The organism is Comamonas sp. FUJ_7, assembly GCF_057369555.1.
Window position 1 is genome coordinate 738,991 of sequence record NZ_JBXXZI010000001.1, and the last position, 57,671, is coordinate 796,661.

At 60.0% G+C, this 57,671-nt stretch carries 44 protein-coding genes and 1 tRNA gene (1 of these 45 running past the window's edge); 17 read left to right on the forward strand and 28 right to left on the reverse strand.

Annotated elements, in window-relative coordinates; translation table 11 throughout:
- Nucleotides 1-58: 58 nt before the first annotated feature.
- From prfB to AC2I9W_RS03370, 7 genes are all read left to right on the forward strand, one after another.
- Nucleotides 59-1,163, forward strand: a protein-coding gene (gene prfB / locus AC2I9W_RS03340) for a peptide chain release factor 2 (RefSeq protein ID WP_158391720.1) whose coding sequence is annotated in 2 segments (ribosomal slippage) — nt 59-139 and nt 141-1,163 — 1,104 coding nt in all. Because the reading frame shifts where the segments join, the coding sequence is not laid out codon by codon here.
- An 18-nt stretch (nt 1,164-1,181) separates the two neighbouring features.
- Complete coding sequence (gene pepN, locus AC2I9W_RS03345) at nt 1,182-3,902, forward strand: aminopeptidase N (RefSeq protein ID WP_486408607.1); 2,721 nt, start codon at nt 1,182-1,184, stop codon at nt 3,900-3,902.
- Between the two features lie 17 nt (nt 3,903-3,919).
- The gene (locus tag AC2I9W_RS03350) at nt 3,920-4,921 is read left to right on the forward strand and encodes a hypothetical protein (RefSeq protein WP_486408608.1); all 1,002 of its coding nucleotides are present in this window, start codon (nt 3,920-3,922) and stop codon (nt 4,919-4,921) included.
- 58 nt (nt 4,922-4,979) lie between these two features.
- Nucleotides 4,980-6,002, forward strand: coding sequence for a class 1 fructose-bisphosphatase (locus AC2I9W_RS03355; RefSeq protein WP_486408609.1), 1,023 nt, complete (start codon nt 4,980-4,982; stop codon nt 6,000-6,002).
- A 12-nt stretch (nt 6,003-6,014) separates the two neighbouring features.
- A tRNA-Thr gene (locus tag AC2I9W_RS03360) sits at nt 6,015-6,090 on the forward strand.
- Between the two features lie 1,010 nt (nt 6,091-7,100).
- Nucleotides 7,101-9,431, forward strand: coding sequence for an ATP-dependent nuclease (locus AC2I9W_RS03365; RefSeq protein WP_486408610.1), 2,331 nt, complete (start codon nt 7,101-7,103; stop codon nt 9,429-9,431).
- Nucleotides 9,428-11,317 carry a UvrD-helicase domain-containing protein gene (locus AC2I9W_RS03370; RefSeq protein WP_486408611.1) on the forward strand — a complete coding sequence of 630 codons (1,890 nt, stop codon included), beginning with the start codon at nt 9,428-9,430 and terminating at the stop codon, nt 11,315-11,317. The genes AC2I9W_RS03365 and AC2I9W_RS03370 overlap by 4 nt, the downstream gene beginning before the upstream one ends.
- Before the next feature lie 377 nt (nt 11,318-11,694).
- On the opposite strand, the gene proA is transcribed toward AC2I9W_RS03370, so the two are convergent.
- From proA to AC2I9W_RS03430, 12 genes are all read right to left on the reverse strand, one after another.
- Nucleotides 11,695-18,378, reverse strand: a complete 6,684-nt coding sequence (gene proA / locus AC2I9W_RS03375) for an anti-phage protein ProA (protein ID WP_486408612.1) — start codon at nt 18,376-18,378, stop codon at nt 11,695-11,697.
- Between the two features lie 710 nt (nt 18,379-19,088).
- Nucleotides 19,089-19,436: a hypothetical protein gene (locus AC2I9W_RS03380; protein ID WP_486408613.1), complete on the reverse strand. Its 348-nt coding sequence runs from the start codon at nt 19,434-19,436 to the stop codon at nt 19,089-19,091.
- A gap of 112 nt (nt 19,437-19,548) precedes the next feature.
- Nucleotides 19,549-21,546 carry a DUF927 domain-containing protein gene (locus AC2I9W_RS03385; protein ID WP_486408614.1) on the reverse strand — a complete coding sequence of 666 codons (1,998 nt, stop codon included), beginning with the start codon at nt 21,544-21,546 and terminating at the stop codon, nt 19,549-19,551.
- Nucleotides 21,543-22,454 (reverse strand): toprim domain-containing protein, encoded by a 912-nt coding sequence (locus AC2I9W_RS03390; RefSeq protein WP_486408615.1) that lies wholly within the window; start codon nt 22,452-22,454, stop codon nt 21,543-21,545. The genes AC2I9W_RS03385 and AC2I9W_RS03390 overlap by 4 nt, the downstream gene beginning before the upstream one ends.
- Nucleotides 22,442-22,825, reverse strand: a complete 384-nt coding sequence (locus tag AC2I9W_RS03395; protein WP_486408616.1) for a hypothetical protein — start codon at nt 22,823-22,825, stop codon at nt 22,442-22,444. The genes AC2I9W_RS03390 and AC2I9W_RS03395 overlap by 13 nt, the downstream gene beginning before the upstream one ends.
- Nucleotides 22,826-22,876: 51 nt before the next feature.
- The gene (locus tag AC2I9W_RS03400; protein WP_486408617.1) at nt 22,877-23,164 is read right to left on the reverse strand and encodes a hypothetical protein; all 288 of its coding nucleotides are present in this window, start codon (nt 23,162-23,164) and stop codon (nt 22,877-22,879) included.
- Nucleotides 23,165-23,392, reverse strand: a complete 228-nt coding sequence (locus AC2I9W_RS03405) for a hypothetical protein (RefSeq protein WP_486408618.1) — start codon at nt 23,390-23,392, stop codon at nt 23,165-23,167. It lies immediately after the preceding gene.
- 110 nt (nt 23,393-23,502) lie between these two features.
- A complete protein-coding gene (locus AC2I9W_RS03410) occupies nt 23,503-24,303 on the reverse strand; it encodes a hypothetical protein (protein WP_486408619.1) in 801 nt (266 codons plus the stop codon).
- A 422-nt stretch (nt 24,304-24,725) separates the two neighbouring features.
- A complete protein-coding gene (locus AC2I9W_RS03415; protein WP_486408620.1) occupies nt 24,726-24,971 on the reverse strand; it encodes an addiction module antidote protein in 246 nt (81 codons plus the stop codon).
- A 4-nt stretch (nt 24,972-24,975) separates the two neighbouring features.
- Nucleotides 24,976-25,365, reverse strand: a complete 390-nt coding sequence (locus tag AC2I9W_RS03420) for a type II toxin-antitoxin system HicB family antitoxin (RefSeq protein WP_486408621.1) — start codon at nt 25,363-25,365, stop codon at nt 24,976-24,978.
- 25 nt (nt 25,366-25,390) lie between these two features.
- Nucleotides 25,391-25,573: a type II toxin-antitoxin system HicA family toxin gene (locus AC2I9W_RS03425; protein WP_486408622.1), complete on the reverse strand. Its 183-nt coding sequence runs from the start codon at nt 25,571-25,573 to the stop codon at nt 25,391-25,393.
- Between the two features lie 352 nt (nt 25,574-25,925).
- Nucleotides 25,926-27,263, reverse strand: a complete 1,338-nt coding sequence (locus AC2I9W_RS03430) for a tyrosine-type recombinase/integrase (RefSeq protein WP_486408623.1) — start codon at nt 27,261-27,263, stop codon at nt 25,926-25,928.
- Nucleotides 27,264-28,029: 766 nt separating this feature from the next.
- On the opposite strand from AC2I9W_RS03430, the gene AC2I9W_RS03435 reads away from it, so the two are divergent.
- From AC2I9W_RS03435 to AC2I9W_RS03445, 3 genes are all read left to right on the forward strand, one after another.
- On the forward strand, nt 28,030-28,248 hold the full coding sequence (locus tag AC2I9W_RS03435) for a hypothetical protein (RefSeq protein WP_158391794.1): 219 nt from the start codon (nt 28,030-28,032) through the stop codon (nt 28,246-28,248).
- Nucleotides 28,249-28,270: 22 nt separating this feature from the next.
- Entirely contained in the window at nt 28,271-28,531 is a 261-nt protein-coding gene (gene infA, locus AC2I9W_RS03440) for a translation initiation factor IF-1 (RefSeq protein ID WP_158391796.1), read from the forward strand.
- 660 nt (nt 28,532-29,191) lie between these two features.
- Complete coding sequence (locus tag AC2I9W_RS03445) at nt 29,192-29,512, forward strand: hypothetical protein (RefSeq protein ID WP_486408624.1); 321 nt, start codon at nt 29,192-29,194, stop codon at nt 29,510-29,512.
- A gap of 7 nt (nt 29,513-29,519) precedes the next feature.
- On the opposite strand, the gene AC2I9W_RS03450 is transcribed toward AC2I9W_RS03445, so the two are convergent.
- The gene (locus AC2I9W_RS03450) at nt 29,520-30,455 is read right to left on the reverse strand and encodes a LysR family transcriptional regulator (RefSeq protein WP_486408625.1); all 936 of its coding nucleotides are present in this window, start codon (nt 30,453-30,455) and stop codon (nt 29,520-29,522) included.
- Nucleotides 30,456-30,606: 151 nt separating this feature from the next.
- Here AC2I9W_RS03450 and AC2I9W_RS03455 point away from each other — a divergent pair, with 151 nt between their 5' ends.
- Together AC2I9W_RS03455 and AC2I9W_RS03460 are read left to right on the forward strand one after the other, a co-directional pair.
- Nucleotides 30,607-31,599 carry a bile acid:sodium symporter family protein gene (locus AC2I9W_RS03455; protein ID WP_486408626.1) on the forward strand — a complete coding sequence of 331 codons (993 nt, stop codon included), beginning with the start codon at nt 30,607-30,609 and terminating at the stop codon, nt 31,597-31,599.
- A 236-nt stretch (nt 31,600-31,835) separates the two neighbouring features.
- Entirely contained in the window at nt 31,836-32,225 is a 390-nt protein-coding gene (locus AC2I9W_RS03460; RefSeq protein ID WP_486408627.1) for a hypothetical protein, read from the forward strand.
- A gap of 78 nt (nt 32,226-32,303) precedes the next feature.
- On the opposite strand, the gene AC2I9W_RS03465 is transcribed toward AC2I9W_RS03460, so the two are convergent.
- The 5 genes from AC2I9W_RS03465 to AC2I9W_RS03485 form a co-directional block, all read right to left on the reverse strand.
- Nucleotides 32,304-34,070, reverse strand: coding sequence for a hypothetical protein (locus tag AC2I9W_RS03465; protein ID WP_486408628.1), 1,767 nt, complete (start codon nt 34,068-34,070; stop codon nt 32,304-32,306).
- A 23-nt stretch (nt 34,071-34,093) separates the two neighbouring features.
- Nucleotides 34,094-34,537: a hypothetical protein gene (locus AC2I9W_RS03470; protein WP_486408629.1), complete on the reverse strand. Its 444-nt coding sequence runs from the start codon at nt 34,535-34,537 to the stop codon at nt 34,094-34,096.
- 75 nt (nt 34,538-34,612) lie between these two features.
- Complete coding sequence (locus AC2I9W_RS03475) at nt 34,613-35,659, reverse strand: LD-carboxypeptidase (RefSeq protein WP_486408709.1); 1,047 nt, start codon at nt 35,657-35,659, stop codon at nt 34,613-34,615.
- A gap of 197 nt (nt 35,660-35,856) precedes the next feature.
- Nucleotides 35,857-37,245, reverse strand: a complete 1,389-nt coding sequence (tadA, locus tag AC2I9W_RS03480) for a tRNA adenosine(34) deaminase TadA (RefSeq protein WP_486408630.1) — start codon at nt 37,243-37,245, stop codon at nt 35,857-35,859.
- Between the two features lie 63 nt (nt 37,246-37,308).
- The gene (locus AC2I9W_RS03485) at nt 37,309-38,520 is read right to left on the reverse strand and encodes a branched-chain amino acid ABC transporter substrate-binding protein (protein ID WP_486408631.1); all 1,212 of its coding nucleotides are present in this window, start codon (nt 38,518-38,520) and stop codon (nt 37,309-37,311) included.
- 456 nt (nt 38,521-38,976) lie between these two features.
- Here AC2I9W_RS03485 and AC2I9W_RS03490 point away from each other — a divergent pair, with 456 nt between their 5' ends.
- On the forward strand, nt 38,977-40,995 hold the full coding sequence (locus AC2I9W_RS03490) for a peptidase U32 family protein (RefSeq protein WP_486408632.1): 2,019 nt from the start codon (nt 38,977-38,979) through the stop codon (nt 40,993-40,995).
- A 259-nt stretch (nt 40,996-41,254) separates the two neighbouring features.
- Here AC2I9W_RS03490 and AC2I9W_RS03495 read toward each other — a convergent pair whose 3' ends face one another.
- From AC2I9W_RS03495 to AC2I9W_RS03505, 3 genes are all read right to left on the reverse strand, one after another.
- Nucleotides 41,255-42,196 carry an alpha/beta hydrolase gene (locus tag AC2I9W_RS03495; RefSeq protein WP_486408633.1) on the reverse strand — a complete coding sequence of 314 codons (942 nt, stop codon included), beginning with the start codon at nt 42,194-42,196 and terminating at the stop codon, nt 41,255-41,257.
- A gap of 72 nt (nt 42,197-42,268) precedes the next feature.
- Complete coding sequence (locus AC2I9W_RS03500; protein ID WP_486408634.1) at nt 42,269-43,732, reverse strand: flavin-containing monooxygenase; 1,464 nt, start codon at nt 43,730-43,732, stop codon at nt 42,269-42,271.
- A gap of 13 nt (nt 43,733-43,745) precedes the next feature.
- Complete coding sequence (locus AC2I9W_RS03505; RefSeq protein ID WP_486408635.1) at nt 43,746-44,507, reverse strand: SDR family NAD(P)-dependent oxidoreductase; 762 nt, start codon at nt 44,505-44,507, stop codon at nt 43,746-43,748.
- 308 nt (nt 44,508-44,815) lie between these two features.
- Between AC2I9W_RS03505 and AC2I9W_RS03510 the strand changes: the two genes are divergently transcribed.
- The 3 genes from AC2I9W_RS03510 (at nt 44,816) to AC2I9W_RS03520 (ending at nt 48,125) form a co-directional block, all read left to right on the forward strand.
- Nucleotides 44,816-45,616, forward strand: coding sequence for an SDR family NAD(P)-dependent oxidoreductase (locus tag AC2I9W_RS03510; protein ID WP_486408636.1), 801 nt, complete (start codon nt 44,816-44,818; stop codon nt 45,614-45,616).
- A 333-nt stretch (nt 45,617-45,949) separates the two neighbouring features.
- Nucleotides 45,950-46,606 carry a 3'-5' exonuclease gene (locus AC2I9W_RS03515; RefSeq protein WP_486408637.1) on the forward strand — a complete coding sequence of 219 codons (657 nt, stop codon included), beginning with the start codon at nt 45,950-45,952 and terminating at the stop codon, nt 46,604-46,606.
- Between the two features lie 241 nt (nt 46,607-46,847).
- Nucleotides 46,848-48,125, forward strand: a complete 1,278-nt coding sequence (locus AC2I9W_RS03520; protein ID WP_486408638.1) for an O-acetylhomoserine aminocarboxypropyltransferase/cysteine synthase family protein — start codon at nt 46,848-46,850, stop codon at nt 48,123-48,125.
- Between the two features lie 245 nt (nt 48,126-48,370).
- Here the strand turns inward: AC2I9W_RS03520 and AC2I9W_RS03525 are convergent, their stop codons facing one another.
- Nucleotides 48,371-48,979 (reverse strand): OmpW/AlkL family protein, encoded by a 609-nt coding sequence (locus AC2I9W_RS03525; RefSeq protein ID WP_486408639.1) that lies wholly within the window; start codon nt 48,977-48,979, stop codon nt 48,371-48,373.
- A 234-nt stretch (nt 48,980-49,213) separates the two neighbouring features.
- A complete protein-coding gene (locus AC2I9W_RS03530) occupies nt 49,214-50,227 on the reverse strand; it encodes a DUF808 domain-containing protein (RefSeq protein WP_486408640.1) in 1,014 nt (337 codons plus the stop codon).
- Nucleotides 50,228-50,371: 144 nt separating this feature from the next.
- On the opposite strand from AC2I9W_RS03530, the gene AC2I9W_RS03535 reads away from it, so the two are divergent.
- Nucleotides 50,372-50,581, forward strand: a complete 210-nt coding sequence (locus AC2I9W_RS03535) for a hypothetical protein (protein WP_486408710.1) — start codon at nt 50,372-50,374, stop codon at nt 50,579-50,581.
- Between the two features lie 15 nt (nt 50,582-50,596).
- On the opposite strand, the gene AC2I9W_RS03540 is transcribed toward AC2I9W_RS03535, so the two are convergent.
- The 5 genes from AC2I9W_RS03540 to AC2I9W_RS03560 all read right to left on the reverse strand — a co-directional run.
- Nucleotides 50,597-51,805 (reverse strand): VWA domain-containing protein, encoded by a 1,209-nt coding sequence (locus tag AC2I9W_RS03540; RefSeq protein ID WP_486408641.1) that lies wholly within the window; start codon nt 51,803-51,805, stop codon nt 50,597-50,599.
- Nucleotides 51,805-54,393: a DUF5682 family protein gene (locus AC2I9W_RS03545; protein WP_486408642.1), complete on the reverse strand. Its 2,589-nt coding sequence runs from the start codon at nt 54,391-54,393 to the stop codon at nt 51,805-51,807. The genes AC2I9W_RS03540 and AC2I9W_RS03545 overlap by 1 nt, the downstream gene beginning before the upstream one ends.
- A gap of 169 nt (nt 54,394-54,562) precedes the next feature.
- Nucleotides 54,563-55,645 (reverse strand): ATP-binding protein, encoded by a 1,083-nt coding sequence (locus AC2I9W_RS03550; protein ID WP_486408643.1) that lies wholly within the window; start codon nt 55,643-55,645, stop codon nt 54,563-54,565.
- A 38-nt stretch (nt 55,646-55,683) separates the two neighbouring features.
- Nucleotides 55,684-57,399: a DUF5691 domain-containing protein gene (locus AC2I9W_RS03555; RefSeq protein ID WP_486408644.1), complete on the reverse strand. Its 1,716-nt coding sequence runs from the start codon at nt 57,397-57,399 to the stop codon at nt 55,684-55,686.
- Nucleotides 57,399-57,671: the 3' end of an SWIM zinc finger family protein gene (locus AC2I9W_RS03560; protein WP_486408645.1), read on the reverse strand. Its footprint extends 1,149 nt past the window's final position; the window shows 273 of its 1,422 coding nt (coding positions 1,150-1,422); its start codon lies beyond the right edge, outside the window — the gene reads right to left on this strand; the stop codon is at nt 57,399-57,401. Before AC2I9W_RS03560 ends, AC2I9W_RS03555 begins: the two co-directional genes overlap by 1 nt.

The window sequence follows — 57,671 nt, forward strand, 5'->3', positions numbered from 1 at the left end:
CGGCTGTGGCGTGAGAAAATCAGCGGTTATTTCTCACTCAGAACACAACGGATTCATCATGGAAGCAGAACGCATCAACACCATCGGCAACACCCTCGAAGATCTGTCTGAGCGAACGGCAGATCTCCGGAGGTATCTTTGACTACGATGCAAAGTACGAACGCCTGCGCACAGTAAACGCCTCGCTGGAAGACCCTGCCGTCTGGAACGACCCCAAGAAGGCACAGGAGCTGGGCAAGGAAAAGAAGTCGCTCGACTCCGTCGTTCTGACACTGGAAAAACTCACCTCCGAACTCAACGACAACGCCGAGCTGTTCGAGATGAGCAAGGAAGAAGGCGATGACGCAGGCCTTGCCACCATCGAAGCCGAAGCCGCCAAGCTGCAGCCCCTGATCGAGGAGCTTGAGTTCCGCCGCATGTTCAGTGGCGAAGCCGACCCGCTGAACTGCTACATCGACATCCAGGCCGGCGCCGGCGGCACCGAAGCCTGCGACTGGGCAAGCATGCTGCTGCGCCAGTACCTGAAGTACGCCGAGCGCAAGGGCTTCAAGGCCACCGTCGACGAAGAAACCCCCGGCGATGTGGCCGGCATCAAGAGCGCCACCATCCACGTGGAAGGTGAATACGCCTACGGCCTGCTGCGCACCGAAACCGGTGTGCACCGTCTGGTACGCAAGTCGCCTTTTGACTCTTCGGGTGGCCGCCACACCAGCTTCTCGTCGCTGTTTGTCTACCCCGAGATTGATGACTCCATCGAGATCAACATCAATCCGTCCGATGTGCGCACCGATACCTACCGTGCCTCCGGCGCGGGTGGTCAGCACATCAACAAGACCGACTCTGCCGTGCGCCTGACCCACATCCCCACGGGCATCGTGGTGCAGTGCCAGGATGGCCGCTCGCAGCACAGCAACCGCGATGTGGCATGGCAGCGCCTGCGCTCGCGTCTGTATGACTTCGAGATGCGCAAGCGCATGGAAGAGCAGCAAAAGCTCGAAGACACCAAGACCGATGTGGGCTGGGGTCACCAGATCCGCTCCTATGTGCTGGACAACAGCCGCATCAAGGACTTGCGCACCAACGTCGAAGTCTCCGCCACCCAGAAGGTGCTGGACGGCGACCTGGATGTGTTTATCGAAGCCTCGCTCAAGCAAGGCCTCTGATCCTAGAAAGGAATCGATATGCTGCAACTGCGTGACGGGCAAAGCCCGGCCACCGCCATCTACCGCGCCGACTACGAGGCTCCTGCCTGGTGGATCGACACGGTGGACCTGACGTTTGACCTGGACCCGGCAAAGACGCGCGTGCTCAGCAAGATGCGCGTGCGCCGCAACCCCGAAGTGCCTGCGCAGGCTTTGCGCCTGGACGGCGACGAGCTGAATCTGGCCCGCGTCATGGTCAATGGCGGTGGAACCTCCTTCAAGATGGAAGGCGACCAGCTGGTGCTGGAGAACCTGCCCGAGGGCAACGAGCCCGTGGAGCTGGAGATCTTCACCACCTGCGCGCCCATCAAGAACACCAAGCTCATGGGCTTGTATGTGAGCGAGGACACGTTCTTCACGCAGTGCGAAGCAGAGGGTTTCCGCCGCATCACCTACTTCCTGGATCGCCCCGACGTGATGGCCATGTACACCGTCACGCTGCGCGCCAGCAAGGCCCTGTACCCGGTGCTGCTGTCCAACGGCAATCTGGTGGAGTCCGGTGACCTGGAAGACGGCCGCCACTTTGCCAAGTGGGTCGATCCACACAAAAAGCCCAGCTACCTGTTTGCGCTGGTGGCCGGCAATCTGGTGGCCCGCGAGCAAAAGATCAAGAGCCGCGCTGGCCGCGATCACCTGCTGCAGGTTTATGTGCGCCCAGGTGATCTGGAGAAGACCGAGCACGCCATGAACTCTCTCATGCACTCGGTGGCATGGGACGAGGCACGCTTTGGCCTGAGCCTGGATCTGGACCGCTTCATGATCGTCGCCACCAGCGACTTCAACATGGGCGCCATGGAAAACAAGGGCCTGAACATCTTCAACACCAAGTATGTTCTGGCCAACCAGGCCACGGCCACCGATACCGACTACTTCAATATCGAAAGCGTGGTCGGCCATGAATACTTCCACAACTGGACCGGCAACCGCATTACCTGCCGCGACTGGTTCCAGCTGAGCTTGAAGGAAGGCCTGACGGTCTTCCGCGATCAGGAATTCAGCATGGACATGGCGGGCAGCGCGTCCGCCCGTGCCGTCAAGCGCATTGATGATGTGCGCGTGCTGCGCACCGTGCAGTTCCCCGAAGATGCCGGCCCCATGGCCCACCCCGTGCGCCCGGATAGCTATATCGAGATCAACAACTTCTACACGGTCACGATCTACGAAAAGGGTGCGGAAGTCGTGCGCATGCAGCACAACCTGGTCGGCCGCGAAGGCTTTGCCAAGGGCATGAAGCTGTACTTCGAGCGCCACGACGGCCACGCCGTGACCTGCGACGATTTCTCGCAAGCCATGGCCGACGCCAACCCGGATTCTCCGCTGGCCCAGAACCTGCAGCAGTTCCGCCGCTGGTACAGCCAGGCTGGCACACCCGTGCTCAAGGCCGTGGGCCATTACGATGCCGCCGCTCAGACCTACACGCTGACGCTGTCGCAAAGCTGCGCCCCCACCGTGGGTCAGGCCGAGAAGCTGCCCTTCGTCATTCCCGTTCAAATGGGCCTGCTCACAACTACTGGTCAGGAAATCGCCCTGCAATTGCAGGGCGAAGAAGCCGCACAAGGCACCAGCCGCATGCTGGTACTGACCGAAGCCGAGCAAAGCTTTGTCTTTACCAATGTGGCCGAAGCGCCAGTGCCATCACTGCTGCGCGGTTTCAGCGCCCCCGTGGTGCTGGACTGCGAATTCAGCGACACCGAGCTGCTGGCCCTGCTGGCCCACGACAGCGACCCATTCAACCAATGGGAAGCCAGCCAGCGACTGGGTCTGCGCTACGCTCTCAATGCGATAGCTGCTCCCGCAGATGCAGCAAGCGTTAGTAGCCAATTTGGCACTGATATTTTCCCCACCGACTTTATCGAAGCCATGCGCCGCGTGCTGCTGGACGACAAGCTCGATGCGGCCTTCAAGGATCTGGTGCTCACGCTGCCATCCGAGAGCTATATCGCCGAGCAACTGGCTGAAGTCGATCCACAGCGCGTGCACGCCGTGCGCGAAGCCATGATCCTGCAGCTGGCCACCAGCCTTCGAGCAGAGTGGGAAGCAGCGTGGGAAGCCAACCGCGACACCGGCGCCTACCAGCCTGACCATGTCAGCGCCGGTCGCCGTGCTCTGGCGGGCCGTGCTCTGTCCATGCTGTGCCTGAACGCCGCCCAGACCGGCGACACCGTCTGGCCCGGCAAGGCCTACCAGCGCTGCAAGGACGCAGGCAATATGACGGACCGCATGGCCGCTTTGGCAGCCCTGGTCTACAGCGCCAGCCCCCTGGCAGAGCAGGCGCTGCAGCGCTTCCACGCCTTGTTCAAGAACGATGCACTGGTGCTGGACAAATGGTTCTCTCTGCAAGGCGCAGCCAGCGACCGCGGCGGCGATGTGTTGCCCGCCGTCAAGGCGCTGATGAAGCATGCCGATTTCCAGATCAAGAACCCCAACCGCGCACGCAGCCTGATCTTCAGCTTCTGCAACAACGCCGGTGCATTTCACCGCGCCGATGCTGCCGGGTATGCCTTCTGGGCTGATCGCGTGATCGAGATCGATGGCTTTAACCCTCAGGTGGCATCCCGTCTGGCTCGTGTCATGGACCGCTGGAAAAAGCTGGCCGAGCCTTACCGCTCTGCCGCCCGTGCCGCCATCGAGCGCGTTGCAGCCAAGCCTGACCTGTCCAACGATGTGCGTGAAGTCATCACGCGCGCGCTGGCAGACTAAGTCGCATGGCTGCAAGCATGTTCCGCAAAAGCGTGGCCGCCTTGGGGGCTGTACTGGGATTAGGCGCGCAAACGGTCAGCCCCAGCGCAGCCCCGACAACAGGCCCCACAGCCGGCTCTGCAGCAGGCTTTGAGGCCCGCTTCGCGCCGCTGTATACCGCCGTCTTCTCCGAAGGCGGTAGCTTCAGTGGCAGCGCCATGAGCCGTGATCTCCAGGCGCTGGAACCTCTGCTACCCAAGGCCAAGGCCCGTGACGCCTTTCGGCTGTACTACACCGCAGCCAGCGTCTATGGCCGCCGCGATATGCCAGCCGAGGCAGCAAGCGCAGCGCAAAAAGCACTCGCTGCCTTGGCCGCAGTTGATGCGACGCATGCCGCCGAGTTTGCCTACCCGCAGTTTTTTCTGCGCTACTCCAGCATTCGCTGGCTGGCCGATGCAGGCAACTACGCGCAAGCCGTGCTGATGGTGAAGCAGCTCCAGCAGGAATACCCGCTATCCCGCATTGCCCAGCTTCCCGCGCAGATGCGCTGGAGTGACGACAAGCCTGTTGCCAAGGCAATGGACTTTCCGACGCAAACGCAGATCCTGGCCGTGTATGAGGACGAAGGCTATCTGCTGCACGAGCAAAAAAAGTACCGCGAAGCCCTGCAAGCCAACCAGCGACTGCTGCCCGTTGCACACGAACGTCTGCAAGCCCTGAGGCAACCCGAGCTGCTGCGGGGCCTGCTGACCAATCTGGCGCAGAACAGCTACGAGCTGGGTGAGCTGCAACAAGCGCGCGGCTATCTGCAGCAGCGCCTGGACATTGCCCTGAAGGCGCAGGATCATGAAACTATTTACGACTGCTATTTCCAGCTGATGGTGCTGGCCCATGAACAAGGCCAGCCCCAGCAAGCCCGGCAGTGGCTGGCGGCTTACGAGCAACATGCCAAAAACCAACAGGACAGCGCCCATCTGGAGCGCTCCCAGCAATTAGGCACCGAACTGGCCAGCCGCGCTTCACAGCGCAGCAAGCGGTAGGCGCCCGACATCCGTTCCCATTTTCGGATTTGCCACGATTTTTAAGGAGTTTCCCCTCATGAAAAAAAACATCAGCCTGACCCGCTATCTGGTCGAGCAGCAACGCGTTGACGGCCTCATCCCCGGCCAGCTGCGCCTGCTGCTGGAAGTCGTCGCCCGAGCCTGCAAGCGCATCAGTTTCGCCGTCAACAAAGGCGAGCTCGGTGACGTCATGGGCACCGCAGGCAGCGAAAACGTGCAAGGCGAAGTGCAGAAGAAGCTGGACATCATCGCCAACGAAACCCTGATCGAAGCCAACGAATGGGGCGGTCACCTCGCCGCTATGGCCTCCGAAGAAATGGAAGGCATCTACGTGGTGCCCAATCGCTACCCTCAGGGCGAATACCTGCTGATGTTCGACCCTCTGGACGGCTCGTCCAACATCGACATCAATATGTCGATTGGCACCATCTTCAGCGTGCTCAAAAAGCCTGACGACCACCCCGGCGTACACGACAATGACTTCATGCAACCCGGCACCCAGCAAGTGGCTGCCGGCTACTGCATCTACGGCCCCCAGACCACTCTGGTGCTGACCGTTGGCGACGGCGTCGCCATGTTCACGCTGGACCGCGAGCAAGGCTCCTTCCTGCTGGTCGAAGAAAACGTCCGCATCCCCGAGGACACTAAGGAGTTCGCCATTAACATGTCGAACATGCGCCACTGGGACGAGCCCGTGAAGCGCTATGTGGACGAAGTACTGGCCGGCAAGGAAGGCCCTCGCGGCAAGGACTTCAACATGCGCTGGGTGGCTGCCATGGTGGCCGACGTGCACCGCATCCTGTGCCGTGGCGGCATCTTCATGTACCCCTGGGACAAGCGCGAGCCACAAAAGCCCGGCAAGCTGCGCCTGATGTACGAAGCCAACCCCATGAGCTGGCTGGTCGAGCAAGCCGGCGGCATGGCCACCAATGGCCGCGAACGCATTCTGGATATCCAGCCCACTCAACTGCACGAGCGTGTGAGCGTGGTTCTGGGCTCCAAGAACGAAGTGGAGCGCGTGACCCAGTACCACCTCGAAGCCGATAAAAAAGCGCTATAATTTTCGCTTATCGCCGGTGTAGCTCAGTCGGTAGAGCAGCTCATTCGTAATGAGAAGGTCGCGTGTTCGATTCATGTCTCCGGCACCAAGTCAGCAAAGAAAACCTCGCTATATTTTCGATAGCGAGGTTTTTCTCTTTTTGCTCCGCGTAGCCACTGTGTAGCCACCAGTACATAGTTTTGTACCTTGGGACATAGCACTGGCTGGCGCTGCCTTTCTCCGTTTTGGTTTCGACTCTTGCTGTTTTGTGGTGTCACGGGTGTCTCGTGTGTCACAGCCTTATTCCATGCGGGTTTTCGGCGTGACACGGGTAAATGTCACGGTGTCACGGTGTTTCATGCACCAGCTCTGAGAAAATTTCCCGTATTAGGTTTTGTTAGGTAGGTATGCTGGCTTTAATTAAGCGTCATTCCGATACTCGATGACCGGCCTGCTTGAACTGCCAACCGGCAGCAGACGACCGAGGCTGTGTGAAAACTCGAAAAAGTCACATTTTTGGGAGTAGCAAAACCATTCCCGACAGCACGATCGTCGATCCTGGATCAATCTTAGAGGTCGATTTCCGAACTGCCTTGCTCACGAGGGAGTTTTCACAAAGCCTCGACCCATTGCAGCCGTTCAAGCTGCGTCGACCTGCGACTGCTGAGCAGCAGTACCCGGTCACTCGCCCCGCTTGGTCCAACTCACAGTCTCTGCTCCACTGCGTTCATTGAGTTGACCTTCCTGCCGCAGCGCGAACGGCCGGTATCAGAGTTGTTTCGGTCGCAGCCAGCGTCGGTGCCCGCCCGGCACTGTCTGCAGCACGTCAATGGCCGCTGCTCTTTGCACCGAACTCACGCCCCCGCCCCAAAGCGGACTCGGAAGTCAGATCGGCGCGATTGACCGGACGAGCAACTCGCCGGGCCACAGCGACATACCGCAGCCGCCGAACTTCGGATCGGGCGCTTTCAGGACGCCGGTCACCATGACCCGCTTTCCGTTCCTGTGCTTCAGAAGTTCTTCGTCCAGGCCCGGCGTCGCTATGTGCAGAGGACCAGCTTATGCGATAGTCCGTATAACATTTCAATATACACACGGCCCGGGGGAGCAACGAACAACATGCATGTACATTCTCTTGCCTTCAAAAATTTCCGGAGATTGAAGGACGCACGCATAGATTTCTCCCATGACCTGACGATCTTCGTCGGGGCCAACAACAGTGGGAAGACTTCTGCCACTCACGCGATTGAACTTTTCCTTTCGGGCGGCAAGGACAAATTCACGGTTCACGACTTTTGCGCGAGCTGCTGGGCCGACTTCGAGAACTTTCCAGCCGAAGACGCGGCAGACGCGAAGGTCGAATTTCCGACCATGTCCCTTGATGTCTGGATCAGCGTTGATGCGGACAATCTCTATCGCGTGGTCGAGCTGCTGCCACGCGCCGCTTGGGAAGGATCGCTGGTCGGACTTCGCATCGAATTCGCGGCTAAGGATCCCGCGCAGACACTCGCGAACTTCAGGGTGAAGGCGGTCGAAGCAGCCAAGTTTGCGAAGACAAAGGAAAAAGACGGGCAGGACTACCAGCCTTGGCCGCGCAACATGCGCGACTATCTCTCCCGAGAGCTAAAGAACGAATATGGCCTGCGCTACTTCATTCTGGATGAGGCGCAGCTCAAGGCGGAAACTGCCGACGCGGCCTATACGCCCAAAGAGATCATCGGTGATGCCGAGCGATCCGGACATACCGTCATCAACTCGCTGATCAAAGTCGACTTCCTTAGCGCGCAGCGCCACCTAAGCGACGGGAACGCTCAGGCAAGAACGGAAGACCTCTCGAAACGGCTGAGCCGCTTCTACACCCGCAATCAGAAAAAACGGGAAGACGATCACAACGCGCTTAGAGCCCTCGCGCTCTCCGAGAACCAGCTCACCAAACACTTTTCCGACGTGTTCAGCGACACATTCAAGTCGCTCCGAAAGCTTGGCTACCCAGGCCTCGCAAACCCCTCCCTTGAGATCCGCGCGGCGCTCAAGCTGGAGCGTCTCATGGGCGACCAGCAGGCGAAGGTTCACTACCTACTCGAAGAAGCGACTGCCGAAGCGGAAGCACTCGCGCTCCCTGACAGCTATAACGGCCTTGGGTTCAAGAATCTCATCTACATGGGCGTTGAACTCCTAGACCTTCATTCGGCCTGGTCCACCACCGAGGAAGGCGAGGAAGACAAGCGACAGCCTATCCACCTCATTTTCATCGAGGAGCCGGAGGCGCACATGCATGCCCAACTCCAGCAGGCATTCGTGCGCAAGCTCACCGACCTGATCCCACCCACGGGTGATGACGGCTATGCGACGCAATTTGTGATCACCACACACTCGCCGCACATTCTCTATGAGCGTGGATTCCAGCCGATCCGCTACTTCAGACGCTCGCTGGAGACTGGCGCTAAGCAGAGCTCAGTCGTTTTCAACCTGTCGGTCTTTTACGATCAGAACGAGCCCGACCGGGATTTCCTTCAGCGCTACATGAAGCTGACGCATTGCGACCTCTTCTTCGCAGATGCGGCCATTCTGGTTGAAGGAAACGTTGAGCGCCTCGTCCTGCCGCTGATGATTGCGCAGGGCGCCAAGAAGCTCAGCGCAGCCTATCTGAGTATCCTTGAAGTGGGCGGTGCTTTTGCCTACCGATTCCGCAAGCTGATCGAGTTCCTCGGACTGCCGACACTGATCGTGACCGACCTCGACAGCGTGCATCCAGCATCACCGAAGAAGGAAGAAGAAGCGGTAGCAGGAGACAGCGCGGCCGCCGAAGCAGCGGAAGATGCTGAAGAAGAGAATGATGATGACGACGATGGGAGCCAAGACGCAGAAGGTGAGAAAAAACCCAAGCCAAGGTCGAAATGTCCCGCCGGCACTCCCGGCGCAATCACGGCGAACCAGACCCTGCTCCAATGGCTTCCGGGCAAGTCATTGGTCGATGAGCTCCTGGCTGCGCCGGCCAGTGACAGACTTCAGGCTCCCACGGCGGATGGCGGCGCGCATGTGATGGTCACCTATCAGTGCCCCGTGAATGCGACGTGGGGCAAGGATACGCTCGAACTCAAGAGTCGTACGCTTGAGGAGGCGTTTGCATATGAAAATCTCGCCTGGTGCCAAAAGAAGGAGCATCACGAGGTCGGGCTGCGCTGGGCCAAATCGTCCACGATGTCGCTCGAAGAGATTGCCGCCAAAATCCACAAGAGGGTTAAGGGCGAAAGCTTCAAGAAGACGAACTTCGCACTAGGGCTTCTTGCTAGCAGCGATGCGAGCTGGGTTGTCCCTGCCTATATCCAGGATGGCCTCGACTGGCTCACGACGCATGTTGCGATCGGTGACGGCACGGTCGAGAGCGCCCCCGCGAAGCTGGAACCTGCTCCTGACGCAGCCGTCAGCGCTGTTGAGGCCGCGGAATGACGAGCCGTGCGGGCAAGCCGGATACGCCGGCGGATATCGAGCTGCGGGCTCTTCTTGACGCTGACGCTTCGACGGGATTCGTCATGGTCTCGGGCGCGGGATCGGGGAAAACCACTTCGATTGTCAAGGCACTCGATCACCTGCGAAAAACACGCGGACCCTACCTTCGCCAACGGGCAAAGAAGATTGCCTGCATTACCTACACCGAGGTCGCTGTCGGAGAGATATGGGGCGACGTCGGGAACGATCCGCTCTTCCACGTTTCGACCATTCACAGCTTTCTCTGGACCGCTCTCAAGCCTTTTCAGGCAGACATCGCGAGTTGGGTAGATCGCCGCCTCGATCAGAAGATCGCCGACACTGAAGCGAAGATCGCTGCCTTCACGAACCGGACGCAGGACAAGAAGCGGGTTCAGGCTGCGGCCGATATCGAGCGCTACAACGAGCAGAAGCGGAAAATCGTCTCTGTTGACCGTTTCACCTACGGCGTCGGTAGTGACTACCCGAAAGGGATCTTGGGGCATGATGATGTGATAAGACTGTCCACCGAGCTGATCTGTTCCCAACCTCTCATCGCCAAGGTCGTCGGCCAGAAATTCCCGTTCGTTTTCGTGGACGAAAGCCAGGACACGGCTCCTGCCGTGGTTGAGTCGCTCAAGGCAATTTCGAAAGCGCTTGGTTCGAAGTTCTGCCTCGGCTTCATCGGCGATCCAATGCAGAAGATTTACACAGCTGGCGCGGGTGCGATTGAACCTCTCGCTGGATGGAAGTCCATCGAAAAGCCGGAAAACTTCCGGTGCCCTGTGGCAGTCTTGAACGTCATCAATAACATCAGGGCTGGCGGTGACGGTCTGACCCAGACAGGCGGCAAGACTGAACTCGTTGGAGCAGAGCGAACGTCCGTTCTGGGCACAGCAAAACTTCTCATCGTTCCCAAGGATGACAGGAGCAGGCGGTTGGCTGCCGCTCGTCAATGGCTGGCTGATCGACACGCCGATCCCCTCTGGCTCAGCGATGAGCCGGAAGCCGATGTGAAGGTGTTGGTGATCGCGCACCGCATGGCCGCAAGCCGACTGGGCTTTGGTGGTCTCTACGAGGCCTTCCACGACAAAACATCTGAAGGACTGAAGGATGGGTTCGATGATGGCTCGAATTGGTCGGTACAGCCCTTCCTGAAGTTTCTGATGCCGCTCGTCTTGGCCAAAGGGGCCGACGATCAGTTCGAGGTGATGAATCTGTTGCGTCGCTTCGCTCCTTCGCTTCAGCGCGAGCACGCGCGCGCGAACGCGTTGCCGGCGCTCCTCAAGGAGCTGGACGAGCGGGTGAAAGCCCTCGCCCAGTCATGCGGCGCGACCTCCACCGTCGTTGCGTTCGAAGCACTGAGACATCTTCGGGATGGCAGGATGTTCAGGCTGGATGATCGCCTTCTAACTGCTATGGCCGAATACAACCCATCCGCTCCACCTACGGACACTGGCGATGCAGCGGCTTTGCAAAAGCTGCTTCACACTCCGATGAAGGAGCTCTGGGGCTACCGTACTTACATCGAGGAGCAGTCGCCCTTCGAGACGCATCAGGGGGTCAAGGGGGCCGAGTTCAGCCGCGTCCTGACAGTTCTCGATGACGAGGAAGGCCGCCACAACCAGTTCTCATACGGAAAGCTCTTTGGCATCACGCCGCCGTCCGATAGGGACCGGATCAACCTGCGTGAGGGCAACGAGACAACTTTCGACCGCACACGGCGTCTGCTGTATGTGTGCTGCTCACGCGCCGGAAAAGATCTGGCCGTGGTTTTCTTCGCGGACGATCCGGCGGCGGCGCATGCCGCCATCGCGGGCCTTGGACTGTTCCCGGCCGAAGACGTCCACAATCTCGCTGCCGTCTGATCCCAGACGCATGCTGGCGTCTCGAACTGTGGGCAGAAATGAAGACCGCTGCCGTCACTCTGCTCACCGTGGACGTTACGGCCGGTTCCAATGTAGACCGGCCGGCCAGCGCCGCAACGAGTTTAATGACCGCTTGGCGCGGCCGCCGCCATTCGCCCTTGCCGGCCGAATGTCGCAGATCAGCCTAAAACCGACTTTCAGATGCCTACTTCTGCTTTGCAGCGGTTGCGGTATTCCGCTCAGCAAAATTCGACGACGAAAAGTTGTCATTAAACTTGATGCAGCGCCAAATGAGGCGGCCGGTGCCGGAGTGAGCATGAAGAACCTGTCACCCCTTTCGTCGGCGGCATCAAACTGCGGACGTCAAGAAGCCTCCTTCATTGCCTTGCGCGGAATTGCTTGAGCGCCTCATCCAACCTTTCGCGGCTAGATGCCCGTAGCCTGGAGATTCCAAGCTCCCTGGCCATCAACACCAGGTTCTCTTCATCTGTGGCTGCAGCACTAACGACAAATCCGGCCAAGGCAACCAGTTCCTCAATGCAGACCTCATCCATTGAGCGCTGAGCATCAGGCACTGGTGGCCGGAATGAGACCGCGCTGCCGGGGGGCAGTCGCTCTGGCCAGTAGAAGGTTCCAACGTCCTCCTCCGTAGTCTTGAAGAGACGTTTTGCGACCTCCTCGACACGTTCTTGGATGCGGCTTCCTGTCCTCTGCCAGCCGTGAGCTCGCGAGATGCGGCGAGACAAAGCCAAGTCTAGTATTGGCCCCTCTTCTGCGACAACAAATGCGACCATTGCCTGGAGACGCTCATCGTACGCCCGGTCAAAAAAGGCATCGGGGTCTAGCGCCTCAACCACGCTCGCCGGATCGCACTCAACGTACTGACGCCCTACCGGTAATTCGCCTCCGCCTGAAACAGTGACTCGTCGGGCATAGACCTCCTCGGCATCATGCACTTCCTTGGTCGGCGCTTGGCTTACAGGAGCAGGCACAGAATCAGCAGGTTTCGCCGCGACATCCGGCTTTGGCTGAGGAGGCGCCTCCGCCTCCGCCATCGCCTTCTCTATCGCCTCGCGAGCTTCCGCTTCAGCTGCAGCCTTCTCTGCTTCGTCCGCTCGCTTGGCACGGCTGACCACCAATAGGTCATCCAGTTGCTTGCACACCCGGTCTAACGTACCCTTGGCATCCACCCACCAGTCCGTCGACCAGATACGTAGAATCTCCCAACCAAGACCGCGCAGTACATGTTCCCGCAGCATGTCGCGATCCCGCGCCGTGGCAGAGCGGTGATAGGTCGCGCCATCACATTCAATCCCCGTCAAGTAGCAACCCGGAGCATCGGGGTGGACCACTGCCAAGTCGACTCTGAATGCAGATGCGCCGACCTGCGTGTGGAGTATCCATCCCCTCGAAGCCAGCGCCCCAGCCACTGCCTCCTCGAACGGACTCTCGAAACCGCCCAGACTGCCGGCCGTTACTTCAAAAAGCGCCCGTGAGCCACGCTCCGCGAACTCCAGGAAGTGCTTCAGGTCTCGTACGCCAATGGCCTGCGTTCTGGACAGGTCCATCTGATCGCCTCTAAGTGTCGAAAACACGCGCAGCTCATAACGTGCCCGTGTGATGGCGACGTTCAGCCTGCGCTCCCCACCCGTGCGGTTCATTGGTCCGAAGTTCATCGACACAGCTCCGCTTCCATCCGGACCGAAGGTAATGGAGAAGTACATGATGTCGCGCTCGTCGCCTTGCACGCTCTCCAAGTTCTTAACGAAGAGCGGCTCAAGCTCCGATTCGGCGAAGTACGGCTCAAGCCCTGGGTCTTGCCGACGTTCCTCATCGAGCAAGTCCTCAATGAGTCTCTGCTGTTCGGTGTTGAAGGTCACCACGCCAATTGTCAGCTTGGACTCTTTGAAACCCGGCGACTTCAGCCGCTTCACGATGTCGGCTACCAATGCCTTTGCTTCCGCCTTGTTGACCCGGGCGCCGCCCTTCTCGTAGGCGCCCTTCACGTAGTGGAAGCTGACCGCGCGGTCCTCTGTCACCGGCGATGGGAAGGTGACCAGGCGGCCGCCGTAGTACCGGTGGTTCGAGAACGCGATTAAGCTCTCGTTGCGGCTTCGGTAGTGCCAGTCGAGGTTCAGCGTGGGAAGGCTGGCACCCATGCACTCGTCGAGTATGCTCTCCATGTCGCCTTCGACATCCTCGTCGTCCAGAGAAGATTCGGCGCGGTCGAAGAAGTTGGTCGGCGGGAGCTGCTTCGGGTCGCCAACCATGACGACCTGTTTTCCTCGGGCGATTGCGCCAATCGCATCCCAGACGGGAATCTGCGAGGCCTCGTCGAACACCACGATGTCGAACGGCTCGGCGTCCGCAGCAAGGTACTGCGCGATAGACAGCGGGCTCATCAACAAGCACGGCGTGAGCTTTGTCAGCGCAGTTGGGATGTTGCTCATCAGCTCACGAAGGGGCTTGTGGGCACGCTTCTTGGTGATTTCGTGCTTGAGGAAGCCCCACTCGGAGCTGCGTGTCACATCGTCCGGCGCTGGGAGTCCCTTGCACAGGTTCGCCCTCAGCCAAGCCTTGGTGAGTTCAATGAAGCGCTTGTCCAGGGCTCGGAAGTCGGAGATACGCCGCTCGTGCTCAGCCGAAACGAAGCTGCGGATGACGTGCTCGCTGTCAACCACCGCGTTCAGCCACCAGCGGCAGTAATTGGTCTCGAATGCCCGGCGAACTCCGCTAGGGGTCAGCGTCCCATCGGTCAGCCCAGCGACGATTGGGCTCAGCCCAAGCGCCATCGCTTGATGGCTAACCTTGCGCCAGGCACACCACGCGTTGAGCTTGTGCTCCGACGCAATGATGGCCTCAATGCGGTTCTTCAACTCCAGGACGTCCGCGTCGCTGTAGCCTGACACACCCTCAACCGTGAACGATCCACGGCTCGCCAATAGGTCAATGCTGGGCCGTAGCCGCCCAAGCGCCTCCGAATAGGCGTTGCCCGCCGCAGCGACCGGCCCTGCAATGTCCAGGAGCGCGTTGCCCTCGGTCACCAGTTGCTCAAGCGCCCCACAGACCCGAGCGACATCCTCGGGACCCGCGGCTAGGTTCGCCGCCGCGGCCGAGATGGAGCGCTGGAACGAGACTGCCTTAGCGACCTCTTCTTGGTCAGAATCTAGGTTCTTCCAGACACCTGAGCAAAGGGTCTTCAGGTCATCCAAGCCCGTGAGCTTGGTCTCTACGCCTTCACGCGCTCTGAGCGTCGCATGGTCCTTGGCAAGTCGCTGTCCACAGGCACCCTGAGCCACTTGGTCAAACCTTGCCGGCATTGATCCCGCCGCGCGCAGGTCCGGTAGCGCACATGTGAAGGCAATCGCCTCTTCCAGCGCGGGAACATCGGTTTCAAGGCCTTTCCAGAGCCCGTCAGTCGAGCCTTCGAGCGTACGCAACTCGGCCATCTGCGTGTCCAGCTGTGCAAGTTGCTCTAGCTTCTTGACCTCGCTTGCAAGACTATCCCCGCCGCGCCCAGCGCTCAACGGCTCAAGGCCATCCAACGTCCAGCTGTCATTGGCGCGAGCTGCCTTCAATACGTCCTGCAAAATGGCTGCAGCCTTCAACACGTCCTGCCGCGACTTGAGCCCTCGCCACACGCCAGCGAGCTCGTCCGCCGCTTCGAGCTTCTCGACCTCTTGCCGCTTGTCGCGAATCGCGACGAGCCCGGCCAGGTCGTCGGCCACCTTTGGCTCACCTTGACCTGCAACAACCGCTTCGAGCTGCTGGCTTACCTTGCGCTTGCCGAACCAAGAGAGCGGCCATAACGCCTCTGTAGCCTTGGCGTAGTCTCGGCTTAACTGGTACACATTCAGCTGCTCCACACCATCCGCGTAGCGCACCGACAGGGACTGTTCCAGCCTGTGAAGCTCCTCGAGCATTCCAATGCCCTTGCGCAGCGTTTCGACCGCGAACGATGACCAGGCGGCCGGCAAGCTGGCGTGCGCCTCGCGGCGCTGCTTGAGCAGCTCCGCGGCCTTGGATGCACTGGCTCGAACGGCGGGATCCCAGCCACTCGAAAGCTGCGCCGACAACTCCCCATGCTTCTGAAGCAGCTCATTGCCTTCGAGCAGCCGCGCCACTGTTGTGCCAGCGTCCGAAGCGAAGGCGAATCGCCAATCGCGCCCGGCAGCGTGCGGCAAGCATCGAGCGAGCGAAGCGGTGGCGACGCGCGCCCGGCTAGTCAGAGCGGCCACAGGAAGCCGGGTGACGCCCCTGAAGCGTTCGTAAGCAGCGAGTACCTCATCGCACACCGGTAGCAACTGGCGAGCGGCCTCGATGACCCCTTGCTGCCATGTTGGTGACCAGTCGGCATGCCCGATGTCTTGGAAAGGTCCATGTGTGAGCGCCTCGGTACCCACGGCAGTCGCATTGACCTCAAGACGGTTGACAACCTCGCGGAGCAGCTCAGTGTCCTTCTGGCTGTGGGCTGCGTGCGACGGCCACGATAAGGGCAGCACTGCAACATCTTCCCCGTCCACTACCGCACCGATGGCGTCGTAGATGGAGCGGCCATTCCCATGTCGATAGTGCAGCCGCTCGACGTAGACGTTCAGCTCATCACGGATGCGCTTGAGCCGCTCAGCCTCTTGTCGCCAAACCTCGGCGTCAACTTCGCCTCTGGCATCCCAGGAGCTCTTGAGCTGCGCCAACACATCAGCCTTGCGCGCTTTGCTTGAGTGCAGCTCCAGGCAGAACTCGCCGAGCCCGACTTCTCGAAGTCGCCGATAGACGACGTCCAGGGCTGCAATCTTCTCGGACACGAAAAGGACTCGCTTCCCTTCAGCTAGGCACTGCGCAATGAGGTTTGAAATGGTCTGGCTCTTGCCAGTACCCGGTGGACCTATAAGAACGAAATCCTTACCCCGAGCTGCAGCCATGACGGCTGACAGCTGCGAGGAATCGGATGGCAGGGGACAGAACGTCTCTTCCGGCCCGTAGTCCTTGTCGAGCATCCGAGGGCTCGGAAACACCGAGGAGCTAGGAAACGGGTCTCGTGGCGTGTCTATGAGGTGTCTGACGACGGGGCTCTGGCGCAATTGGTCGGTGCGCTGAACTAGATCGACCCACATGAGGTACTTGGCAAACGAGAAGGTGCCGAGCACGACCTCCTCAGAAACCTCCCAGCCCTTGATGTCCTTCACCGCGACAGAGACGGCCTTCCAGACCTTGGCGATGTCTAGGCCAGACTCATCACGAGGCAGCTCGCCTTCTGCCATGCCCAAGTTGAGCTGGAAGTCTTGCCGGAGCATCTCGATGAGAGTCGGATTGAACCGGGGCTCGTCATCATGCAGCGCCATGGTGAAGCCAGAGCGGATGCTGCGCCGGTTTAGGGATACCGGGATGAGAATCAAAGGTGCGCGGTATTTCGCGTCCTCTTTGTCGGCACGGTTCCAGGTCAAGAACCCAAGCGCCAGAAAGAGGGTGTTTGCCCCGCCCTCTTGTAACGTGGTGCGCGCGTTGCGATAGAGCTCGACCATCCGGGATTCGAGCTCATCCTTAGTTAGGTCAATGAACACCTCGCGGCGGGTGAGCGCTTCAAGCGCGAACTGGCGTCGCAGGCTTTCCCGTTCTCTGCTTTCGTGGATAGCCTGACTACGAGGGTCACTGCCATTCATCAGGTCAGGACGTGGTAACAGCTTGACGTCCTTCCCGTCGGACATCAGGTCTTCCAGTAGGCTCGGGTCCGGTGCATCTAGCTTGAGCGCCTTCTTGCTCGCGCGGAAGTTCAGGAGGTTGTTGCGCAGGGACAGGTCCAGCAGCTTGCGCTGCCAGCGCGCCAGACGATCCTTCGGATCGAGCGTGGCCCCATCGTCCTGGGGATCACCGTCATCATCAGGAAGGTCCGGGGTCTCTTCCAGCACGAACCTATCGTCTGCCACGATGTCGGCAGGCGGTTTGACCTGAACGGTCTCAGGACTCGACAACGGCTTGATGCGCTGGAGACGAGCGCGTCGGATGTCCACAGCAAGCTCGAACGTGTCGTCCTTACCCTCCGCGATGTGCTCTGCCCCAACTTCGGCGGCGCGGCTGAACGGAACCGCCGGACGTTGGGTGATGAGCGTGGTCTCAAACAGCACCAGCTCCTTGAGCTTCAGGCGCTTACGTAATGCCGTCACGTCATCGACGACGGTTGTTGAGAACTCCTCAGGCTTGAGCCACAAGCCGGCGAATGCGTGACCACGGGTGAAGACGACAACCGGATTCAACCCAATCTGCTCCAGCGCCGAGCAGAACAGCAAAGTCAGGTCCATGCAGGTACCCAGCCCCGAGTCCGCAACTTGGGTCGCGCCACGAATCTTTTGGCCTCGATGCTCGAAGCTAGCAGGAGGCAGGGCGTAGTCCAGCCTCATTGAGGAGACAGCGCCCCATATCGCGCCCGCCAGCTCCCAGGCGCGCTTAGAGCCTCCCTGCTTGTACCCGTCTAAGGCGGCGTCCTTGCCGTGCTCGCGCAGCAGTTCTGCGCCCTTCTTTAGCACCTTGTCGACCGCAGGATCATTAGGCTGAACGAAGGCGGCCACCATATCTGGGAGGCGGGACAGCCCGCCCCACTGGTTGCGCGGTAAGAGCTCAACCGACTTAGATAGCTCGGCGATGGGCTCGCCTTCGTTGCCTGCGAGCCTCACCGACAACGTGACCGTCGCGGTCTCTGCCTCGGTCAGCCTCGTCAGCAGCGGCCCGTCCAGATGCACGTCTAGGTCGCGAATCCGATAGCGGTCGCCAGCCCTGACTGACTCCAAGCGCCACGTCTTGGGCTTGACGAACGCTGGGGTTGACATGAGCGAAAGCTCAAGCTGGCCAGTGTCATCTGTGAGCGTACTCACGAGCGCCAGCTCTCGTAGCAGCGGGACGGCGTTTTGGAAGTCGGCCAAGCTGAGTTTCGCTGCCAGGCTGACCTCAAGAGTCAGAGCAGGTACTGGCTCCTGTGCCGGCGCTGCCTCGGCGCTTGTGTCGCCAGCCGCATCGATTGCAGCGGCAGGAAGCCGGAAAGCCCGCGGTGTATTCAAGTCATCCGACATCTGTGTGCTCCCTCTTGTTTATCTTGCTTCGGGCTCACGCCCTCCATCTAGCGCAAAAGCTCAGGCGATTGTAATGAACTGTATCTTGACACGCCCGCGGTACACCCACAGCACGTAAACCCGAGAGTGCGGCTGTGAAAAAGACCAGGGCAGTGCGAAGCGACGGAGCACATTGGTGACTTTCCGCAATCAGCCTGAAACCGACATTGGCATCGCTTAGTTGAAATTCCGCTTCTGGCCGAACTCAAACGGTCACGACCAGCATCCAGTTCAACCACGACCGGTACAGGCGGTCAGTTCAACTGGAGTACGCAGTGATACCAGCCTGCGAAGATTTGACAGTCTTAAACAACACCAGCACACTACATCCGGCTCCACAATCTGCTCCGTTAGGCGTTGCAGGTGCAAACGCTCCTGCATCAGCCCCGGTCTTGAAGGCAGATTGCTGGAGCTTTTTTGTTGCGATCTTGATCCAACTTGATGGCGTCACGTAACCTGAATTTTTATGAAGTAGCTGACCAAGCCATCGCCGTCCACAACACACCGCCGCCGCTCGCAAGCGCGTATTACTCTCACCCGCTAGAACTGAGCCGAGCGAGCCTTAACATTTGTGAACAGGCCTCTCACTGCTACTGGCACAAAAAACCCACTGGGTAACCAGTGGGTAACATTGGGTTTATTAGGCTCTCAACCCTCAAAAATTCCAACTTTCAAGCCATAGCATCCACTTTAATCTGCATAACAGAGGCCATTTCAGCCATAAGTTGGCTTGACTGGATCTGCGCTACCTGGGTAGCAGCACCAGCCGTCAGCGTCGAGAGCGCCCGATCCTCCGCAGGCGTGAGCGTCAACACATCGTCCCCAATCTCAATTTTCACCATCCCATCCGGCATCAGCGTCTTGCTAATGGCCCTCGCAGGAGGATGCGTTTCCACGGGCACGTACTGCCCCTTGAGTTGCCGCTTGATGCGCTCTTGGATAACCAGAGCTTTAATTCTGTCATCCACCCGGCCCAGCGGCATACCCGTCAGCGCCTGAACCGAGTAGCGTGTGGCCACCTGCTGCAGGTTGTGCAGCTCTACGATGGCCTACTGATAGATGTCTGACGGTTCCTGCCCATCGCCCTTGAAGTCAAGTAAAAAATGACTAAAACCACTCTGGTGGCAGCAATCACTGCGCCATGTGAAATGCCTTGCTGGTTTTGAGGGCGACCTGCTGTGGCTGGCCATGCTCCGTTTCCATAGCGCGGTCTGGGCGCACCACATAGACGCGCACAGAGCGGCCATGGATGCGCTTGGACTTGGACGTTTTGCCAATGGTCGGCGCATCCAGCAATCCTGCCAGGCGCAGCACATTCAAAGCGCGGTCAAAGTCAAAGCCCTTCAACGCTTCACGCATGCCGCTGGAGGTGAACAAGTACTCCATGCAGTCCCCTGCCGACTGCCACCAGCCCGCACGGTCGCGCACCATGGACTGCTGACGGTCATCAAACGGGCCGCTCGCATCAGAGAAACGACTTTCCCCGTGGCGGTCAATGAAGTCCAGCACGGCTTGCGTGATTTGGTGGTGCTCTGCATTGCCAGTCGCTTCACCACGCAATGACAGCCAGGCATCAAAGCCCACGGCTGCGGCCTTGGTTGCTTCGCCTTCCGGCCAGTTGGTGATGCCATAGGCGGTGGCCAGCTCGCCAGCCAGCGCCAGCACAGCCAGGCGGGCAGCAGCTCGGGCCGGTTGTCCATCGCCGCTTTGCATGCCTTCCAGCAACTGGGCTTTGATGCCCTCCAGTCGCTCGGCCAAGTTGTCAGTTTCTCGGGTCAGCTTCTCCAGAAAGGCGCGGCCTGCTGTGCCGTAGCTGCTCAGGGATGCGCGCTTGATGGCGTCGGAAAACGCAGGGCCACTGCTGTACTGGTGCAGGTTATCCCACGCCCCAAATCGGCGCTGTGCCGGAATGTCCAGCAGGCGCACTGCCTGGCCCGCTTTCACGCGCTGGCCTGCTTCCAGCATGCTGGTGGCGATGCTGCGCTCTCCGGTACTGATGACGCTTGAGCGCCAACGGTGCACGCTACGGGCAGTACCAGTGCGGCTGGCGCGTTGCTTGCCCCGGCCATTGCCCAGCATGTAAACCACCTCGCCCACGTCGCGCGGGTCGCACTCACTGATTTCATCCAGCGCCAGCAGACAGTCATTAAACAGGGCAGCGGCACCCTCCACTCCATTGGCTGTGGTGCGCCAGCTTCTGCGGAAATTGTCGCCACCCCATACGCTGGCAGCCGCTTGCAGTGCCGTGGTCTTGCCGGTAGAGCTGTCCCCAATCAAGTGCAGCCCTCCAGATTCCACGCTCACCAGCGCCAGCACCGGACCCGCAAAGGCAGCGCTGAGCGCCATCACCAGCATGGGATTACCTACGGCTGGCGCTGCAACGCCCTGCTGCCAGCTCTCCAGCGTGCCGCGCTGGGTGTACTCGTCCTTTCCCTTGGCTTCGCTTTGAAACGTCACGCGCGATGCATGCGGGCCAATCACGGTATCTGGCAGGGCATAGGCCTTGAGCTGGCCGCCAGCCCACCCGGTTTGCATAACGGCCTCCATCTGGCGCTGTGGCACTTGGCTTTGCAGGTACATCGCCAGCAGATTGCGGCCTGCGTGGCCCGAGTCTAGGTGCACCCCCATGGATAGGAGCACGCCGCGCAGGTCTGCTGCATCACCGCGCAGCATCTCCATCGGCATGGCCCATGTCTTCCACTTGCCCAAGGTATTGTGAAAGCGCAGTAGGCGGCCAAAGTTGGCCCCGGTGTTGTCAAAGGTCACGGCATCGACATGCAAGGGGCTGCAGACCCAGCTCTGCACCAGCGTGGGCGGGTTGTCGCCCTTGCCGGGCTTGGTGCCGAAGTGCCAGACCCCGGCCTTGTACTTGCTGCCATCGGCTGCGGTGTAAGCCTCATCAAGCACCACAAAGCGTGGGCGGTCGTGCTCTGCCGGGATGGGGCTGCTCTCGCTGGCAAGGTTAGGTTTTGTGAGGTTCTGCTGCACGTCCACAGCCTTGCGGTACAGCAGTTGGCCACCGCTCACGCGCCCCCACAGCTCGGCCAGGGTCTGCGTGGCGGCTTCTGCATTCGCCAATGACTGACACACATCAGCCACGGCCGTAGATTCGGTATGAGTGGTCATCATGGTGTCAGCTCCATTACTTCGGCAAAGCAGGCGCGCACAGCGCCAGCACCCGCCAGGGAAAACAGGTCATTGAAGTCGGTCGCCTTACGGGGGCGGTTGGCTGGAAACTGCGGCACTACCACCAGGCCCCCCACGGCCAGCGCTGCAGCGCGGGCAGCCGTGAGGCCGAGGTTGCCTTCGGTGCAGTGGTCGTCGTCGGCAGCCAGCAAGATGGGCAGGGCCGGGAACTTGCGGCGCAGGGATTGGGCCACTGGCAGCAGGTTGCTGGCGCTGAATGCAGCGGCCACGGCCAGGCCGGTAGCGGCGCGCACGCTGTGCATGGTCGCCATGCCCTCACCCACCACAATCGCCGCATCAGGACGGCCCACGCCGTGATAGCAACCGCGCACACGGCCACCCGACATAAAGCGCTTGCTGCCATCTGGTGCGATGGCCTGAAGGCTGTGCACTGTGCCGCTGGTGTCACGCATGGGCACCAGCAGCACAGGCCCATCGGCGCGCAGGTTGTAGGGCTGAATCCCCTTGGCAGTCAGGTAGGGATGCAAGCCAGCAGGGCGCGCTGCTTCCCAGCGCTCGGTCGCAGTGGCCTGGGCCTGCTGCTGGCGTTGCTGGGTGATTGCATCGCGCTGGGCTTGGGCGTCCCTCACACGCTGGCGCATGGTGTCGCGCTCGGCCTGGGTCAAGGCGCCCTCGGCCTTGCTGCACCATGTCTCGGTCAGGCCAGTACGCCAGCAACCAAACACGCCGGCAGCCAGACCATCAGCGTGCAGCACATACCAGCCCGCGCTGTCACCGCGCTTGCCGGTGGAGCTGAATCGGCGCAACAAGCCATCCGCATGGATAGTGTCGGGCGGCACCAGACATGCGTCCTCGATGGCTCGCGCAAACAAATCCTCTATTTCAGGCATGCATTCACCACCTTCTGCAGGTCGGCAGTATCTTCGCCGTCATCCACAATCGCGCCCAGTACGGCGGTATTCACCTGATTAGCCCGATGCAACAAAGACACGATGGCGCAGCTTTCGGGGCCAGCAGGTGTCAAGCGCAGAATTGCGTCGATAAGCGCTTCAATTTGAATCAGGCCGTTTACTGCTACTTGATGGCGTCGCTCTGCAGAAGTCTGCTTCTTGGCAGGCTCTGCCATGGCTTGGCCCCACTGCGCACGGGGCAAATCCATAGCTATGCAGTCGAAAACGTCCTGTGGTTGAGCTTTTGCGGCTGTATCCAGGCATGCGGCGGCCTTCACTGCCACGCAGGCAGCGTTTTTATCTGCTGTCATGGTTTAGTCCTCCAGCGTCAGGCGCTGGGCGTTTTCTTTTTTGTGCATCCCTTAGTCCTCCACCTTGCCGGCCAGCGCCAGCAGCTTGGCCTTGATGCGGCGCTCGCGGGCCTTGGCCTTCTGCAAATAGATGTACTCGGGCTTTGTGGCAGCCATCATCGCGCTCCATTCCTTGGAGCCGCGCTCAATGTCGCGATGCTGGTTGCTAGTGTTTTCACGCCAGGCCAGGTAGCCGCCTTGCAGCACATGCTTGCGGTGGGTCGTTTCCTCTACAGCGCGGGCGTATTCCAGCGCCAGCAGGCCCAGGTTGGTGATGGTGGGTTGGGGGGTGGTGCTCATTTACGCCACCCCCAAAATGGAGCGGATGCCAGCCATGGGCCAGGCCAAGCGGCTGCCCACACGCACAGGGCGCAGCGCGGCGGGGTGCTTGCCGTAGCAAGCCCATTCGCGCAGGGTCTGCGGGGTCAGGGTCAGATAGTGAGCTGCCTGCGCGGTGGGCACGCAGGGGCGGGTTTCTTGTTCCAGCGGTGGGAAAGGTGTTGCTGCTGGTTTGGTGAGTGCTGCCATCGTTTGCCCTCATTGGTTTCGATGGCTATCAGTATTTTTTTTGCGCTCTTTAATTGTCCAGCCTAGCGTGCTTATCGTGCTTTTAACGTGCTTGTCGTGCGCTTATCGTGTCAAACGTTCCGCTCTGTCATTCGAGCGATGGTGCTTCTTAGCGCGGCAAGGTCCGCAGTCTTCACATCGCCATTGCTGGCGTAGTATTTAAATCCGCCCTGCATAACCTCGATGATTTCCGGCGGCATAGTCGCACTCCACGCATCCAGCACATCTCGAGCCGTTGGGCACCTCGGGCGGCCACTTAGACATTCAGCTTGCAAGAGTTTGTAGAGCGGAGCGCCATAGGGTGTAGAACGCTGAGGTCTTTTCACTGCCCAGTTTTTTATTTCAACCGGCACTAGTCTCTCAACCTCCTGTGCGGCAGACTGCTGCACGGACATAAGGTGCTTTATCGCACCATTGAGGATGACAGCTGTTGTACTGGATGCATCCGAAACTGAATTGCAGGGGGCAACTTTAGGACTTGAGTGAACGTCTTGGCTCTGCTTACTAGCAGCCATGACTGCGGCATTCTCTTGGGCTTTGAATTTTAGGTAAGCAGCAATATCTTCGTCGTGCTTGAGCTCAGCAGAATCGGCGATAGCCACCCAATCGGACAACCTGAAAGCTTTTGGCACTACTCCCGCATGAGCAACAAAAAGAGCAGCCATCTCAATGATGTGGCTATCTTCATCGGCTGGCTTATGCGTTGGGCTCCTTCCATTCAGGATGCGGGCAGCCTCCAAGGGTTGAACGTCAGGAGACTCGCTCCAGGCCTTCAGATTCCAAGGTGGGCTGCTTGGATCTTTTAGAACATCAAGAGTCGAATAAAAGGCCGCGACGAAGTCTGCTTCATCAGCATCAATTGAATGTTTCATTGCGCCCCCTATAGCGCACCCCCTAAATGGTGCCCAAGGCAGGCGGGTAGGGCTCCCGCTTTTCGGTTCGCGGTCCTAGCCAGGGCATAATGCTTGACTGTATATGCACACATGGGTTTGCGCGAGTCCCTATAGGTATGCCCCTGTTCAGTCCTGCTCGACAATCAGGCATGGATAGAGGTGTCGCCGGGGACAGTCGTTACCTGTACCCAGGGACAACCCAGCGACAAACAAGGGACAACCGCCACTAGGTGCAAACCGGCCAGCTTGATGAACTGAAGTTTTCTGAAGTAGTTGGTGCGCCATCAGGTCTTGCACTTCATCAGCCGCCGCAATGCAGCCGGAGAAGTCGGGATAGTGGTACATCACCTCAAGTTCATAAACGGTCAATCCGGCGCAGCAAGTTCCAGCAAGCAAAGCAGTCAGGCGTAGATGGGCTGGGCCACCAGGCGAACCCCAAGGGCACCACAGACACGGCGGATGGTGTCAAAGCGCGGCTGGCTACTGGGGCGTAGTGCCTTGTAAAGGGCCTCGCGGGTCAGGCCGCTGGCGCTGGCAACCTCGGTCATGCCACGGACGCGCACGATTTCACCAAGCGCATGCAGAAACGCTGCGGTGTCGTTAGCGCCCAGCGCCTCATTCAAGCGCTCAGCAGTGTCGTCAGGCATAGGCCTAGCGTGCTTGCATTGCACGTTCAGCAGCAGACGCCAAGAATGCGGAGCGGCTCAGATGGTGGCTGGCTGCATAGGCATCAATGCTATGCACCAGTCTTTCAGGCAAGGTGATATTCAGGCGCATGGCCTTAGAGCGGACTTTGCTCAAATCAATATCCACCATCATCCAAAAGCCGCCTTGGTAGTCCTCATCGTTGGTCCAAGCATCGGGCGCTGTGGGCGCGGGGATGGGGTCACTGTCTGCGCCAAAGTGGGCCTCTGCAGCCTCCTGTGCTGCTTTGGTCAGGTCTTGGATTTCGTCAGCAGCAGCAAAGCAACCGGGAAAGTCGGGGAACGTAGCACCGTAGGCGCTGCCTGCTTCGTGGTGCACATACATGGGGTAAAGCATTTTCAATCCTCCAAAGGTTGCGGCTTCACTTCAAGCCTGCTTGCTTCAGGATGCTGCGAACAGTTGGCAGCGGTAGGTCTTTTTTCGGGTGCGGCACTGTTACTTTGCCGGGCTTGGTCGGGTGTTTGAACTGGTGGTGTGAACCCACCGTGTGCACCAGTTCCCAGCCATCTGCCTTGAGCTGCTTGATAAGTGCTGCGCTATTCATTGCCGAATTATACACACTAATACACACCAATGTGCGTCAATATAGGCAGAGTCCATAGTGCAAGGTACTACTTGCTACTGCTTCTATAGCTGTAAATGCTTATATCTATTGAGTGTGACACCTGTGACACCTACCTAATACATAGTGTCTCACTCTAAGCTATTGATTTATAAGGTCGTGACACCTGAGACACCAGTGACACCTACAAATTCAAGTCGCGTGAAAGATATTCCCCGGCTGGCGCAGCTCTACCTTTACGGCTGGTGTGCCACGAGCTTTGGTGCCCGGATGCTGGAGCTGGTATCCGTGCCCGGTATCCAAGCTTGGTATCCATGGAAAGCGCTTCTAAGACCTACAGCACAGCGCGCAACTTGCCGGGCTCTGCCTTGGCGTCGAACTGCACCCCAGCCTGCTCCAGAATCCATGCCTCGATGCGCTCCAAGAATGGGCGCAGGGCATCCACACTGCGGGGCCGGTAGCCCTCTGCTGTGGCGCTGGGTTTGTGGCCCATTACCTGGGCAATCGCTCCGGCTGGTGCACCGGCCGCCTCACCAAGTAGAGAGAAGCTGCGGCGCAAACCATGAAAGGTCAAGCGCTCAATGGCAGCCGATTGCAGGGCTTTGCTGTGGCATGAGCGCACGTCAACGATGTGGCCCTTTTCCCCGGTGCTGGCGAACACAAACTCCCCCATCCTTGGCAGCCCTGCAAGCATATGGTGCAGATATGGAGTCAAAGGGATGGTGCGGCTGTCCTCCACCTTGTCGGCCAGGGTCAGCTTGCGCCACCTGAAATCCACATCCTTCCAGCGCAGGGAAGCCATTTCCTCACGGCGGGAACCAGTCAACAACAATGCACGCAGATAGGCACTGGCCGTGCGGTTGCTCAGCTGCTCAACACCAGACCACCACGCCGCGACCTGTGCCGTCTCCAGAGCATCAGTGCGCCGAGTCATGGCGGGCAGGTTCTGCACGATGGCCGGGGCCTGCCCTGCCTCGCGGTCGGTCATCGCTCTATATTGAGGCTGTGAAGCACACCAGCGCAGAAAGCCCCGGAACATCATCAAGGCCCGCGCAGCTTGGTGCTTACCGGATTTGGCTTCTTGGTCATGCCATTGCTTGAGCGAGTCCTCATTGATTCCAGCCAATGGCAGCGCCAGCAAAGGGTACAGCGGGCCGGGGCGGGTCAGCCCCTGCCCTCTTTTCTTGGGTACGCCACCGGGCGAGGCCATCTTGTGCAAGTCCTCCAGGTAGCGCGGCTTCCAAGCATCTCGGCGCTTGGGCCTGCCGTTCTCCAGATACAGCGGCCAGACCTCACCCACGGTCAACGCCTGGGCCTGCTCCTGCTGGCGCTGGGCCTCTTGCTCCGCCTGCTTCTGGCGCTCAAGCTCACGCGGGTCTTGCCCACTGTCCAGCATCACAGCCAGACGGCGGGCCTCGGTACGGGCCTGCTCAATCGTCCAAGCCCTCACATTGCCAATGGTGCGGCGGATGGTCTGCCTATTTAGCTTGGATTCATAGACAAAGGACTTTATCCCTGTACTGGTGACACGCACCCTCAGGCCCGGTGCTTCTGTATCCCGCAAGAAATCTTGCTTCTTTCCAGGCGCGCACGTAAGACGCTCAATTGCACCTGCGGTAAGCATCATGCGCTGGGATAGATCTAGGGGTGCATCTTTCTTGGGGCGGGCCATGGTCGTTCCTCGGTTTGGCTACACGGAATCCTGTGTAGCCACTGTGTAGCCAATTTCGCGCTATTTTGACCTATCTAAACCAATGCACCTCTGTGTTTTTAAACAGCCAAATGCTTGCAAGTCATTGATTTATCCATTCAGACATATGTAAACCTATACAGACCCGCACCTTCACCCACTCATTCGTAATGAGAAGGTCGCGTGTTCGATTCATGTCTCCGGCACCAAGTCAGATAAAACCCCGCTATGAAACACATAGCGGGGTTTTTCTTTTACCGAACGATATAAGGCAGAGTCAATCAATTTCGCGATTCGCCTTTGCATGACGCCAACAAAGTCCACAACACCAGATCAGCAAATAGTTCTAGGCAGTGGCTCTCAATCGATGCTCCGAGCTGGCCGTCCGTATATGGTGGCTGTAGCATAGCTGCGCCCGGGGTCGGGCCGCTCGATCTAAAGCTGGTTGACGCAACAACACCAGCACCAGCCTCGTAAACCTTTGCTGTTTTATACAATTTGCCTATAAAGCGGCATATACCTTATAATCGACAGCTTTGCTGCGCGGCACTTGCCCCACGCAGTAATTTCTGGCAGTTCTCACGTTGCCCGCATCAGGCTCCTTGTTGCCTGGCGCTCTCTGGCAAGAAGTACGCGTCTTCGCTCTGAGCTGAAGCGCGTCGTTCAGGCTCACCCGAGCCGAATGGTTTCCATTTTTTGGACGGCTCCTCTTCTGATCACCAGCAGATGGCGCCGTCGTTGACTCGATATGCACACAGAATCTATTACAGAGCGTGTCGGCAACTACGTAGTAACTGCCCTCACCCAATCTAACCACTCCGGCAAGGTCACCGCATCGGTTTCCATCCGCCGGGGCAAGTATGACCGGATCTTCCGGTTCATCCGCCAGTTCGACAACACAGGATCCGCTAGTAAGTATGCACTTGCCGAGGGGCGCTGCATGGTGCTGGAAAACCAGTTGAATTGAATCTCTCTCGAAAGGATACGTTTTGGCCAAAGAAGAACTGATTGAAATGCAAGGCAGAGTGGACGAAGTTCTGCCTGATGCCCGTTTTCGCGTCACGCTGGACAACGGCCACCAGCTGATTGCCTACTCCGGCGGCAAGATGCGCAAGCACCGCATTCGCGTGCTCGCAGGTGACAAGGTGACTCTGGAAATGTCGCCCTATGACCTGAACAAGGGTCGCCTGACTTTCCGTCATATTGAGCGTAACAATAACAACCCTGCGCCTCAGCAGCGTCGCCACTAAAAGCGCACGCGCCACAGCCGGTGGTGTATGCGCCGGCTTATCAGGTGAATGGCCCTGACCCCTCAACCCAGGTACAGGGCTTTGCTCCTACTTTGCGCCTAGCTCGCTTATCGGTGCATTGGTCCAAGCAACCACTTCGCTGCATCAGGCGTAATCACTTGCCTTAGTGAAATTCGCAGCCGACCATTCAGCCTAGCACATAGCGCAGGTTTGTCTTCGCCATAAGTCACTCACTTGCCTCTGGCACGTACAAGCTGACTCGCGTCAGGCGTGCTGCTTGGCTTTGGCTCTCTTGACTGCCGAGGGCCAAGCCCCTCATGCCGGCTGGCTGATCGGTTGGTTGCAGCCATCCCCGACCTCCTGCCCAGTCACTTTATAGCTCTCCATGCGGGCAGAACATGGATGTCTCAAGCAAAGAGTCGCTCCTATTAGAGGAGCTTTCTGCGCTTGTTATTCGGAACTTTCAGACCTAAAAACACTCAGAATCAATATGCATCAAGCGCTAAATGCTTTCATTTTTGAGAAAGCCTGCTGCCACCTTGGTAGCCATTGCTGATGATTTGATACAGCAAATTCTGCGCATTGCACTTAAGCTTGCGCACTTTGATGATCTCTCACAGCTTTAGGCACTGCGGCTTGTGCCGCCAGCCTCTGCCCTTTATGCACAAGATTCTTTCCATTCTGTCGATTTGCCTGCCTGCTGCGCTGCTCACTGCTCCACTGAGCAGCTTTGCCCATGACCACGGTCATCGTCACCACCATCACAAACGTGACTACAAAGAGGAGTACTGGGACGGCCAGTGCAAGGTGGAGCGAAAGTGGAAGAAAAATGGCGAATACAAAGAAAAGCGCAAATGCAAGGACAGCCCCGTCGTCTACCGTGCACCACAGCCGGTCTATATGGCACCCCCTCCTGCTGTTTACATCACTCCTCAGCCTCAGGGCCTGGTGATCGACTCGCGCATTGTGCTGCGCCCTTGAAGCGAAGCTAGGGCTCCAGCCGCTGCGCAGCTTCGCTGGCAATCAGATCCCACACCCCATGCGCGACAGGTGAAAGCTCGCGCTGCTGACGCCTGACCAGCATGATGCTGCGCTGCACCTGCGGCACCAGCTTGCGGCTGACCAGCACGGCACCGCCTTCGCCCTTTGCAGAGCTTGCCCCGCACTTTTTCCAGTCAGCAGGAATGGCCAGATGCGGCACCACACTCAGCCCCAGGCCTTGCTCGACCATGCTGTAAATCGTGGTGGTGTGGCCCACATCCTGCACTAACGATGCCGTAGCTCCATGCGCCTGCAGCGCGGCATCAATCAGGCGCCGGCTTCCCGATGCGTGATCGAGCAAGACCAAAGACTGGCCTGCCAGGTCGGCCCACTGCACTTCTTTTTTGCGTGCCAAGCGATCGCTGGACAGGCAGACCAGACAAAAAGGCTCGGTCAAAATCGTCTGTGCATGCAAGTCCTGCTTCTCCGAGGGATCGATGACAACCCCGAAGTCCACTTCTCCACTGCGCACGCTGAGCAGCACATCACTTTGAATCCGGTCCAGCAGCTGGATGTTCACGCCGGGCAACTGCCTCCTGCCACGGGCAATGCACTGAGGCAGAAGGTGAGCCGACAGCGTGGGACTGCTGGCCACCTTGACTTTGCCTTTGCGCTGCGTGGCCATGCCCTGCACTTCCAGCAGGCAGGCATCCAAGTCCTCCAGCACTCGTGTGACATTGCCCAGCAGCAAGCGCCCCGCATCGGTCAACTCCACCTCGCGCGTGGTTCGATGCAGTAGCTGCAAGCCCAGTGTCTGCTCCAGGTCGGTCACATTGCGGCTGATGGCGGGTTGGGTCAGTGCCATGGCATCCGCCGCACGACTGAAGCTGCCGCAGGTGGCCACGGCCACAAAGGCACGCAACTGTCTCAGACTTGCATTCATATCAAAAAATTATAGATCTATCGAATAAATCCATTTCTCTTTTGAATTGAATGCGTGTCCAATACGCATCCATCGCCCCAGAGCGCTGCGCAAGATTCACCACAAGTCAACAGCCGCAGCTTTCCATTCGCCTTGTCGGTTTGCCTGCACCATGTTTCGTCCCCGCTTTCTCCCCGATAACTTCACCCTCGCACTCATTGCCGTCGTTGTGCTAGCCAGCGTCTTGCCTGCCTCAGGTGCACTGGCCCATTACGTCGATCTGATCACCACCGGCATCGTCAGCCTGCTGTTCTTCCTGCATGGCGCCAAGCTCTCGCGCGAAGCCATCTTCGCCGGCATCGGGCATTGGAAGCTGCACCTGTGGATTTTTATCGCCACCTTTGTCATGTTCCCTGTCCTGGGCCTGGTGCTGCGCCCCCTGCTCTCGCCCCTGGTTACCACGGAGATGTACCTGGGCGTGCTCTTCTTGTGCACGCTGCCCGCTACCGTGCAGTCGGCCATTGCCTTCACATCCATCGCTCGTGGCAACGTGCCTGCGGCAGTGTGCAGTGCATCGGCCTCCACGCTGCTGGGCATTCTGGTCACTCCGATTCTGGTCAGCCTGATTCTGAACAAGACGGCAGAAGGCGGCGACGCCCTGCAAGCAGTAGGCAAGATCGCCTTGCAGCTGCTGCTGCCCTTCATCGTCGGCCACCTGGTGCGCCCCCTGATTGGCAGCTTTTTGCAGCGCCGCTCCTCCATCATCAAGCTGGTGGATCAGGGCTCGATTCTGTTTGTGGTCTATGCCGCGTTCAGCGCTTCCGTGATCTCTGGCCTGTGGCAGCAAACGCCGATTCCTTCGCTCATGGGGCTGATCGTGCTGTGCTGCATCTTGCTGGCCGTGGTTCTGTTCCTCACCACATGGGGCGCGCGCCGTCTGGGCTTTAACAAGGAAGACGAGATCACGCTCGTGTTCTGCGGCTCCAAAAAGAGCATGGTCAGCGGCATCCCCATGGCCAATGTGCTGTTCCCTGCCGCGTCGATCGGCGCCATCGTGCTGCCCCTGATGCTGTTTCACCAGATTCAGCTGATGGTCTGCGCCGTCATGGCCCAGCGCTATGCGCGCCGGGCGGCAGAAGCCGATGAAGCACCCGCCGCCGCTTGATGCCCTCCTCAAGAGAGCAACAAAAACGGGGCGCTCCTTGCGCCCCTTTTAGTCCCTTTTATTTTCTGCTCCGCCTTTGTGTGAGCACCGCCAGCGATGCCAGACATCCGCTGAATGTAGCGCCAACGAACAGCGATCGACACAGAAGCCAGGTGCGCAGCACCCACATCCTGACGACCCTCTGCCTCGGCGACAATAGGCTTTTGGGCTCTGGCCCGGTGCAAGGAATTCAACGCATGTGGCCATTCAGCCTGCTCAAAAAACTCAGCAAAGATCCAGCAGTGGGCCAGACTCGGGGGGACTACATCGGTTGCTATCTGCTGGGCACTCAGACCACGGGACGAGATGACGACATCAGCTATATCTCCCTGGCCACTACCCGCGCACAACTGGAGCAGGACGCGCGCCAGTATCTGCAGGATTTTTTGCAGCAGCATCCTCAGCTGACAGCCACAGAGCGCGACACACTGCAGGATCTGCTGCAGCACTGGAACACACGTGTTGATGCCCATCTGGCAGTTGCCGACAAGCCCAAGCACCCCCTGGCCGTGCAAGGCGGCAGTGAATTGTTCTTGCGCACAGGCATGAGAGCGCGCAAAAAAGAAAAAGGCCGTTATCTGGAGTAAGAGCGGCTGGCACGAGTGCCCCAGCCAAAGACTTGCTTTGGAGCAGAGCCAAGCAACAACGCCTCTCAAGACCCAGTGTTAGGGACTCTGAGGGCAGCCCATGCCCTCGCCCATGCTGTGCAATTGCTCTGTCAGCGCGGCTCGCAAGTCTGCACGCATGGCATCGCGCGTCAGCATTTCCTCGGCGTAGAGGGCTGCCCAGTCCAGCCCCACGCCAATCAGGGCTCCCGCCACTGCCCCCGCAATCGCACCGGCTGCGGTTCCTATCCCCGGCACGACCGAGCCCATGGCCGCACCCGCAGCAGCGGCGCCGGCCTTGCCCAGCCCTTGCTTGGCGGCCGCCTTGGCCAGCACCTTGCTGGCGGCCTTCATCGACGTTTTCGCCATGGCCTTGCCTGCAACCACCGCCGCAAAAGCACCTGCACCGGTACCAGCCAACGCACTGGCCGTCAGTCGCTGACGGGCATCTCCCAGCAAGTCCAGAGCCGGAAGCTGCTCTACCTGGGCACGAACAATGCATTGACTGGCGCTGAGCGCCAGGTGGTGACGTGCCAGCGTGTCCTCTATATGCTGCTGGGCCTGACTCAAGGCAGCTCCGCTGGCGGCAGCCTGCTCTTGCACCGCCTGAGCCCAGCTCTCAAGCCCTGGCGTTGCAGCCATGGTTTCAGTCAGCTTGTTCTGCAGAAACAGACTGACATCGCCCGTCAGCAGGCTGAAGATACGCCCCCACTCCGCCCCCAGGCTGAAATACCAGTCAAGGTAGCGCTCTACAGCCGCCTCCAGCGGCCGCTCCAGCCCCTTCATACGCTGGCACAAGGCCTGCACTTCCCGTGTCTTCCCCAAGGCCTGCAAGGCTTGCTGGCGTGTCTGATCCAGCGTACCCAACCTGTAGAGCTGCTGGCCTATTCGCTCGCACTCGGGCAGGCGCTGTAAAGCCAGCGGACTTTCATGGCCTCGAGCCAGCCCATCCAAGGAGGCAGTGCTCTGCACCAGAATGCCCAGCACCAGCACTGCGACCAATGCCAGCAAGGACGCAGATTTTTTTCCTGCTCCTGGCACTGCAGCCTGCTGCAAGATGAATGAGTTGCCCATACTGCCCTGCATCACCGCCCCTAGACACAGCAGCATGCCAACCGGCCCAAACAGTGCCAGCAGCAAAAGTCTGAGCGCCGGTATCTGCGGAACATCGGCGGCAACCGAGCCCATGACCTGCAGCGCCAGCAAGCTATCCAGCCCCCAGCGCACCAGTCCCGAAGGTGCAGAGCGAATACGGGCAATGGCGGCATCCAGCGCGGCGGGCTCCATCACAGACGTCAGCGCACGACCGAAGTCCTGGCTGCGTGCCATGGCATACAGCCACAAACTGCCCAAGACTATTACCAGCAACACCCTGGCGGCCCTCTGGCTCCAGGCCCAGGCAAACGCGGTGCTTGAAAACTCAGGGGCCAGCCAGCGCTGCAGCCATGCCATCAGCAGCAGATGCACAGACACGGCCAGCGCCAGCAAAGCCCATTCCCAGGGAGCCAGAAACCAGGATTGCCAGAGCGTCACACTGCACAGCAACAGCGCCAGAAGCAATGCCTTGCACGCCGGCCACCAACCGCCAGAAAGCCAGCGACCGACCCAACCTTGCGAAGCAAACTGAAAGCGCAGGACTTTTTTGCGCAGCATGAAAGCCAGCCACAAGCCCCAAGTCGGCATGAGGGCCAGCAGCAGCACAGCCAGCAACCAGCCCCAGGCGGGCAGTCGTATCAAAAAATGCGAGGCGCACCACAGCGCAGCCAGCCAAGCCCAACCCAGCGCCAACCCACGCAAGCCGCTTCGCAAAAGATTCTGCGATGGCATGAGTGAGCCTGGCGCAGCGGCGCTCATTCCTTGGAAGCGGCTTTTTTCGCGGCAGCAATACCACGTGCCATGCGGGCGTTGTAAACCGTCAGGCGACTCAGACCCAGTTGCTCTGCCACCTTGACGTCTGATGCCGTACCCAACAAGGCGACCGCTTGATCCGTCCAGGCAAACGCGCCACTGGCCGCGCCCGTTACCGAGGCAATGCCTAGCTCCGCACGCTTGGCCACCACGCTGGCCTTGCTGATGCCCAGCTTCTTGGCGACTTCAGCGTCCGAATCCTTGCCCAGCAATGCCGTGGCCTCTTGCGTCCATTGAAAATGCCCAAAGGCAGGAATACCCAGCGCGTTGCGCTTGAGGTTCACGGTCTTGGCCGATGTGCCCCAGCGCTCGGCCAGCACGGCGTCTTTTTCCTTGCCCAGCTGGGCCAGCATGTCATCGGTCCATTGCAGCGCGGCCTTACCCATGCCAGTCCATCCTTGTCAAAAATTTCAATAAAAACCGGCTGTAGCGCTTCCCCATCAAGCGCCAGCAGCTATCAATCAGTGAGTATGACCCCAGTAAATGAGGGCATCGCGGCCTTCGACGGACAGGGATACCTGAGCGCCGACCGGCAGCAGCACCTTGGTGGGCACATGACCAAACGGCAGACCTTGCAGCACGGGGCGCTTGATCTGCATGCGCAGCCAGTCGATCACGGTTTGCAGCTTGAAGCCCTTGTCGTGCGTGGTCAGCTTGAACTCGGTGAATTGGCCAAAGACGATGGCTTTTTGCTTTTGCAGCACACCAGCGAGCATCAGCTGGGTCAGCATGCGCTCGATCTTGTAGGGGTGCTCGCCCACGTCTTCGAGGAACAAAATGCCGCCCTCGACCTGCGGGAAGTAAGGCGTGCCCAGCAGGGACACCAGCACCGCCAGATTGCCGCCCCACAAGGTGGCACCACCGGGCACGTAAAAGTCCTTGAGCTGGGGCTTGCCATTGGGCAGCTCGCCAATCTTGGGCATCTGCCAGCCCGCGCCTTCACCCTGGCCGCTGAGCAAGTCCTCAAAGCAGTCGAGCATGATGTCGTCCACGGGCTCGCCGGTCTTTTTGACGTCGACACCAAAGTCGGCATTGAGCGCCGGGCCGGCCCAGGTAACCGAGCCGGTCTGCGCCAGCATGGCCAGCTGGAAGGCGGTGAAGTCGCTCAGGCCCACAAACTGCGTGCCATTGGCAATGGCCTTGGCCACGGTCTTGTACTTGATGCCGGGCAGGATGCGCGTGAGGCCATAGCCACCGCGCGAGATCAGCGCCACATGGGCGCCGCTGGCCGCAGCGCGGTGGATGGCTGCCAGACGTGTGGCGTCGTCACCCGCAAAGCGCTGGCTGCTGGCCAGTGCATCGACATCGACTTCCACTTCATGGCCCAGCGCTTCCAGCTGCTTGATGCCGCGCTTGAAAGCCGCCTTGTCGCGCACCGCGCCAGATGGCGAGTAGATATAGATGTGCTTGGAGCCGTGGCTGTGGTCATGGCCGCAGCAACTGCCATCTGCGCTGTGCACATGGTCATGATGCTCGTGGTGGTCATGGGCGCAGTGCTCATCGTGCACATGGTCTGCATGACCGCATTCATGGCTGTGCTCATGGGCATGCTCGTGTGTGTGAGCGTGAGCGTCGTTGTTGTCTTGTTGGGTGGATGCAGGGGATTTGCGCGCGGTTGCCAAAGCCTTTTCATGCAGCCACTGGCTGCATGCTCCGTGAAATAGATGAATCCGCAGATTCGAAAATTGGGTTCAGAGCGCAGCCGTCAACGGCTTACGGTCGATGGCGCAAAGTATTCCACAGCCGCCGCCGCACTGCCCTGACTTTGGGCAGGAACCAGAGAGCCATGCGGGGTTTGGCGCCAAGCGGCATCCGCAAGCGTCAAGCCTGGCAACACCTGCTGCCAGGCTGCTTGCCACTGCGCATGGGTCACGATTTGCTCGCTCTCGGGTGCTTGCAGCCACAGGCGTCCGGCCTGTGCCCATGGCATCAGCAAACCGGTGGGCACACCCGGCAACTCCTGCTGCACACGCGGCCAGGCCTTGAGTGCCGCGCGGTGACCGGGCTGAGCAAACGCGGCGTTCCAGGCGGGCGCTTCATCAGCTGCTACCAGTCCTTCAACCTGAGCCATGGCCTGCGCCACATTCCACGAAGGCTTGCGCGCCGCCTGCTCAAACCACTGGCGACGACTATCGGGCTGCTGCGCCAGCGGCCAGACATCTTTGAGCCAGGCACCGGTAAAGCGCTCAGGCATCTGCGCCGCAAGCTGCAAGCCCAGCAAGCCGCCATCGCCCTGCCCCAGCAGCACGACCGAATGCAAATCCAGCGCCTGCACCAGCTCTGCCAGCAGTTGCCGATGCCATGGCGCACTGTGCTGCTTGTCTTTCTTGGGCTGATCGCTGCGGCCAAAGCCGGGCAAATCGGGCACGACTACGCGATGCCCGGCGGCCAGCAGCTCGGACAGCACATGGCGGAACTGGTAGCCCCAGCCAGGGCTGCCATGCAGGCACAGCCAGGTCAGCGGTGCATTGCTTGGACCTTCATCCACAACGGCCATTCGCAGCCCTTGCAGCGCGGGCAGGTCGCTGCGCCATTGGGGCTGCCAGGGCCAGTGCGGCAGACTGGCAAAAGCCTCGTCAGGATTGCGCAGCGCCCAGTCTTTGAGCGGATGCGGCTCCAGCGCTTTTTTCTCTTTGCGGCGCTGCTGAAAAAATGCCGCCATCACGGCCGCACATTCATCGGCCAGCACGCCGCGCAGCACCTGGGTCTGGTGGTTGATCTCGGGATAAGCAAACACATTGAGCACCGAGCCCGCCGCGCCGGTCTTGGGCTCGGCCGCGCCATAGACCACCTGACCGACTCGCGCATGCAGCATGGCGCCGCTGCACATAGTGCAGGGCTCCAGAGTCACGTACAGAGTACAGCCGTCCAGCCGGTAATTGCCCAGCGCCTGCGCCGCCTCGCGCAGCGCCAGCACCTCGGCATGGGCCGTGGGGTCTTGAGACGACAGCGGGCGGTTATGCCCTCGACCAATGACCTGTCCACTCTTGACCACCACCGCACCCACCGGCACTTCACCACCGTCAGCCGCCGCGCGGGCCTGCTCCAGCGCCAGGCGCATGAAAGACTCATGCACAGAATTATCAAAATCCATAGCTACATGCGCTTTACAGGCAATGGTTTCGTGGCAATTTCACTCAAAATATTGCAGACCGTCTCATGGCTCGCTGATGGCCAGCTCCTTGCGCTCACCCGATGGATAGCCATAAAGCGTCACGCGCGGATTCTGCAATTCACCCTGCGCATCAAAAGCAATCGTTCCCGTCACGCCATCGTGGTGGGTCTGACGCAGGCGGGGCAAATAGGCCTCGGGCAGTGCCGAGTCCGCACTCAGCATGGCCCGCGCCAGCACCATGGTCGCGTCATAGGCATAGGGGCTGTAAACCTGATATTGGCCTGCAAAGCGCTGGTCGTACTTCTTCTTCCAGGCCAGGCCACCGGGCATATTGCCCAGAGAGCTTCCACTCATCACACAGATGACATTCTTGAGCGCCGCAGCCTTGTCGGCCAAGACCGGCAGGCGCTCCGAGCACTGGGCATCACCGCCCAGAAACTTGACATCATCCATGGCCAGCTGCGACATCTGACGCAGCATGGGCCCGGCCTGGGCATCGAGGCCGCCAAAGAAAATGGCATCGGGCTTGTGGCCCTTGATGGCTGTGAGAATGGGCGTGAACTGCGTGGCCTTGTCGCTGGTGTACTGCTTGTCCACGATCTGCACATCGCGCTCGGCCGCCGCTGTCTCGATCAACTTGACGATGCCCTGACCATAGGCCGTGCGGTCATCAATGATGGCAAGGCGCTTGACGCCCTGGTGCTTGACGGCGTAGTCGAGCAAGGCATTCACCATGGCCTTGTCGTTGGCAATGACACGAAAGGTTTCGCCAAAGCCCGCTTCCGTAATCGCAGGATTGGTCGCTGCCGGCGTGATATTGGGAATGCCGCAGTCGTGATAGACCCTGGCGGCCGGCAGCGTGCTTCCGGACTGCAGATGCCCCACTACAGCCGCCACTTTCATGTCGCAAAAACGTGTAGCCTGCGCCACTGCCTGGCCGGGGTCGCCCACATCGTCTCCGGCCTCAAGCTTCCACTGCACACGACGTCCGCCCAGTTGCAGCTTGCGTGCATTGAGCTCGTCAAGGGCCATGCGCACGCCGTTCTCCTCATCTTTGCCCAAGGCCGCTATCGGACCGGAGACTGGTGCGGCATGACCAATGCGCACCACCAGCGCCCGCTCGTCCGTGTCAGGTGCAGCCTTGGGGCCTGATGCATAAGCCCCCGTGACCAACATCAGACCAAGGGTTGCCATTGCCCATGCACAGGGGATACGGACACCGCGGCTCAGGGCCACACGAACAGTCATGGACATGTTTTCTCCTTGGTAAAACAAGAGGCCTGACACAGTGCCTACGAGAGGCAAAACGCGGCTGCGACGCAAGCTCAGATGAAGCTTGTGCGCTCAGCACTCATTTTCGCTGTTGGCAATATGGCTGCTGAACTGGCCGCCCCAGCCCTCTAAAAAGAGCCAGCCTCTATGGACGAAGGCCGGATTGCGCCTTCCTAAAAGGCTCTTGGACATGGCCTCAGACTTTGATGGCAGCAGCGCCAAAGGCCTGAAAGCAGCTCTAGCTCGAGTCACCCAAGCCATGGTGCCTCCATTGCATATCAAAGATATCTGCCCGCCGCTCAAAACGCTGGATTTAAACATGCTCTGCCCCTTCTCTCAGGCGCGCTTGGGCCTCTGTTTGTAACATCGAGTCAGCAAAGCCTGCCAGAAGCCCACTTGTGCACTGAAATTGCGTGGTGCTGAGATAATCCGCCCCCTATGTCTCTCCTGCCCCACCAGCTCGAACTCCTGTCCCCGGCGCGTGATGCCGATATCGGCATTGAAGCCATCAACCATGGTGCTGACGCCGTCTATATCGGCGGCCCGGCCTTTGGCGCGCGAGCCACGGCGGGCAACGACATCCGCGATCTGGAGCGGCTCATCAAGCACGCTCATCGCTTTGGCAGCCGCATCTTCATCACGCTCAACACCATCTTGCGCGACGATGAGCTGCAAGGCGCGCGCGACATGGCCTGGCAGATCTACAACGCCGGTGCCGATGCCCTGATCATCCAGGACATGGGTCTGCTGGAGCTGGATCTGCCCCCCATCCAGCTGCATGCATCCACCCAGACCGACATCCGCACGCCCGAAAAGGCCCGCTTTCTGCAGGACGCGGGCCTGTCGCAAATCGTGCTGGCCCGCGAGCTGGACTTGAAGCAGATCGCCGCCGTGCGTGCTGCGACAGACCCGAATCGCACCAGCATTGAATTCTTTATCCACGGCGCACTGTGCGTGGCCTATTCGGGCCAGTGCTATATCACCCACGCCCACACGGGCCGCAGCGCCAACCGTGGCGACTGCAACCAGGCTTGCCGCCTGCCCTATGAAGTGACAGACGCCAGCGGCCGCATCATTGCGCACGAAAAGCATGTGCTGTCGATGAAGGACAACAACCAGAGCAACAACCTGCGCGCCCTGATTGATGCCGGCGTGCGCAGCTTCAAGATCGAGGGACGCTACAAGGACATGGGCTATGTGAAGAACATCACGGCCCACTACCGCAAGCTGCTGGACGAAATCATCGAAGAGCGTGAGTTCTCTGAAGCTCCCCTGGCGCGCTCTTCCTCGGGCCGCACCACATTCACGTTCGAGCCCAACCCCGACCACAACTTCAACCGCGAGTTCACCGATTACTTCGTGAACGGACGCCAGGACAACATCGGTGCGTTTGACACGCCAAAAACTCCCGGTCGCGCCATCGGCTGGGTCACGCAAGTGGGCGACAGGTGGTTCGAGCTGGAATGCTCGGACAAGGCGACCGAACTGCACAACGGCGACGGCCTGTGCTACTACGACCTGCAAAAGGAACTGGTCGGCGTGCACATCAACCGTGCCGAATGCATGAATGCCAAAAAAGGCATCTGGCGCGTCTTCCCCAAGAACGAAATTGCCGATTTCAAGGACCTGCGCAAAGGCCTTGAAATCAACCGCAACCGCGATATGGACTGGGTGCGCACACTGGAGAAAAAGTCCAGTGAACGCCGTATCGGCCTGTGGGCCGAGTTCAAGGAAACCGTGAATGGGGCGATTCAGGGCTTTGCGCTAACCCTGACCGATGAAGACGGCTTTGTCGGCTCCGCCAGTACCGAGCAGCAGCACCAGAGCGCCACGGATGCCACCAAGGCAGAAACCACGCTGCGCGAGCAGTTGGGCCGCTTTGGTGCGACGATTTTTGAAGTCAACGATATTTCGCTGAGCCTGAGCCAGCCCTGGTTTGTGCCTGCCTCAGTGCTCAACCAGTTGCGCCGCGAGGCAGTGGCTGCACTGGAGCAGGCCCGCGCCGACGGCTTTGTGCGCCTGCCCCGCGCCCAGCCTGTGGAGCCGCCAGTGCCCTTCCCTGAAGACACGCTGACCTATCTGGCCAACGTCTACAACCAGAAGGCCCATGACTTCTACGTCAAGCATGGCGTGAAGATCATCGATGCCGCCTACGAAAGCAAGGAAGAGGAAGGCGAAGTCTCACTGATGATCACCAAGCATTGCGTGCGCTTCTCCATGAGCCTGTGCCCCAAGCAGGCCAAGGGAGTGATTGGCGTCAAGGGCACCATCAAGGCCGAGCCGCTGCAACTGATCAACGGCAAGGAAAAGCTCACGCTGCGCTTTGACTGCAAGCCCTGCGAGATGCATGTGGTGGGCAAGATGAAGAAGTCTGTCATGAACCAGCATGTCAAGGAAATGAAAGAGACTCCCATGCAGTTTTATCGCACTCGCCCCACGCCTCAGCAGCTCTCCTGAGCGGCGCTGAATGCCGTAAAAAAGCCCTCCACCGGTATCGGTTGGGGGGCTTTTTTGTTAGCTCAGCTTCACTAGTACAAACCCTTGGATTAATACCTTTTCGCAAATCGTCTATTTTTTAGGCAATTCGTGCAAACCACCACCTGGCGTGGCTTTCAGGACTTGAGCGCCTAGTTTTCCACAAGAGCGTCCACATGATGCGGGGATAAAAGTCGAGGTGAATGTCACACACTGCTGTACATATGCACAGTTGCAGAAATCAGGTGACGTCACCGCCCTTGAGCTTGGCAAAAGACAGGTTGGCACACGCACTCTCCAGCAGAGTTGCCACCGCCGGCACCAGGGTGCTGAAGTTGGCAAAACCATGGAGCATGCCTTGAGCGCGAATGGTGACGACCGGCACACCCGCCTGCTCAAGACGCTGGGCAAAGGCCTCGCCTTCATCACGCAGAATATCCAGCTCCGCCGTCACCAAAACAGCTGGCGGCAGCCCTGCCACATCCGGGTACTGCATGATGGACGCAAGTGGATGCACTGAAGTCCCAGGGTGATAGTGACGCCACATCGCGGCCATGGCATCCGTGGTGAGAAATGGCATTTGCCCATACAAGGCATGCGAGGACGTATCCATCTTCGAGTCGCAGACCGGATAAAGCAGCAACTGCTGGCGAATACCGCTCCACCCATCCTCCTTGGCCCGCAAGCAAACTCCAATGGCCAGGTTTCCGCCAGCGCTGTCGCCTGCCACCATGAGTTGCTGCGCATCACACAGCAGCTCTTTGGCATGCTGTGCCACCCAGCGCGTCGCAGCATAGGCATCGTCCAGAGCTGCCGGAAACACATGCTCTGGTGCCAGCCGATAGTCCACGGACACCACATTCATTCCGGTGATGCGGGCAAGATGACGGCAGAGGTTGTCATGGGTATCCAGAGTGCCTATGCACCAGCCGCCACCGTGAAAATAGACCATCACAGGCGCCGCCTGCGCTGCACGGGGTCGGTACAGGCGCAGCCTGAGAGGCTTAGCATCGCCGCCGGAGATATCAAGCTCTCGCACCTCATGCATGGGCAAGTCGGCAGGCGGGAAAGGCATGTGGTCCATGAGCTTGCGAATCTGCGGCACCGGAGTCGTCACAAAGTCCATGGGTGGAGCATCTTTGAACTGCTCAAGCACGGCAGCCAGTTCGGGGTGTATCTGCATGGTTCATCCTTGAAATCAAGAAAGCGGCTGCCCTGCATGTCAGGCAGGCAGCCCATGTATTCACTGCAATGCTCAGGCAGCCATTTCTTCGGTCTGGTGGTGGGTGTAGTCCTGCCATACGGGCTCGCTCATCTCCTGCCTGAAGCGCGACTGCGACCAGGGCCAGGTGTTGGGAATGCCGTTCTTGTCCAGATACCAGCTATTGCAGCCGGAGCCAAAAACCGAGCCTTTGGCCGCTTGCTTGCGTTCCTGGTCATACAGCGCCAGAGCTTCTGGCTTGGCCGAAAGCCCTGCCACTCCGGCCTGCTCTCCTCTCTCTATCAGCTGAGAGATGTAGCCCCACTGCATCTCCGAGGTATCGATCAGCGAGAAGTTGCCTACGGGCGAGGTCGGCCCATTCATGAAATAAAGATTGGGAAAGTCGGGCACCGAGATCGACTTATAGGCCGTGGGAACATCGCTCCAGGCCTGCTCCAGTGTCTTGCCCTGAAGCCCCGTCACCTGCATGGGGCGCACATAGCGATCGGTCTTGAAACCGGTGGCCAGCACAATGATGTCCACTTCATGCAGCACACCATCGCAGGTACGAACACCGTTTTTCTCAATCTGCTCTATACCCTCGCTGATCAGCTCGGAGTCCGGGTGCTGGATCGCCTGGTAATAGTCGGGCGAGTAAATCAATCGCTTGCAGCCCGCCCGGTAATTGGGCTGCAGTTTCTGACGCAAGACCGGATCTGAAATGCTGTTGTCCAGGTTTTGCTGGCACAGCTTTTGAATTTCCTGGATCTGCTCTGAATCAGGGTCCAGCACACCTTCGGTAAAGCGCTCCACATTGGCCAGATACGTAGGCTCACGCTGCAGATAAATCAGCAGATCGCGATTGCTGCGAAACTCCGCGCGCTGCTCGGCGGTGAACTCCGGGTTCTCAACCGGAAAAATCCACTGCGCTGTGCGCTGGAAATGGCGAACCTTGGCCCGCGTCGCCAGCGCAGAAACAATCTGCACGCCCGTGGACCCCGTCCCAATGACAGCAATCTTCTTTCCCTCCAGCGGCACCTGATGATCCCAGCGCGCGCTGTGAATCGTGGCCCCCTCAAAATCTTTCAGCCCTTTGATCTCCGGGTAATTGGGGTGGTGCAGCACACCCGTAGCGGCCACTACAACCCGCCCCTGAAAGAGATTGCCGTGCTGGTCTTCCAAACTCCAGGCATCGCCCTGCCATTGCGCCTGCGTAATCTCGGTATTGAAACGGACAAAATCTGCAATTCCATATTTTTCATAAACCATCTGGAAATACTGCTGAATTTCCCCGCCCGGCGGAAGCACGCGAGACCACTCGGGATTCGGTTCAAAAGAATAGGTATATGCATGCGAAGGAACATCGCAGGTTAATCCTGGATAGGTATTATCTCGCCAGGTTCCCCCCAGGGTTTTCGCCTTCTCCAGAACAATAAACTTCTTTCCTGATTCTTTCAGATGAATGGCGGCCAAAATACCCGACATTCCACACCCAATCACGATGACGTCATATTTCATGATTTAAATCTCCTCAATACATTTCAATGACTTTGGCCGCAGAAAATCCATCATCCACCGGTAAATTGACGCCACTTATAAACGAAGCCATATCCGAGAGAAGAAATGCCACTGCATTACCGACCTCGCAAGCCTGCCCTTGCCGCTTGAGCAAATGCTGCTGGACAAAGCCGTTGAACGCAGGACTCTGATCCAGACCTGCCGTCATCGGTGTCTCGATCAATCCAGGGCTGATGGCATTGACGCGCACACCGTGCGGCCCGAAATCTGCCGCCAGACTGCGCACCAGTTGAATCACAGCCCCTTTGGAAGCGCAATAGGCCAGATTGCTGGGATTGCCCAGCATGCCGTTGATGCTGGCGATGGCCACGATGGAGCCTTGCTTGCGCTGCTTCATATGGGCAGCCACTGCACGGGCTGCATGCATGCTGCCGGTAAGGTTGACCTGCAGCACCTGCTCCCACTCCTGCAGCGTCATACCCTCCAGGTCTCCGACCCGCGAAATGCCTGCGGACGCCACCAGACCATCGATCTGGCCATAGCGGCCAATCACCGCTTCAACACCCTGCTGCACTTGCTCCCAGCAAGCGACATCCATTGGCTGAAACTGGCAGCCTGCAGGCAGCTCCTGGGTCTGCTGCAAGTCCGCACAGATCACCTGTGCCCCGCTGGCGGCCGCCACCTTTGCACTTGCCAGCCCAATGCCGGATGCACCACCCGTGATCAGAATTCGCTTGCCATCAAGACCCGCCATTTTTTGAATTGCAGAATTCATCAAAACCCCAATACATGTTCAAAACGCTATTACTTCGCGTAATCGACATTCTTCTGAATTCAGGCCATTGAATCACTGTGAATTTTCCTCTTTACAAAATCACAATGTATTCGCAGTCTCTCGGGTTAACCATTAATTCATTTGAACGCACTGTGCCCCGCCATTTTTTATGTCAACACAGGGTTTTTATGTAATAAACGATAAGACACTGTGGATCTCCCCAAAATATGTCAATCGGGATTGCATGAGAAACAGAGCCATTTATCGAATGCTTTAATAAAAAGCATCTCGACTTCAATGGGTTATCAATGAAAGTAGCTGTCATTACCGGTGCGGCCAGCGGCATCGGCGCCGGCCTGGCAAGAGAAGCTGTCGCGCGCGGCATGCAGGTCGTATTAGCGGACCGGGACCCAGGCGGCCTCAACGCAATCGCCCAAGAGTTAGGCTCCAAAGCCCTGGCAGTCGTAACCGATGTGACCCAGCAACTCTCTCTGGATGCTCTGGCCGACAAAGCCTACGCAGCCTTCGGTCAGGTTGATCTTCTGTTCAACAACGCAGGCGTTCTATCCACCGGTAACTGCTGGGAGATCAGCGACGCCCAGTGGCAGCAAGCCTGGCAAGTCAATGTCAACGGCATCGTCAACGGCCTGCGCGCCTTTGTGCCGCGCCTGCTCAAGGCAGACCGGCCAGCGCGCATCATCAACACGGCATCGGTGGGCGGCTTTTTGCCCAGTCCCTTGATGGCGCCCTACTCCGCGACCAAGTTTGCGGTTGTGGCGCTGACCGAAAGTCTGGCCAATGAACTGGCCGCCATCAACCCAGAGATCAAGGTCTCGCTACTCGCTCCCGGCCCAGTCAAGACTGCCATCTTCCGAGAAAAGCCCTCCGATGCCTCCACCCAGTTTCACGGGATGATGACGCAGATGCTTGATGCCAAAGGACTGACACCCGATGAGTTCGCCCACCGCGTGTTTGCTGCCATTGACAAGGGGGAGTACTGGATCGTGCCTCAGCCCGAAATGCTGGACCCGCTGCTGCAGGCCCGCAACCAGATCATCGCCAACCGCGCTGACCCGATCTTCGCCTGGGCGCCACAGGCCCAGGCGTAAGCCGCTTGGCAGCCGCAGCTCAGCCCTGCACAGCCCTTGAAGCACTGCCCACTTTTTAAGCAATGACGGCAAAGCCTTGACCATCAAGGCTTTGCGCAGTTGTTCCGGCGTTTACCCACAGCCCGCCCCACATCCTTTGGGGATAAGAGCGAGCGCCCCGCAAGCCAACGCTTTTCACTCGAGACGAAGCGTGAGACCGCAGGCAATGCACAAGCCTGAAGAGGCTCAAAGAAGCACGAAGAGGTAGGGTTAGGCGAAACAGCGACGCATCGAGGGCGGAATCAAGGGCGGAGTTGGCAGCCCCAAGCCCAAAGCTGATGTGTAATCACTCCCATGCCCAGACTGAAAGCTCCCAGCAAGGACGAAAGTGCTCTGCTCCCCCCGTTTCTGGAATTGCCAGAACATGCCATTCATATTCCGCAAACCGAAGCCGAGCTTGAAGCGGCTTTGCAAGCCATGCGCGCAGAACCCGTGCTGGGCTTCGATACAGAAAGCAAACCCCTTTTCAACGTGGGCCAGCACGACAGCGGCCCACACCTGGTTCAGCTCGCCACCGTGAGCCAGGCCTGGTTGCTGCAGCTGCATCTGCCACTGGCACTGGAGCTGTCACGCTGGGTGCTGGCCGCAGGCCATATCTGCAAAGTCGGTTTCGGGTTGGACAACGACAAGCACTCGCTGCCGCGCCGCCTGGGCGCGCCGCTGGTCAATATCCAGGATCTGGACAGCCGCTTCAAGCGACTGGGCTACGGCTCCTCGGTGGGGGTGCGCGCCGCAGCCGCTTTGGTGTTGCAAAAAAGTTTTCACAAGTCCAAGCGCACGACGACTTCGAACTGGGCCGCAACGCAACTCAGCCCTGCCCAGCGCCGCTATGCCGCCAACGACGCCCATGCCCCGGCCGTGATTTATGCGCATTTGGCAGACTGGGAAAGCACAGTTCCCGCACCGCCCGCACGCCGTGCACAGGTCACTCCCTCAAGGCGGCACACCTAAAAGGGGAGCGCATGACGCTTGCAATACATCGATTTCAGATAGTTTTTGATCTGAAATCATCTACTAGCAAGCGCCAGGCGCTCCTTTTTTGCAATTCGGCAACCTCTTCGCCCCCGCCGCAGGATCGCCATTGCCCACAGGTCGCTGCGTCTTCCTCATAATGCACAGTCGCTCAGAGTGCCGGAGGCATCCCCCTGCCTCGGGCACTTGCGTCCTTCACCAACGATATAGAGACACGCTCATGCGCATTGAAACCCTCGCCGTTCATGCCGGCTACTCCCCGGACCCCACCACCAAATCCTGCGCCGTCCCCATCTACCAGACGGTGGCCTATGCGTTCGACAGCGCCCAGCATGGCGCCGACCTGTTTGACTTGAAGGTGCCGGGCAATATCTACACCCGCATCATGAACCCCACCACCGACGTGCTGGAAAAGCGCGTGGCGGCGCTGGAGGGCGGCATTGCCGCGCTGGCCGTGGCATCGGGCATGGCCGCCATCACCGCGGCGATTCAGACACTGGCCGAAGCCGGCGACAACATCATCAGCGCCAGCACGCTCTATGGCGGCACCTACAACCTGTTCGCCCACACCTTCCCGCAGCAAGGCATTGAGGTGCGCTTTGCCGACCCGCGCGATCCGGCCAGCTTTGGCAAGCTGATCGATGCCAAGACCAAGGCCGTGTTCATCGAATCCATCGGCAACCCGCTGGGCAACGTGACCGACATTCAGGCGCTGGCCGATGTGGCTCACGCCCACGGCGTGCCGCTGATCGTGGACAACACCGTGCCCTCGCCCTATCTGCTGCGCCCCTTCGAGTTTGGCGCCGACATCGTCGTGCACTCGCTGACCAAGTACCTGGGCGGCCACGGCACCAGCGTGGGCGGCGCGATTGTGGACAGCGGCAAGTTCCCTTGGGCGGAGCACAAGGAGCGCTTCAAGCGCCTGAACGAGCCGGACGTCAGCTACCACGGCGTGGTCTATACCGAAGCCCTGGGCCCAGCTGCCTTCATCGGCCGCGCCCGCGTGGTGCCGCTGCGCAATATGGGTGCCGCCATCTCGCCACAAAATGCCTTCCAGATTCTGCAAGGCATCGAGACCCTGGCCCTGCGCATGGACCGCATTTGCGAGAACTCGCAAAAAATTGCCGAAACCCTGCAAAACCACCCCAAGGTGGAATGGGTGCGCTATGCAGGCCTGAAGGACCACCCCGACCACGCGATTGTGCAAAAGCAGTCGGGCGGCCGTGCCTCGGGCATTTTGTCGTTCAGCCTCAAGGGCGACGGCGGTCGCGAAGCCGGTGCACGTTTCCTGGACGCGCTGCAGCTGTTCACCCGCCTCGTGAACATTGGCGATGCCAAGTCGCTGGCCACCCATCCAGCATCGACCACCCACCGCCAGCTGGACGCGGCCGAGCTGGCCAAGGCCGGCGTGACCGAAGGCATGGTGCGTCTGTCCGTGGGCATTGAGCACATCGACGACCTGCTGGCAGACCTGAACCAGGCGCTGGACAAGGTCTGACTCCCGGCCAGGCTCGCCTGATCTGGGCGAGCCCCAAGGGCGGGCGGAACACCACCCCGCCCTTTCGCCCAGCATAAAAAAATCGGTACCCGCGCTTGCGGAGTACCGATCTAAACATACACCCTAGCCTCGGAAGACATTAAGGCAGACCACCCCGATGACTTCCTTGCACCACAGAGCCTGCGGTGCGTGCATCACTTCCGGGAAGAAGGCCAGAAGCGATCACACTCTTTGCCGTGCAGCTATCAGAAGCGATAGCCCACGCCCACGCCGACCAGCCATGGGTCGACCTTGAACTTGGCATTCTCCAGACCAGCGCCGGTGACCTTGGTGCCCAGATACACCTTCTTGACGTCGAAGTTCAGCGACCAGTTCTTGTCCAGCGCGTAGTCAAAACCAATCTGCAGCGCACCGCCAAAGCTGTTCTTCTTCACGGTCACGGCACCATCGGCAATGTTCACATTCGAGAAGCGCGTGTAGTTCACACCAGCACCCACATAAGGCTTGAAGGCGCCGAAGTTGGTGAAGTGGTACTGAGCCAGCAAGGTGGGAGGCAGATGCTTGAGCGAACCCACCTTTTCGCCACCCAGACGCACATCATGCTTTTGGGGGTAGGTCAGAATCAGCTCAGCGGCGATATTGGGCGTGAAGTAGTAAGACACGTCCACTTCAGGCATCCACTTGTTGTTGATGCTCACACCTGCATTACCGGCAGCGCCACCGTTGTCGCTGTCCAGGTGCAGAGCACGCACGCGGATCTGCCAGGGGCTGGTGCCATCAAAGGATTGAGCAAAGGCTGTACCTGCAGTCAAAGCGCTGGCAGCAGCGGCAATCGCGATCAAAGTCTTTTTCATGGGTTTTCCTTGAAGTAATCTGGGGAAGCGTTATGCACTTCCTATGCCCTTGATTGAAACAAAGCTCCCCGTCTGCGGGTTTGTCCCAAATCAATGTGCACCTCAGGAGCCGCCACGAAAAAAGCGATCGTTGCACCCTGGCCACGACCGCTATTCGTCTAATCAGTTTCTGATTCAGCGCAAGCCAGCACCCCTCATGCAGTGCTAATGCCAGCCGGGCTGGTTAGAGCGTACTTAGTGCGCAGCCTTTGCGGGGCGCAGCTTTTGCCACAGCTCCACACACACCACCACGGCTGCGCCAATGATGGCTCCCACCACCACATGTACCAGCACCGGACCCAGGGCTGCGACCACGCCGCCCATGGGTGCAATCACGGTCTGCACCCAGTGCTCGATGGGGCCTATGCCATGCACCAGCAGGCTGCCGCCCACCATGAACATGGCGGCCGTTCCCACAATGGACAGGCCCCGCATCAGCCAGGGTGTGAAGGCAATCAGGCCACGCCCCATGGCCTTGGCCGCATTGCTGGACTTGGCCATCAGCCAGGCGCCCACATCGTCCATGCGCACAATGCCCGCCACCAGGCCATAGACAAACACCGTAATCGCCAGCGCCACGGCCACCAGCACCGCACCCTGCTCCCAGATGGGCTTGGTCGCCACAGTTCCCAGAGCAATGGCCATGATTTCGGCAGACAAGATGAAGTCGGTGCGGATAGCGCCCTTGACCTTTTGCTGCTCATAGGCCAGTGGATCCATCTGCTTTTCACGCGCGGCACGCAGCGAGGATGGCGCTACGCCTTTGAGAGTAGCTTCTTCAGCATCCACAATGATTTCTTCGGTTTTATGGGCATTTTTCTTGTGAAACAGATGCAGGATTTTCTCCACACCCTCAAAGCACAGAAAGGCTCCACCAATCATCAGCAGCGGTGTGATCAGCCAGGGAGCAAAAGCGCTGATCAGCAAGGCCGCCGGCACCAAAACAGCCTTGTTCATCAGCGAGCCCTTGGCCACGGCCCACACCACAGGCAGCTCGCGATTCGCCTTGACCCCTGTGACCTGCTCGGCATTGAGCGCCAGATCGTCGCCCAGCACGCCCGCCGTCTTCTGCATGGCCACCTTGGTCTGCATGGCCACATCATCCATAATCGCCGTACTTTTGCCGGCCGCCGTTTTGGTCATCAGCGCCACGTCATCCAGCAAAGCTGTAATGTCATCCAGCAACATCAAAAGTCCGGCACCTGCCATCGCACACCCCAGTTAGTTTTAATGGCCGCCATCATGCCTGCAAACCATGTCCTATCAGCGACAGAAAATGCCCCACACACGCCGTAAGACTTGCTGCCGAAGCGTTTACAGCGACAATGAGCGCCTTTTTTGAACGGACGCCCTGTGACCCAAGCCATTGCCCACGCCGAACTGATTGCCAGCTACCGCAACCTGGCCGCAGAAGCTGCCAAGAAAGCCGAGCTGGTCAAAGCTGCTGCAGGAAAAGGCCCCAAGACCATTGCCGCCGTCAGCGAAACAGCAGCCAAGGCTGCGCGCCGCCGCGATGTGGCAGCCGCCAAGCTGGCCCAGCTTGGCGTGGAATTGCCGGACTGAGGTTTGAGAGGCCAGTTACTTGCTGGTCTTGAAACCCTGCGTCGCCGCCCACGCGGCCACATCATCACGGCGGATAGCGGCGGCCATCAACTGCGGGAAGGCATCGGGCGTGCAGGCAAATGAGGGCACGCCCAGGGCGGCCAGCTTGGCGGCCAGCGCCGCGTCATAGGCCGGTGCGCCCTCGTCGCTGAGCGCGGGCAGCGCAATCATCTGCACGCCGGACTCCACCAGCTCGTTGGCACGGCGCAGCAGGCCGGCTTCCACCCCTCCCTCGTACAGGTCGGAGATCAGCACCAGAATCGTGTTGCGCGGCTCGCTGATGAGGCTTTGGCAGTAACCCACCGCACCGTTGATGTCGGTGCCGCCGCCCAGTTGCACGCCAAACAGCACATCGACCGGGTCGTCGAGCTTGTCGGTCAGATCCACCACGGCCGTATCGAACACCACCAGCTTGGTGGAAACGGCCGGCAGGCTGGCCATCACCGCGCCAAAGATGCTGGAATAGACGACCGAGTTGGCCATGGACCCGCTCTGGTCAATGCACAGAATCACCTCGCGCTGCGGGCGGCGGGCCTTGCGGCCATAGCCGATCAGCGTCTCGGGCACGATGGTTTTGTACTCGGGCTGCCAGTGGCGCAGATTGGCGCGGATGGTGCGATTCCAGTCAATCTCGGCATGGCGCGGGCGTCGGTTGCGCTGGCTGCGGTCCAGCGCCCCGGCCACCGCACTGCGCATGGGCTCCTCGAGCTTTTTCATCAGCTCGTCCACCACCTTGCGCACCACCAGCCCCGCCGTGGCCTTGGTGTTCTGCGGAATCACCGAGCCCAGCGAAATCAGGTCCGCCACCAGGTGCACATCGGGCTGCACGCTCTCCAGCATCTCGGGCTGCAGCAGCAGCTCGCGCAGGTTCAGCCGCTCCATCGCGTCGCGCTGCATGACCTGCACGACCTGGCTCGGAAAGTATTTGCGGATATCGCCCAGCCAGCGCGAAACCGATGGCGAAGAATTGCCACGCCCACCCTTGCGCGAGGCCAGCTTGCTGTCTTCCTCATAGAGTGCGGCCAGGGCCTGGTCCATTTCCTGCAGGCGGCCGCCCACGGTGCCGCAGCTGGCATCGGCCGGACTGCCCAGCACCATGCGCCAGCGCTGCAGCCGCGAGGTGGGTTGCAGCTCCTGTCCGGCCATTTCCTGCTCTTGGTCAGCGGTGTTCAGTTTCGCGTTCATCATCCCACCTTTGCTGCGGCAGATTCAAAATCAATAGCTGCTGGCGCTTGCTCCATCTGCGCTTGGGGCAGATTCAAGCCCAAAAGTGCATTGAGCACCGGCAGCGCCAGCGCGGCGCGACGCTCGTCCCAGAGCCCGGCTTCATCACCACTGGCCACGGGCGCAGTCTGCGCCGCACCGGTCACGGGCGAACGCTTGGCTTTCTCGCCCAGGCTTTGGCGCTCATGCTTGCTGAAGTCCGAAAAGCTGCGGCGCACCAGCGGCAGGATTTGCGCAAACTGCACCTCGCCCAAGCCAGTGAGCCAGGCATCGACCGCGCCCCAGATGGTTTCGTCATGCAGCAGCACCAGGGCCTGCTTGTTCAAGAATCCATCGAGCCATGCCGCCACATCCATGGGTGCGGCGCCCAGTGAGAGGTTGCGGTTGAACTGGCGTACGACCTCGGCGCTTTCCAGCAGATGTTCATCCAGCAGCAAACGGCAGGCCATGCCGCGCAGCAGCGCTGCCGCCGCATCGCCCATGGCCAGACTGCGCAGCGCGGCGCGCCAGGCGTCCACAGCCTCTTGGGCTTCGCCATCCGTGCCGCGCAAGCGCAGCGCCTCGTGGGCGGCCAGCACCTTGATTTTCATGGCCGCTGCGGCGTCTTCGTCCATGGCCATGCAGGCCACGGGCAGGCCAATGGCCGCGCGCAGCACCAGCGAGTCGATCACCGTGGCCAGCAGGGCCGTGTCGGTCTGGCGCACGCTGCCGTAGCGATAGACATTGGCCAGCGGCGGCAAGGCCTGCAACAGCTGGGCCACATCGCCCGTGGTGGCGGCGCGCTCGGCCAGAGTTTCAATCAAGGCCTCGACCAACTGCGGCAGATTGGCCAGCAGTGCATCATCAATGGCCTGCGCAATCTCGGGCAGCGCGGTCTCGGGTGTCAGGCTGGCACGCAGCTTGGCCGTGGCGGCCTGGGAGACGGTTGCGCCGTGCACGCTGGCCTCGATGATGCGCACGGCCAGCTCGGGCTGCCACTGCAGCTGCCAGCTTTCGCGGAAGGTGCCGCGGTTGCGCTGGGCGTCCTGTGCGGGCGTACCCCAGTCAATGCCCAGCAGGCGCAAGCGGTGCAAAAAATGGCTGCGTGCCAGATCCGTGTCCTTGCGCAAATCCAGCGCCAGCAGCTTGGCCGCTACCTCGGGCTTCATGCGCAGCGACTTTTGCTGCTGCTCGATATCGCGCTGCAGCGGCACTTGGGGCACATCGGCGGGTACGCTGCCCAGCACATGGCCCACTGTCAGCTCGTCGTCTATGAGCTTGAGCGGCGCGGTCTCGCCCATGCAGACCACGGTGACGATGGCCTCGTTAATCTCCTCCAGCCCCGGCGTGGGCTGGCCGCGCAGCGCAGCCAGACTGGTGGCCAGGCGCGTGGCCTCGATGATGTGGGCGCTGGAGCAGTCCAGATCTTTATCGCGCAGCAAATGCGCCACGCGCACAAGCCAGCCTGCGGTGCGTACCGTGGCTTCGCTGACTATGCTTTTAGGAGCTACTAGCGCTTGGCTATCCTGCGCTTGAGCCTGTTTTGACTCCACATCACGCTTGTAACAGCGCCACAGATGCTCGTACCAGCCCGGTGAGGTAACGCCCGCACCATAGCCGCTGCTGCTGGCCAGATTGCGATAAGTCCACGGCGCCCAGGTCGCCTGCACCTTGGCCTTGGGCAAGCCCTTGAGCAAAGCGGCGTCGGCCTTGGCTGTCACACGCTCTTTCAGTGCCGGTACATGCCAGGCGCCGCAGACCACGGCAATGCGCTGAAAGCCCGCCTTGGTCGCCTCGCGGATGCACTGGCGCATATGCGCCTCGCGCATGGCTTCGCGCTGCACATAGTCCTGGCCGCGCCAATGTTCTGCAGCGCCTTCCCCATCTTTTGCCAGTTCACTGCGCACAGCGGTCATGGCTTCGTTGATGGATTCAAACAGCGCTTCACTACCACCGCCCTGATGGCCACGCTCTTCCACCAGTCGGTTCCACCAGCTCTCGCCGTCTTCAAAGCCGGCAGCATGGGCCAGCCAGTCCAGCGGATCGCGGTGCTGGGTTTCGGCGCTCAGTTCATGCACGGCAGCATCGGCGCTCTCTGCATCAACAGCTTCTGCGGTGTCCACCAGCAGTGCATCGCCCTCTTCTTGGGCCTTTTCCTCGGCCTCCGAATCGCCATCACCTTCCTGTGCCTCGGCTTCTTCCATCGCCTTCTTCAAAGCCTCGCACCGCGCAAATTCGATGGCCATGGCATGGGTTTGCGGCAGGTCGATAAAGCGCGTGGCAACGCCCTGGCGACTGGCCCATTGCAGGGCCTGCCACTCGGGCGAAAACTCGGCAAACGGATAAAACGCCGCCTGGCTGGGCGCGTCCTGCATATAGACCAGCATGGCCACGGGCGGGCGCAGCTCGGCGCTTTGCAGCATGGGCAGCAGCGCCTCGCCCTCGGGCGGGCCCTCGACCAGCAGGCAATCGGGCTGCAATTGCTCAAGCGCCTGCAGCAGGCTGCGCGCACAGCCCGGGCCGTGGTGGCGTATGCCAAAAAAATGAATCAAATCAGCGGAAGTGGCCATGGGCTTGTCTAGCTGCAAAGAAAAAGGAAAGCAAGCTCAAGCGGCTAAGACAGCTCAGCCCATCGCAGATGGGCGTTTGAGACGAGGCGTCACAAGCGAAGACAGTAGCAGCGCTACGGCGAGCTTGTGCAACGAAGTATCAAGAGCTGTATTAGTCGCTAATACAAGATCAAAGCTGCTCGCGGCAGGCGCGGTACAGATCCTTCCAATCCGCCCTTTCCTTGACCACGGTCTCCAGATACTCCTTCCACACCACCGTGTCCTGCACCGGGTCTTTAATGACCGCGCCCAGCAGGCCCGATGCCACATCGTTGGCGCTCAGCACGCCATCGCCAAAGTGGCCGGCCAGCGCCATGCCGCTGTTGATGACCGAGATGGCCTCTGCCGTGGACAGCGTGGAGCTGGGCGACTTCACGCGCACGGTCTTGCCGTCTTCGGTCTGGCCGTTGCGCAGCTCGCGAAAGATCTGCACCACGCGGCGCACTTCCTGCAGCGCGGGTGCTTCGGCGGGCAGTTGCAGTGCGCGGCTTTGCTCGGCCACGCGCTTGGTGACGATCTGCACCTCCTCATCCTGCGAGGCTGGCACGGGCAGCACCACGGTGTTGAAGCGGCGCTTCAAGGCGCTGGAAAGCTCGTTCACACCCTTGTCACGGTTGTTAGCCGTGGCAATGACCGAGAAGCCCGGCACGGCCTGGAACTCCATGCCCAGCTCAGGCACGGGCAAGGTCTTTTCAGACAGCACGGTGATCAAGGTGTCCTGCACATCGGCGGGGATGCGGGTCAGCTCTTCGATACGGGCGATCTTGCCCAGCTTCATGGCGTTGACCAGTGGGCTGGGGATCAGCGCTTTCTCGGATGGACCGTGGGCCAGCAGCTGGGCGTAGTTCCAGCCGTAGCGCAGTTGCTCTTCGCTGGTGCCCGCCGTTCCCTGGATCAGCATGGTCGAGTCGCCGCTGACGGCCGCCGACAAGTGCTCGGACACCCAGGACTTGGCCGTGCCGGGCACGCCATACAGCAGCAGGGCGCGGTCGGTGGCCAGGGTGGAGACGGCAATCTCCATCAGGCGCGGGTTACCGATGTACTTGGCGCTGACCTCGAAACCATTGCTGAGTTTGCCGCCCATCAGGTACTGCAGAACCGCCCAGGGCGAGAGCTTCCAGTTCGGGGGACGTGGACGATCGTCCACCTTCTGCAAGGCGTCGAGTTCTTCGGCAAATTGCTGTTCGGCGTGCTGACGCAGGACTTGGCTCATGGTGTCTTCCAGTGTGAATACTTTGAAAAAAGGTGGTATCAGGCAGAGGTGGTGACGGCATGCAGCGCCAGGCGCAGATCCACAATACGGTTGAGTTGTTGCAGCACGCGCTCGTCATCCCAGGGGCGCAGGCGGGCACGCGCGCGGCGGGCTTCCTGCTCGGCTTTCAGTCTGGCAATCGCTTCGGCATTAGCGTCGGCATTCGGGCCTTCAACGGGCGCTTTGGGTTCAGCATTCACGGCTGGCAAATCGCCCTCAGGCACGGGCGTGCGCCACAGATCTGCAAAGCGAACCAGCACGCTGGCGTGCAGGCGTTTGGCGCAGGCCAGCACCGCCTGGTCGGCCTGCCAGCTGTGCCAGTTGCCCTGGGCCTGCTTGCCCCGCGTGGCGGTATAGAGCGCATCGACAATCCATTGCGAAATGGCGGGCGAGAGCACATCCACCGCGCCCATGCTGTCGTCGATGTTGTTGACCGAATCGATCAGCGCGCTCTGGCCCTGCTTGCGTTGCAGACGATCCAGCCACAGGGCTTCGCGCTGCTCAGGCGTGAGCTGATCAAGCAGCGGCGGCAGCAAGGCCTGCGCACGCGAATCGCTTTCCATGCTTTGCAGCAGCGGCAGCCAGCGCAGGTCGTGCTGGGTATCCAGTGCCCGCAGCCAGCCTTGGCGCAGCGCAGATTTCCAGTCGCTGCGGCGGCTCCAATCCCACAATTGCTCGGGGCTTTTGTCCAGCGCCTGGTGCCAGAAATCAATGGGCGCCAGCGCCACCATCTGCTGCAGCCACCAGGAGCGCTCGCCCTTCACATAGGCAGGCAATTGCAGCGCAATGCCATCACGCTCCCAGTCTTTGTTGCCTTCGGTGGGCGGCTCGATCTGCCATTCCCCCTTCGCATCCTGGCTCAGCATGCTTTGCAGCCAGGCCGTGATGCGCTGGCTGTGTGCGCTGGCGGGCAAACGGGTCAGCAGCTGGGCGGCGTTTTCGCGTACTTCCTTGCTGCGGTCGGCCAGCAGCTTCTCCAGCAGCGGCTCGTCGTCCATGGACAAGCCCGTATGCAGCGCTGCCACCATGGGCGCGCGCTCTTTCGCGTTCAATTCTTTGAGGCTTGCTTCCAGCCGTGCGCGCGCCTTGGCCGGGTCGGTTGCGCGCTCTGTCTCCAGCAGGCTCACGCGCTGGGCGATGGAGCCTTCTTGCCAGATTTGCTCAGCATCGGCGCTCTCCTGAACACCTGCTGCATAGGCCCACTGCGGGTTTTGCGTGGCCAGCCAACGGCCACGCTCGCCCAGCACGGGCAGCAGCCATTCGCGCAGCTCGGTGGATTGGCGGCCCTGGTTGAGTGCACTGACCAGCAGGCCGTGCGGCAGGCGCAGGCCAGCGCTATCGAGCACGGCAAATGCAGGTGCCAGTTGGTCCAGAGGTCCTTCGCTGATGATGGCTTCGACCAGACGCTCCAACTGCGCATCATCTGGCGCACTGCGCGATTCAGGTGCAGGCATAGCCAGCGCCGTCAGCGGCGCTGCCAGCTGAACTTGGCTACCGGGCACCCAGCCTGCACGCTCCAGCACCGCTGCGACGGCGCTGGCACGCAGCACCTGTGCAGCAGTGGAAGCTGCAGGCTGCTGCAAGGCCAGTTGCACAGCCTGCACGGTGGCAGGAGTGCTCACATCGGGCGTCGTCAAAATCGCAGGCACGGCCAGGCGCTCAGCACCCACCAAGGCTGACTGCTGCAGTGCAGTCCATACATTGGCTTGACTCATCACAGCTCTCCCCGGTTCTGCCAGATGCAGGACAGGCCTCCGCCCTGCTCTGCGGTTTGCCAAGCGCTCAGCAAGCGCCAGCGGCCAATCTGCGGGCCAGCCTCCCATTCGCCAAACAAGGCCACGGGGGCGCCGCCCGTCAGCGCCAGCAGGCGCCAGGCTTCGGCGTCCTGAATCACCACGGGCACAGGCGCCATATCAGCGGCCATGTTGGTGGACTGCGGCCATGCGGCATACCACTGCCCATCGACAAAATTCAGCCCCGCATTGGC

Coding starts and splice junctions, on each gene's coding strand:
- pepN (WP_486408607.1), top strand. CDS start 1,182: ATGCTGCAACTGCGTGACGGGCAAAGCCCGGCCACCGCCATCTACCGC.
- AC2I9W_RS03350 (WP_486408608.1), top strand. CDS start 3,920: ATGTTCCGCAAAAGCGTGGCCGCCTTGGGGGCTGTACTGGGATTAGGC.
- AC2I9W_RS03355 (WP_486408609.1), top strand. CDS start 4,980: ATGAAAAAAAACATCAGCCTGACCCGCTATCTGGTCGAGCAGCAACGC.
- AC2I9W_RS03365 (WP_486408610.1), top strand. CDS start 7,101: ATGCATGTACATTCTCTTGCCTTCAAAAATTTCCGGAGATTGAAGGAC.
- AC2I9W_RS03370 (WP_486408611.1), top strand. CDS start 9,428: ATGACGAGCCGTGCGGGCAAGCCGGATACGCCGGCGGATATCGAGCTG.
- proA (WP_486408612.1), bottom strand. CDS start 18,378: ATGTCGGATGACTTGAATACACCGCGGGCTTTCCGGCTTCCTGCCGCT.
- AC2I9W_RS03385 (WP_486408614.1), bottom strand. CDS start 21,546: ATGATGACCACTCATACCGAATCTACGGCCGTGGCTGATGTGTGTCAG.
- AC2I9W_RS03390 (WP_486408615.1), bottom strand. CDS start 22,454: ATGCCTGAAATAGAGGATTTGTTTGCGCGAGCCATCGAGGACGCATGT.
- AC2I9W_RS03395 (WP_486408616.1), bottom strand. CDS start 22,825: ATGACAGCAGATAAAAACGCTGCCTGCGTGGCAGTGAAGGCCGCCGCA.
- AC2I9W_RS03400 (WP_486408617.1), bottom strand. CDS start 23,164: ATGAGCACCACCCCCCAACCCACCATCACCAACCTGGGCCTGCTGGCG.
- AC2I9W_RS03405 (WP_486408618.1), bottom strand. CDS start 23,392: ATGGCAGCACTCACCAAACCAGCAGCAACACCTTTCCCACCGCTGGAA.
- AC2I9W_RS03410 (WP_486408619.1), bottom strand. CDS start 24,303: ATGAAACATTCAATTGATGCTGATGAAGCAGACTTCGTCGCGGCCTTT.
- AC2I9W_RS03415 (WP_486408620.1), bottom strand. CDS start 24,971: ATGCCTGACGACACTGCTGAGCGCTTGAATGAGGCGCTGGGCGCTAAC.
- AC2I9W_RS03420 (WP_486408621.1), bottom strand. CDS start 25,365: ATGCTTTACCCCATGTATGTGCACCACGAAGCAGGCAGCGCCTACGGT.
- AC2I9W_RS03425 (WP_486408622.1), bottom strand. CDS start 25,573: ATGAATAGCGCAGCACTTATCAAGCAGCTCAAGGCAGATGGCTGGGAA.
- AC2I9W_RS03430 (WP_486408623.1), bottom strand. CDS start 27,263: ATGGCCCGCCCCAAGAAAGATGCACCCCTAGATCTATCCCAGCGCATG.
- AC2I9W_RS03435 (WP_158391794.1), top strand. CDS start 28,030: ATGCACACAGAATCTATTACAGAGCGTGTCGGCAACTACGTAGTAACT.
- AC2I9W_RS03445 (WP_486408624.1), top strand. CDS start 29,192: ATGCACAAGATTCTTTCCATTCTGTCGATTTGCCTGCCTGCTGCGCTG.
- AC2I9W_RS03450 (WP_486408625.1), bottom strand. CDS start 30,455: ATGAATGCAAGTCTGAGACAGTTGCGTGCCTTTGTGGCCGTGGCCACC.
- AC2I9W_RS03455 (WP_486408626.1), top strand. CDS start 30,607: ATGTTTCGTCCCCGCTTTCTCCCCGATAACTTCACCCTCGCACTCATT.
- AC2I9W_RS03460 (WP_486408627.1), top strand. CDS start 31,836: ATGTGGCCATTCAGCCTGCTCAAAAAACTCAGCAAAGATCCAGCAGTG.
- AC2I9W_RS03465 (WP_486408628.1), bottom strand. CDS start 34,070: ATGCCATCGCAGAATCTTTTGCGAAGCGGCTTGCGTGGGTTGGCGCTG.
- AC2I9W_RS03470 (WP_486408629.1), bottom strand. CDS start 34,537: ATGGGTAAGGCCGCGCTGCAATGGACCGATGACATGCTGGCCCAGCTG.
- tadA (WP_486408630.1), bottom strand. CDS start 37,245: ATGGATTTTGATAATTCTGTGCATGAGTCTTTCATGCGCCTGGCGCTG.
- AC2I9W_RS03485 (WP_486408631.1), bottom strand. CDS start 38,520: ATGTCCATGACTGTTCGTGTGGCCCTGAGCCGCGGTGTCCGTATCCCC.
- AC2I9W_RS03490 (WP_486408632.1), top strand. CDS start 38,977: ATGTCTCTCCTGCCCCACCAGCTCGAACTCCTGTCCCCGGCGCGTGAT.
- AC2I9W_RS03495 (WP_486408633.1), bottom strand. CDS start 42,196: ATGCAGATACACCCCGAACTGGCTGCCGTGCTTGAGCAGTTCAAAGAT.
- AC2I9W_RS03500 (WP_486408634.1), bottom strand. CDS start 43,732: ATGAAATATGACGTCATCGTGATTGGGTGTGGAATGTCGGGTATTTTG.
- AC2I9W_RS03505 (WP_486408635.1), bottom strand. CDS start 44,507: ATGAATTCTGCAATTCAAAAAATGGCGGGTCTTGATGGCAAGCGAATT.
- AC2I9W_RS03510 (WP_486408636.1), top strand. CDS start 44,816: ATGAAAGTAGCTGTCATTACCGGTGCGGCCAGCGGCATCGGCGCCGGC.
- AC2I9W_RS03515 (WP_486408637.1), top strand. CDS start 45,950: ATGCCCAGACTGAAAGCTCCCAGCAAGGACGAAAGTGCTCTGCTCCCC.
- AC2I9W_RS03520 (WP_486408638.1), top strand. CDS start 46,848: ATGCGCATTGAAACCCTCGCCGTTCATGCCGGCTACTCCCCGGACCCC.
- AC2I9W_RS03525 (WP_486408639.1), bottom strand. CDS start 48,979: ATGAAAAAGACTTTGATCGCGATTGCCGCTGCTGCCAGCGCTTTGACT.
- AC2I9W_RS03530 (WP_486408640.1), bottom strand. CDS start 50,227: ATGGCAGGTGCCGGACTTTTGATGTTGCTGGATGACATTACAGCTTTG.
- AC2I9W_RS03540 (WP_486408641.1), bottom strand. CDS start 51,805: ATGAACGCGAAACTGAACACCGCTGACCAAGAGCAGGAAATGGCCGGA.
- AC2I9W_RS03545 (WP_486408642.1), bottom strand. CDS start 54,393: ATGGCCACTTCCGCTGATTTGATTCATTTTTTTGGCATACGCCACCAC.
- AC2I9W_RS03550 (WP_486408643.1), bottom strand. CDS start 55,645: ATGAGCCAAGTCCTGCGTCAGCACGCCGAACAGCAATTTGCCGAAGAA.
- AC2I9W_RS03555 (WP_486408644.1), bottom strand. CDS start 57,399: ATGAGTCAAGCCAATGTATGGACTGCACTGCAGCAGTCAGCCTTGGTG.